The sequence below is a fragment of the Salmonella sp. SAL00672 genome (assembly GCF_046552175.1).
Classification (GTDB): Bacteria; Pseudomonadota; Gammaproteobacteria; order Enterobacterales; family Enterobacteriaceae; genus Salmonella; species Salmonella enterica.
The window spans coordinates 1-57,491 of sequence record NZ_JBGDUQ010000003.1 but is presented as its reverse complement, the minus strand read 5'-3'; the positions used below and the strand labels follow the sequence as shown (position 1 = coordinate 57,491).

At 53.8% G+C, this 57,491-nt stretch carries 53 protein-coding genes, 2 tRNA genes and 1 pseudogene (1 of these 56 running past the window's edge); 34 read left to right on the top strand and 22 right to left on the bottom strand.

Translation table 11 applies throughout. The annotated features are described in order from the left end of the window. From glnS to chiQ, 3 genes are all read left to right on the top strand, one after another. On the top strand, positions 1-366 hold the 3' end of the coding sequence (gene glnS / locus ACLJTG_RS10040; RefSeq protein WP_001287181.1) for a glutamine--tRNA ligase. It extends 1,302 nt beyond the left edge of the window; 366 of the gene's 1,668 nt are visible here — the last part of the coding sequence; its start codon lies off the left edge, out of view; the stop codon is at positions 364-366. A 451-nt stretch (positions 367-817) separates the two neighbouring features. Beyond that, positions 818-2,224, top strand: a complete 1,407-nt coding sequence (gene chiP / locus ACLJTG_RS10035; protein WP_001258803.1) for a chitoporin ChiP — start codon at positions 818-820, stop codon at positions 2,222-2,224. Between the two features lie 49 nt (positions 2,225-2,273). Continuing rightward, on the top strand, positions 2,274-2,606 hold the full coding sequence (gene chiQ, locus ACLJTG_RS10030) for a ChiQ/YbfN family lipoprotein (RefSeq protein ID WP_000722258.1): 333 nt from the start codon (positions 2,274-2,276) through the stop codon (positions 2,604-2,606). 48 nt (positions 2,607-2,654) lie between these two features. On the opposite strand, the gene tcuC is transcribed toward chiQ, so the two are convergent. The 9 genes and pseudogenes from tcuC to ybfF form a co-directional block, all read right to left on the bottom strand. Continuing rightward, positions 2,655-3,959 (bottom strand): tricarballylate/proton symporter TcuC, encoded by a 1,305-nt coding sequence (tcuC, locus tag ACLJTG_RS10025; RefSeq protein ID WP_410958961.1) that lies wholly within the window; start codon positions 3,957-3,959, stop codon positions 2,655-2,657. Positions 3,960-4,009: 50 nt separating this feature from the next. Next, positions 4,010-5,149: a tricarballylate utilization protein TcuB gene (tcuB, locus tag ACLJTG_RS10020; protein ID WP_017465563.1), complete on the bottom strand. Its 1,140-nt coding sequence runs from the start codon at positions 5,147-5,149 to the stop codon at positions 4,010-4,012. Beyond that, on the bottom strand, positions 5,136-6,539 hold the full coding sequence (gene tcuA, locus ACLJTG_RS10015; RefSeq protein ID WP_000228705.1) for an FAD-dependent tricarballylate dehydrogenase TcuA: 1,404 nt from the start codon (positions 6,537-6,539) through the stop codon (positions 5,136-5,138). The genes tcuB and tcuA overlap by 14 nt, the downstream gene beginning before the upstream one ends. 97 nt (positions 6,540-6,636) lie before the next feature. After that, positions 6,637-7,563, bottom strand: a complete 927-nt coding sequence (gene tcuR, locus ACLJTG_RS10010) for a tricarballylate utilization LysR family transcriptional regulator TcuR (RefSeq protein ID WP_000423378.1) — start codon at positions 7,561-7,563, stop codon at positions 6,637-6,639. Between the two features lie 114 nt (positions 7,564-7,677). Then, entirely contained in the window at positions 7,678-8,130 is a 453-nt protein-coding gene (fur, locus tag ACLJTG_RS10005) for a ferric iron uptake transcriptional regulator (protein WP_000131699.1), read from the bottom strand. After that, positions 8,123-8,208: pseudogene (locus ACLJTG_RS10000) on the bottom strand (ryhB-regulated fur leader peptide). The gene fur and the pseudogene ACLJTG_RS10000 overlap by 8 nt, the downstream one beginning before the upstream one ends. Before the next feature lie 203 nt (positions 8,209-8,411). Then, positions 8,412-8,942, bottom strand: coding sequence for a flavodoxin FldA (fldA, locus tag ACLJTG_RS09995; RefSeq protein ID WP_001018621.1), 531 nt, complete (start codon positions 8,940-8,942; stop codon positions 8,412-8,414). Positions 8,943-9,092: 150 nt separating this feature from the next. After that, positions 9,093-9,386 (bottom strand): LexA regulated protein, encoded by a 294-nt coding sequence (gene ybfE, locus ACLJTG_RS09990; protein ID WP_001040939.1) that lies wholly within the window; start codon positions 9,384-9,386, stop codon positions 9,093-9,095. A 133-nt stretch (positions 9,387-9,519) separates the two neighbouring features. Further along, entirely contained in the window at positions 9,520-10,290 is a 771-nt protein-coding gene (ybfF, locus tag ACLJTG_RS09985; protein WP_023260536.1) for an esterase, read from the bottom strand. 184 nt (positions 10,291-10,474) lie between these two features. Between ybfF and seqA the strand changes: the two genes are divergently transcribed. Together seqA and pgm are read left to right on the top strand one after the other, a co-directional pair. Continuing rightward, positions 10,475-11,017 carry a replication initiation negative regulator SeqA gene (gene seqA, locus ACLJTG_RS09980; RefSeq protein WP_000848395.1) on the top strand — a complete coding sequence of 181 codons (543 nt, stop codon included), beginning with the start codon at positions 10,475-10,477 and terminating at the stop codon, positions 11,015-11,017. 24 nt (positions 11,018-11,041) lie between these two features. Continuing rightward, positions 11,042-12,682 (top strand): phosphoglucomutase (alpha-D-glucose-1,6-bisphosphate-dependent), encoded by a 1,641-nt coding sequence (gene pgm, locus ACLJTG_RS09975; RefSeq protein WP_079986940.1) that lies wholly within the window; start codon positions 11,042-11,044, stop codon positions 12,680-12,682. 114 nt (positions 12,683-12,796) lie between these two features. Here the strand turns inward: pgm and ACLJTG_RS09970 are convergent, their stop codons facing one another. From ACLJTG_RS09970 to kdpF, 10 genes are all read right to left on the bottom strand, one after another. Beyond that, a complete protein-coding gene (locus ACLJTG_RS09970) occupies positions 12,797-13,282 on the bottom strand; it encodes a pyridoxamine 5'-phosphate oxidase family protein (protein ID WP_079951130.1) in 486 nt (161 codons plus the stop codon). Between the two features lie 64 nt (positions 13,283-13,346). Continuing rightward, the gene (gene potE, locus ACLJTG_RS09965) at positions 13,347-14,666 is read right to left on the bottom strand and encodes a putrescine-ornithine antiporter (RefSeq protein WP_000042658.1); all 1,320 of its coding nucleotides are present in this window, start codon (positions 14,664-14,666) and stop codon (positions 13,347-13,349) included. After that, positions 14,663-16,861, bottom strand: a complete 2,199-nt coding sequence (speF, locus tag ACLJTG_RS09960) for an ornithine decarboxylase SpeF (protein ID WP_001292402.1) — start codon at positions 16,859-16,861, stop codon at positions 14,663-14,665. Before speF ends, potE begins: the two co-directional genes overlap by 4 nt. A 379-nt stretch (positions 16,862-17,240) precedes the next feature. Then, entirely contained in the window at positions 17,241-17,345 is a 105-nt protein-coding gene (gene speFL, locus ACLJTG_RS09955) for a leader peptide SpeFL (RefSeq protein ID WP_015632840.1), read from the bottom strand. A 277-nt stretch (positions 17,346-17,622) separates the two neighbouring features. Continuing rightward, on the bottom strand, positions 17,623-18,300 hold the full coding sequence (kdpE, locus tag ACLJTG_RS09950; RefSeq protein ID WP_000186053.1) for a two-component system response regulator KdpE: 678 nt from the start codon (positions 18,298-18,300) through the stop codon (positions 17,623-17,625). Continuing rightward, a complete protein-coding gene (gene kdpD, locus ACLJTG_RS09945) occupies positions 18,297-20,981 on the bottom strand; it encodes a two-component system sensor histidine kinase KdpD (RefSeq protein ID WP_000997469.1) in 2,685 nt (894 codons plus the stop codon). Before kdpD ends, kdpE begins: the two co-directional genes overlap by 4 nt. Continuing rightward, complete coding sequence (gene kdpC, locus ACLJTG_RS09940; RefSeq protein ID WP_001524617.1) at positions 20,978-21,562, bottom strand: potassium-transporting ATPase subunit KdpC; 585 nt, start codon at positions 21,560-21,562, stop codon at positions 20,978-20,980. The genes kdpD and kdpC overlap by 4 nt, the downstream gene beginning before the upstream one ends. A gap of 8 nt (positions 21,563-21,570) precedes the next feature. Then, a complete protein-coding gene (gene kdpB / locus ACLJTG_RS09935; RefSeq protein ID WP_000088034.1) occupies positions 21,571-23,619 on the bottom strand; it encodes a potassium-transporting ATPase subunit KdpB in 2,049 nt (682 codons plus the stop codon). A 20-nt stretch (positions 23,620-23,639) separates the two neighbouring features. Then, the gene (gene kdpA / locus ACLJTG_RS09930) at positions 23,640-25,319 is read right to left on the bottom strand and encodes a potassium-transporting ATPase subunit KdpA (protein ID WP_000730078.1); all 1,680 of its coding nucleotides are present in this window, start codon (positions 25,317-25,319) and stop codon (positions 23,640-23,642) included. After that, positions 25,319-25,408, bottom strand: a complete 90-nt coding sequence (gene kdpF, locus ACLJTG_RS09925) for a K(+)-transporting ATPase subunit F (RefSeq protein WP_001670793.1) — start codon at positions 25,406-25,408, stop codon at positions 25,319-25,321. Before kdpF ends, kdpA begins: the two co-directional genes overlap by 1 nt. Positions 25,409-25,744: 336 nt before the next feature. Between kdpF and ACLJTG_RS09920 the strand changes: the two genes are divergently transcribed. Next, positions 25,745-25,951 carry a YbfA family protein gene (locus ACLJTG_RS09920; protein ID WP_000401435.1) on the top strand — a complete coding sequence of 69 codons (207 nt, stop codon included), beginning with the start codon at positions 25,745-25,747 and terminating at the stop codon, positions 25,949-25,951. Positions 25,952-26,062: 111 nt separating this feature from the next. Beyond that, on the top strand, positions 26,063-27,484 hold the full coding sequence (gene phrB, locus ACLJTG_RS09915) for a deoxyribodipyrimidine photo-lyase (protein ID WP_369557194.1): 1,422 nt from the start codon (positions 26,063-26,065) through the stop codon (positions 27,482-27,484). Positions 27,485-27,522: 38 nt separating this feature from the next. On the opposite strand, the gene ACLJTG_RS09910 is transcribed toward phrB, so the two are convergent. Then, positions 27,523-29,004 carry an MFS transporter gene (locus ACLJTG_RS09910; RefSeq protein ID WP_001041123.1) on the bottom strand — a complete coding sequence of 494 codons (1,482 nt, stop codon included), beginning with the start codon at positions 29,002-29,004 and terminating at the stop codon, positions 27,523-27,525. Between the two features lie 328 nt (positions 29,005-29,332). On the opposite strand from ACLJTG_RS09910, the gene ybgI reads away from it, so the two are divergent. The 5 genes from ybgI (at position 29,333) to nei (ending at position 33,311) form a co-directional block, all read left to right on the top strand. Next, positions 29,333-30,076: a radiation resistance protein YbgI gene (gene ybgI, locus ACLJTG_RS09905; RefSeq protein WP_000798844.1), complete on the top strand. Its 744-nt coding sequence runs from the start codon at positions 29,333-29,335 to the stop codon at positions 30,074-30,076. Between the two features lie 15 nt (positions 30,077-30,091). Continuing rightward, the gene (gene pxpB, locus ACLJTG_RS09900; protein WP_001188371.1) at positions 30,092-30,748 is read left to right on the top strand and encodes a 5-oxoprolinase subunit PxpB; all 657 of its coding nucleotides are present in this window, start codon (positions 30,092-30,094) and stop codon (positions 30,746-30,748) included. Beyond that, on the top strand, positions 30,742-31,674 hold the full coding sequence (gene pxpC / locus ACLJTG_RS09895) for a 5-oxoprolinase subunit PxpC (protein ID WP_000932043.1): 933 nt from the start codon (positions 30,742-30,744) through the stop codon (positions 31,672-31,674). Before pxpB ends, pxpC begins: the two co-directional genes overlap by 7 nt. Then, positions 31,664-32,398, top strand: coding sequence for a 5-oxoprolinase subunit PxpA (gene pxpA, locus ACLJTG_RS09890; RefSeq protein WP_001017922.1), 735 nt, complete (start codon positions 31,664-31,666; stop codon positions 32,396-32,398). Before pxpC ends, pxpA begins: the two co-directional genes overlap by 11 nt. A 121-nt stretch (positions 32,399-32,519) precedes the next feature. Further along, on the top strand, positions 32,520-33,311 hold the full coding sequence (gene nei / locus ACLJTG_RS09885) for an endonuclease VIII (RefSeq protein ID WP_198898227.1): 792 nt from the start codon (positions 32,520-32,522) through the stop codon (positions 33,309-33,311). A 54-nt stretch (positions 33,312-33,365) separates the two neighbouring features. Here the strand turns inward: nei and ACLJTG_RS09880 are convergent, their stop codons facing one another. Both ACLJTG_RS09880 and ACLJTG_RS09875 read right to left on the bottom strand, forming a co-directional pair. Next, entirely contained in the window at positions 33,366-34,412 is a 1,047-nt protein-coding gene (locus ACLJTG_RS09880; protein ID WP_198898228.1) for an AbrB family transcriptional regulator, read from the bottom strand. A gap of 136 nt (positions 34,413-34,548) precedes the next feature. Continuing rightward, positions 34,549-35,832, bottom strand: a complete 1,284-nt coding sequence (locus ACLJTG_RS09875) for a citrate synthase (RefSeq protein ID WP_000785811.1) — start codon at positions 35,830-35,832, stop codon at positions 34,549-34,551. A gap of 100 nt (positions 35,833-35,932) precedes the next feature. On the opposite strand from ACLJTG_RS09875, the gene ACLJTG_RS09870 reads away from it, so the two are divergent. From ACLJTG_RS09870 to ACLJTG_RS09765, 22 genes are all read left to right on the top strand, one after another. Then, complete coding sequence (locus ACLJTG_RS09870; RefSeq protein WP_001539488.1) at positions 35,933-36,178, top strand: hypothetical protein; 246 nt, start codon at positions 35,933-35,935, stop codon at positions 36,176-36,178. A 393-nt stretch (positions 36,179-36,571) separates the two neighbouring features. After that, positions 36,572-36,976 (top strand): succinate dehydrogenase cytochrome b556 subunit, encoded by a 405-nt coding sequence (gene sdhC, locus ACLJTG_RS09865; RefSeq protein WP_023210763.1) that lies wholly within the window; start codon positions 36,572-36,574, stop codon positions 36,974-36,976. Beyond that, positions 36,970-37,317 (top strand): succinate dehydrogenase membrane anchor subunit, encoded by a 348-nt coding sequence (gene sdhD, locus ACLJTG_RS09860; protein ID WP_000254356.1) that lies wholly within the window; start codon positions 36,970-36,972, stop codon positions 37,315-37,317. The genes sdhC and sdhD overlap by 7 nt, the downstream gene beginning before the upstream one ends. After that, a complete protein-coding gene (gene sdhA / locus ACLJTG_RS09855) occupies positions 37,317-39,083 on the top strand; it encodes a succinate dehydrogenase flavoprotein subunit (RefSeq protein WP_000775561.1) in 1,767 nt (588 codons plus the stop codon). Before sdhD ends, sdhA begins: the two co-directional genes overlap by 1 nt. Positions 39,084-39,099: 16 nt before the next feature. Then, the gene (gene sdhB / locus ACLJTG_RS09850; protein WP_001727709.1) at positions 39,100-39,816 is read left to right on the top strand and encodes a succinate dehydrogenase iron-sulfur subunit SdhB; all 717 of its coding nucleotides are present in this window, start codon (positions 39,100-39,102) and stop codon (positions 39,814-39,816) included. Positions 39,817-40,339: 523 nt separating this feature from the next. Then, a complete protein-coding gene (gene sucA / locus ACLJTG_RS09845; protein ID WP_198898229.1) occupies positions 40,340-43,141 on the top strand; it encodes a 2-oxoglutarate dehydrogenase E1 component in 2,802 nt (933 codons plus the stop codon). A 14-nt stretch (positions 43,142-43,155) separates the two neighbouring features. Continuing rightward, a complete protein-coding gene (odhB, locus tag ACLJTG_RS09840) occupies positions 43,156-44,364 on the top strand; it encodes a 2-oxoglutarate dehydrogenase complex dihydrolipoyllysine-residue succinyltransferase (RefSeq protein WP_000099858.1) in 1,209 nt (402 codons plus the stop codon). Between the two features lie 141 nt (positions 44,365-44,505). Beyond that, the gene (gene sucC, locus ACLJTG_RS09835) at positions 44,506-45,672 is read left to right on the top strand and encodes an ADP-forming succinate--CoA ligase subunit beta (protein ID WP_001048590.1); all 1,167 of its coding nucleotides are present in this window, start codon (positions 44,506-44,508) and stop codon (positions 45,670-45,672) included. After that, positions 45,672-46,541 carry a succinate--CoA ligase subunit alpha gene (gene sucD, locus ACLJTG_RS09830; RefSeq protein WP_000114631.1) on the top strand — a complete coding sequence of 290 codons (870 nt, stop codon included), beginning with the start codon at positions 45,672-45,674 and terminating at the stop codon, positions 46,539-46,541. Before sucC ends, sucD begins: the two co-directional genes overlap by 1 nt. Before the next feature lie 1,582 nt (positions 46,542-48,123). Further along, on the top strand, positions 48,124-49,692 hold the full coding sequence (gene cydA, locus ACLJTG_RS09825) for a cytochrome ubiquinol oxidase subunit I (protein ID WP_000884369.1): 1,569 nt from the start codon (positions 48,124-48,126) through the stop codon (positions 49,690-49,692). Between the two features lie 15 nt (positions 49,693-49,707). Continuing rightward, positions 49,708-50,847, top strand: a complete 1,140-nt coding sequence (cydB, locus tag ACLJTG_RS09820; protein WP_000568258.1) for a cytochrome d ubiquinol oxidase subunit II — start codon at positions 49,708-49,710, stop codon at positions 50,845-50,847. 14 nt (positions 50,848-50,861) lie between these two features. Next, the gene (cydX, locus tag ACLJTG_RS09815) at positions 50,862-50,975 is read left to right on the top strand and encodes a cytochrome bd-I oxidase subunit CydX (protein WP_000270278.1); all 114 of its coding nucleotides are present in this window, start codon (positions 50,862-50,864) and stop codon (positions 50,973-50,975) included. After that, positions 50,975-51,268, top strand: coding sequence for a cyd operon protein YbgE (gene ybgE, locus ACLJTG_RS09810; RefSeq protein WP_052931943.1), 294 nt, complete (start codon positions 50,975-50,977; stop codon positions 51,266-51,268). The genes cydX and ybgE overlap by 1 nt, the downstream gene beginning before the upstream one ends. A gap of 228 nt (positions 51,269-51,496) precedes the next feature. Further along, positions 51,497-51,901 (top strand): tol-pal system-associated acyl-CoA thioesterase, encoded by a 405-nt coding sequence (gene ybgC, locus ACLJTG_RS09805; protein WP_001046240.1) that lies wholly within the window; start codon positions 51,497-51,499, stop codon positions 51,899-51,901. Then, complete coding sequence (tolQ, locus tag ACLJTG_RS09800; RefSeq protein ID WP_000131318.1) at positions 51,898-52,590, top strand: Tol-Pal system protein TolQ; 693 nt, start codon at positions 51,898-51,900, stop codon at positions 52,588-52,590. Before ybgC ends, tolQ begins: the two co-directional genes overlap by 4 nt. Before the next feature lie 3 nt (positions 52,591-52,593). After that, positions 52,594-53,022, top strand: coding sequence for a colicin uptake protein TolR (gene tolR, locus ACLJTG_RS09795; protein ID WP_000124676.1), 429 nt, complete (start codon positions 52,594-52,596; stop codon positions 53,020-53,022). 64 nt (positions 53,023-53,086) lie between these two features. Further along, on the top strand, positions 53,087-54,265 hold the full coding sequence (gene tolA / locus ACLJTG_RS09790; protein WP_000030598.1) for a cell envelope integrity protein TolA: 1,179 nt from the start codon (positions 53,087-53,089) through the stop codon (positions 54,263-54,265). Between the two features lie 123 nt (positions 54,266-54,388). Next, entirely contained in the window at positions 54,389-55,681 is a 1,293-nt protein-coding gene (tolB, locus tag ACLJTG_RS09785) for a Tol-Pal system beta propeller repeat protein TolB (protein WP_001562341.1), read from the top strand. 34 nt (positions 55,682-55,715) lie between these two features. Beyond that, on the top strand, positions 55,716-56,240 hold the full coding sequence (gene pal / locus ACLJTG_RS09780; RefSeq protein ID WP_001176621.1) for a peptidoglycan-associated lipoprotein Pal: 525 nt from the start codon (positions 55,716-55,718) through the stop codon (positions 56,238-56,240). 9 nt (positions 56,241-56,249) lie between these two features. After that, on the top strand, positions 56,250-57,038 hold the full coding sequence (cpoB, locus tag ACLJTG_RS09775) for a cell division protein CpoB (protein WP_000097553.1): 789 nt from the start codon (positions 56,250-56,252) through the stop codon (positions 57,036-57,038). A 164-nt stretch (positions 57,039-57,202) separates the two neighbouring features. Next, a tRNA-Lys gene (locus tag ACLJTG_RS09770) sits at positions 57,203-57,278 on the top strand. A gap of 136 nt (positions 57,279-57,414) precedes the next feature. Then, positions 57,415-57,490 (top strand) — tRNA-Val (locus ACLJTG_RS09765). Position 57,491 lies beyond the last annotated feature (1 nt).

Sequence of the window (57,491 nt, the reverse complement as noted above, 5' to 3'; positions counted from 1 at the left end):
ATCTTCTGTACCTATGATGCCGATACGCTGAGTAAAGATCCGGCTGACGGGCGTAAAGTGAAAGGCGTAATCCACTGGGTTAGCGCAGCACATGCGCTGCCGATTGAAATTCGTCTCTACGACCGTCTGTTCAGCGTGCCGAACCCGGGCGCCGCGGAGGACTTCCTGTCTGTTATCAACCCCGAATCATTAGTGATTAAGCAGGGGTATGGCGAGCCGTCGCTGAAAGCGGCGGTAGCAGGGAAAGCTTTCCAGTTTGAACGTGAAGGTTACTTCTGCCTTGACAGCCGCTATGCAACGGCCGATAAGCTGGTCTTTAACCGCACCGTGGGCCTGCGTGATACCTGGGCGAAAGCGGGCGAATAAGCACTGCGCCAACAGGCGAATGCTGTAAAAATACCTTGTCAACGCCGCGTTTTGCGGCGTTTTTTCTCTGCATTTCTAAGTCGATTCTCTTTTTTGCGAGGCGAATTAATTATTCTCTGAAAATTATTGATCTGATAAATGATTATTAATCTAAATGTTATAAGCGTCAGGTCAACAGGAGACAATTATTTTCATGCCTATGGAGAACAAGTCAATTTTCTTTCTGGTGGTCTGCTTCCCCCACCAGCAGTTGAATGTAACAGAAAGCAATTAAATATGTGCGGTTGCTCATATTATTACATACTGGTTACAGAAAGAGATTGATAATTCGCATCGCGAAAAATAGTCTATTTAACGTAGTAAATGAGGTTTCTCAGCGCTACTTTTTATTTTTATTTTTTCGCTGTTCGCTTTTGTCGGCAGCAATTTATACGTCAAAGAGGATTAACTTATGCGTACGTTTAGTGGCAAACGTAGTACGCTGGCTCTGGCTATCGCCGGTATCACAGCAATGTCGGGGTGGATCGTTGTTCCGCAGGCGCAAGCCTCCGGCTTTTTCGACGACTCCACGTTAACGGGCGGCATCTATTATTGGCAGCGTGAACGCGATCGCAAAGATGTGACCGACGGCGACAAATATAAAACTAACCTTTCTCATGCGACCTGGAACGCTAACCTGGATTTTCAGTCTGGTTACGCTGCGGATATGTTCGGTCTGGATATCGCGGCGTTTACCGCGATTGAAATGGCAGAAAACGGCGACAGCGGTCATCCAAACGAAATTGCTTTCTCGAAAAAGAATAAAGGCTACGACGAAGACTATTCCGGCGATAAGAGCGGTATCAGTCTTTATAAAGCCGCCGCGAAATTTAAATATGGCCCGGTCTGGGCGCGCGCCGGTTATATTCAGCCTACCGGTCAGACACTGTTAGCGCCGCACTGGAGTTTTATGCCGGGTACCTATCAGGGTGCGGAAGCCGGCGCCAGTTTTGACTATGGCGATGCGGGCGCGTTAAGTTTTTCCTACATGTGGACTAACGAATATAAAGCGCCGTGGCATACCGAAATGGATAAGTTTTATCAGGCGGATAAAAAAACCAATGTGGATTATCTCCACTCCATCGGCGCGAAGTACGACTTCAAAAATGATCTGGTGCTGGAAGCGGCGTTTGGTCAGTCCGAAGGCTATGTCGATCAGTATTTCGCGAAGGCCAGCTATAAATTTGATTTAGGCGGCAATCCGTTCACCACCAGTTACCAGTTCTACGGCGCGCGCGACAAAGTAGACGATCGCAGCGTGAATGATATTTACGACGGTACGGCCTGGCTGCAGGCGTTGACCTTCGGCTACAAAGTCGCGGAAGTGGTTGACCTGCGTCTGGAAGGCACCTGGGTGAAAGCGGACGGTCAGCAGGGCTATTTTCTGCAACGTATGACGCCAACCTACGCCTCTTCAAACGGTCGTCTGGATATCTGGTGGGATAACCGCTCCGATTTTAACGCTAACGGTGAAAAGGCGGTTTTCTTCGGCGCGATGTATGACCTGAAAAACTGGAATCTGCCGGGCTGGGCTGTGGGCGCGTCTTACGTTTACGCCTGGGATGCTAAACCGGCAACCTGGCAAAGTAACCCGGATGCTTACTACGACAAAAACCGCACTATCGAAGAGTCCTCATACAGTCTGGATGCGGTCTATACCCTGCAGGAGGGGCGTGCCAAAGGCACCATGTTCAAACTGCACTTCACCGAATATGACAACCACTCCAATATTCCAAGCTGGGGCGGTGGTTACGGCAACATCTTCCAGGATGAACGTGACGTGAAATTTATCGTTATTGCGCCATTCACTATTTTCTGATGTCAGATGCGGCAGGCTGCCGGTCTGCCGCGCTGTTGAGGAACGACCTATGAAAAAAATTTTACTCATCGCCAGCATGACCGCCGGTTTGACGGCCTGCGCGTCATCACCCGCGCCGGAAGAAGATAGCCGGCTGAAAGAGGCGTACAGCGCCTGTATCAATACCGCACAGGGCTCGCCTGAGAAGATAGAGGCCTGCCAAAGCGTACTGAATGTCCTTAAAAAAGACCGCAAACATCAGCAATTTGCTAACGAAGAAAGCGTGCGGGTACTGGACTATCAGCAGTGCATTCAGGCGACGCGCACGGGTAACGATCAGGCGGTCAAGGCTGACTGCGACAAGGTCTGGCAGGAAATTCGCAGTCATAATAACGTGCAATAAAAACCTGCCTTGCCACCCACGGGCGAATGTTTTCCGCCCGTGGTTTTTTCAGGCTTTATTTTCTGCCGCGATATAGCCGCGACTCAGACGTACAAACAGCATCGCCGTCGCGGCAAGTCCACATAACGCCGCGCACATCAGCCACCAGCCGGGCGAGCTTTTGTCGCCGGTTAACTTTACCAGCGCGGTAGAGATGGCCGGCGTCAGGCCGCCAAAAATCGCCGTCGCCAGGCTAAAGGCCAGCGAGAAACCAACGGTACGCACATAGACTGGCATCACTTCGGTTAACGCCGCGACCATTGCGCCGTTATACATGCCAAAAAAGAAAGAGAACCACAGCAGTACCAGCGTCATGCGGGTAAAGTCAGGCGCGGCGGTCAGCCACTGCATGACGGGCCAGGTGGTGATCAGCGCCAGCAACGTAATGCCCATTAACACGGCGCGACGGCCAATCCGGTCGGAAATCGCGCCGCCAATGGGTAACCAGATAAAATTGGACACCCCCACCAACATGGTGACGATCAAACTGTCCCGCGTGCTGAGATTAAGCACGGTTCTGCCATAGGTCGGCGTATAAACGGTGATAAAATAAAACGTTGTGGTGGTCATCGCCACCAGCAGCGTTCCGGCCGTAATAATGCGCCAGTTTTTGGCGATAGTTGCAAAAATTTCCCTGGTGTCGGGGCGATGCTTGCGTTGTAAAAACGCCTCTGTTTCTTGTAATGAACGACGTAAAACAAAAATCAGCGGAATGATCATACAGCCGATAAAGAACGGAATTCGCCAGCCCCACTCCGATATCGCGTCGTGTCCCAGCGTGATATTCAGGCTATAACCAATCAACGCGGCGACAACGATCGCGACCTGCTGACTGGCGGATTGCCAGCTGGTATAAAACCCTTTATTGCCTGGCGTTGCGATTTCGGACAGATAGACCGAGACGCCGCCTAACTCAACGCCCGCAGAAAATCCTTGTAATAACCGGCCCAACAGCACCAACGCAGGCGCTGCCAGGCCGATCGTTTGGTAGCCGGGGACGAGGGCGATGAGCAACGTACCGCAGCCCATAATCGCCAGCGTCACCATCAGCCCTTTACGACGTCCGATTCTGTCAATATAGGCGCCAAGCACAATCGCGCCGACGGGGCGCATTAAAAAACCGGAGCCAAAGACGGCAAAGGTCAACATTAATGAGGCAAATTCGCTTTCCGCCGGAAAAAACGTTCTGGCGATATAGGTGGCGTAAAATCCGAACAAGAAAAAATCAAACTGTTCAAGGAAATTGCCGCTTGTCACGCGCAGTATTGCGCCGAACGTGCCGGCGCGCGATGTTGCAGGTGTGTGTTGTGCCATAGGGTTTGCTCTCCACTGTCTTTATTGTTTTATGGGTAAGATGTTGCGGGTCAGTTGCCTGTATCCCCCGCATGTTTTCCGCGTCGCTTCTCAACTGCCCATTTGAGTAAGGCCGCGCAGCGGAAAAATCCGTGGGCGAATTTTCCGTAGGGAAGAGTGAGAAAGAGCGCCATCACCACGCCTAAATGGAGCGCCAGCAGTATGCCCATTCCGCTGGTGTCTCTGCCTGCCAGCAGCGCCAGCCCGGTAAGACTGGTTAAGAACAGCAGCAGAATAAAGCCGCGATCCATGGGTTTCTGGCGCACATCGCCATGTAACGGCGACCGCCGCAGATTGAGCCACAGTAGCCCGGCCGGGCCGATAAGCAGACCGATACCGCCCAGCGTGCCGAGCATGACCGGCAGGCTAAAGAACGGGTAGGGCGCTTCCCAACCGGCGACGTAGTGATAGCCCGTCGCCACGACCGTGGCGGCAAAACAGAGCATAAAACCGTAGAAGGTAAAGTGATGAAAGCGACGGCGCAGCAGCGTGAACGCATCGTCCGCTTCGTTACAGCCTTTGCCGTGACCGCCGTCGAGATATTTCAGCGTTAACGCATTGTGCGACGCTTCCGCAATCTCCGCCGAACGCGGTACACCCGGCGAGATCTCACGCCAGAAGCGGATTACGCCCGCCATAAGCAAACCGATTGCCAGCACAAAAACTGAGCCAAACATCCATGCCAGCAGGCTATGCGGAAAAATTTGATAGAAGTCACCGGCCAGCGGCGGATGAATCAGCGACCCTTTCAGCGCCATCGTCAGTAATAAAAAGAGCGTCAGACCGACTATCAGCGCCAGCGCGACGGTGATCCCCGCCCGACGGTATAACGCGCCAAAAGCGGCGGGCTGGGCATACTGTTGATACGTCTCCAGGCGGGCTTGCGCCATCGCTTTCGGCACGTTAATGGCAAATTCATGGGGCGGCGCGTACTGGCACGCGTGCAGGCAGGCGCCACAGTTATGACATAAATTCGCCAGATAATGAATATCGGCTTTACCGAATTCGAGCCGCTGGGTCATCGCCGGAAATACCGCGCAAAAACCTTCGCAGTAGCGACACGCGTTACACACTTGCATGACGCGTTCGACCTCGGCTTCCGGTTCGGTAAGCACGGTGGCCTCAATGATTAATTTTTCAAGCTGTTTCATGCTGCGCCTCCTTGTGCGCCGCGCGGGCGGCTTCTATTCCCGCAATGCGGCCAAAGGTTGTGCCGATAGACATGCCTACGCCTGCGGTATACCCCTTGCCCAGAACATTTCCTGCCATCATCTCGCCGGCAACAAACAGGTTGCGGCTTGGATGACCGGCAAAATGCACCGCGGCACGTTCATTGACTTTCAGACCCAGGTAGGTAAACGTGATGCCGGGTCGCAGCGCATAACCGTAGTAGGGCGGTGCATCAAGCGGGCGCGCCCAGTGGGTTTTCGCCGGCGTCAGGTTTTTAGTAGCGCAGTCATCAAGCAAGGTATGATCAAAATGACCGGGTTGGCAGGCCTGGTTATACTGCGTGACGGTATGGGTAAATTTTTCCGCGTCCAGCCCCAACTGGCAGGCCAGTTCAGCCAGCGTATTGGCCTGCGCGCCAGGAAAAACCGGCGGCATAAAGTGGCCGATGGCTTTGCTGTCAATAATCGAATAGCCAATTTGTCCTGGCTGTTGAGCCACCAGCCGCCCCCAAATGGCGTAACGCTTCGGCCAGAAATCTTCGCCTTCATCATAAAAACGTTCGGCGTCGCGATTCACGACAATACCCAGCGATACGCAATCCACGCGAGTACAAATACCGCCGTCGTACAGCGGCGCCCTGGCATCAATCGCTACGCAGTGCGACTGGGACGGATCGCCAATGATATCCGCGCCGGCATCCATCATAAATTTGAGTAATACGCCCTGGTTAAAACGCGTGCCGCGAATCAGAAAATTATCCGCGGGCCATTCGCCGCGGGCGTTTTCTCCCCAGGCTTCCCGCAGCCATTCACGGTTTGATTCGAAACCGCCAGCCGCTAATACGCAGGCTTTGGCGGTAATACGTTCGCTACCCGCCAGCGCTGCCACGAATTCGCCGTCATGAAGTTCAAGCGCGTGAACCGGCGTGTTATAGCGAATCTGTACGCCCAGCCGTTCGGCGCTACGGTAATAGGCATTGACGAGCGCTTTCCCGCCGCCCATAAAAAACGCATTGGTGCGCGCAACGTGGAGCGCACCAGATAATGGCGGTTGAAAGTTAACGCCATGTTTGCGCATCCAGTCGCGGCATTGCGAAGAGGTGCGAATGACCAGCCGCGCCAGCGCCTCGTTGGTGTTGCCGTCGGTGACTCGCCACAGATCCTGCCAGAATTCCTCTTCAGGATAGCTTTCTACCAGCACATCCTGCGGCGCATCATGCATACAGCGCAGGTTTCGTGTATGCTGAGAATTTCCGCCGCGCCATTCTCGCGGGGCAGCCTCCAGCAGCAGAACCGATGCGCCCGCTTCCCGTGCGGTCAGGGCGGCGCATAATGCGGCATTGCCTCCGCCTATCACCAGTACATCAACCATCTTATACTCCCGTACCATTTAACTATTTGTTAAATTTGTAATTGAAATGTATACGGATAAATAAGCGGCGCGCTATCAGGTAGCGCTAAACAGGGGTTTAGTAAGCGTAAAGGGTTGCGCCTGGCCATTCACCGGCGTCGACTAACTGACGCATAACTTTGGTAAGGACTACTCTGGCGGCAAGGCCGGCGGGCGTCAGTTCATCATCCGACAGGCTGACTAAAAAATTGGGGCGGCTGAGTACCGGATTATGGACGCCGATCACGCGTAGCGCGTCGTTATCCAGATGAGAAATCGCCGCGCCGGGCTGCAACGTGGCGCCAAGACCGTCGCGCACGGCGCGCATCAACAACGCCAGGCCGTCAATTTCCGCGACGATTTCAACGTTAAGCGCATGTTCCTGGCAGACAGCGTCCAGCCTGCCGCGCAGCCCGTGTCCCTGGCTTGGCATAATGAGCGGAATGCCTGCCAGTTGTTCAGGTGTGATCGGGTTATCAGGAAGCGCCGTCAGCAGGGCATGGGAGCCAATCAGAAAAAGCTGTTCTTCAAGGATCGGTCTGGCGCTCCAGCGCAGGATTTTATCTTTTTGAAAGACAACGGCTAAATCAATCTGGCGGGTATTGATCATTCTTTCCAGATTACCGGACAAGCTTTCCACCACATGCAGTCGGACATCGGCATAGTTTTCCTGCATGGCATGGATAAACGGTATACCCAGTATGGAGGCGGTACTGGGGGCCATTCCTACGCTCACATGACCGGAAAGGCGCGCTTCTCTGGCGGCGAGAATCGCGTCGTCGGCATGACGCAGGGCGAGTTGCGCCTGTGAATAAAAGGCCAGCCCGGCGTTGGTTGGCGTTACGCCGCGCGAGGTGCGCTGCAGCAGACGGATAGCAAGCTCGTTTTCCAGACGGGACATCTGTTGACTTAATGCTGAAACGCCAATATCAAGATCCTGTGCGGCGCTGCCCATACTGCCGGTTTCAATAATACGCACGAAATAGCGTAACTGGCGAAGCTCCATTCCTGCTCTCCTGAGATGCGATAGCGTTTTTTACATTAAATCAACATCAAGCGGCAGGAAAGAGGAGGATATAAAAAAGCCAACCGGGCGGTTGGCTCTTCGAAAGATTTACACTTATTTAGTCGCGTCATCGTGCGCGTGCTCGTCTTCGCGGCAGTCGCCTTCAGCGCAGTGGCCGTAAAGATAGAGGCTGTGATTAGTTAAACGAATACCGTGTTTCGCCGCAATTTCACGCTGGCGCGCTTCAATAGAGTCATCACTAAATTCAATCACTTTTCCGCAGTCAAGGCAGATAAGATGGTCGTGATGATGCTGTTGCGTCAGTTCAAAAACGGATTTACCGCCTTCAAAATTATGGCGGGTCACGATACCGGCATCGTCAAACTGGTTCAGCACACGGTATACGGTTGCCAGACCGATTTCTTCACCCATGTCGATCAGGCGTTTGTATAAATCTTCCGCACTGACGTGATGGTTATCTGGTTCCTGAAGAACTTCCAGAATTTTTAAACGAGGAAGCGTTACTTTCAGGCCAGCCTTCTTTAATGCGGTATTGTTGTCAGTCATGCGGAATCTGTCCTGTTGCTAAACGATTCACTTCATTAGAGAAGTGACAGAAATTGCACTCAAGATAATGCGTATCATTATAGGACTGCCATGCCGAAATGAAAACCGCAAGTCTCTCGCAGATGTTAATAAAACTGTGGTTTTGCCTGCAAATTCTGGCGCCACCTGATTACACCCGGACATTGTACAGGGATGGGTGCGAAAGTTACAAATTTGTAGCAATTATTTTGATTGGTCTTGTCTATTGATGCGGCGCAGATATAACGCTGCGCCGCATAAGATTAGGCGTTGAGGATGTCGTCGAGGTGCAATTCAGCCGAAACTTGCTTAACCCATTTTTCAACACGCTCGGCGGTCAGTTCAGGCTGACGGTCTTCGTCAATCGCCAGACCGACAAAATGATCGTCGTCAGCCAGACCTTTAGAGGCTTCAAAATGATAGCCTGCGGTTGGCCAGTGACCCACAATCGTGGCGCCGCGCGGCTCAATAATGTCGCGAATCGTGCCCAGCGCATCACAGAAGTATTCCGCGTAGTCTTCCTGATCGCCACAGCCAAACAGCGCCACCAGCTTACCGTTAAAGTCAATCTCTTCGAGAGTCGGGAAGAAGTCATCCCAGTCACATTGCGCTTCGCCATAATACCAGGTTGGGATGCCCAGCAGCAGAATGTCATACCCTTCCAGGTCTTCTTTACTGCTTTTTGCAATGTCATGCACATCGGCAACGTCTTTACCAAGCTGTTTTTGAATCATTTTTGCGATATTTTCGGTATTACCGGTGTCGCTGCCGAAAAAGATGCCAGTGATTGCCATGAGTAAAATAACCTCTTGAAACTTATTGAAATGGTGGTGGCGAATTGCCCACGGATAAGGGCAATCATAGCAGAACAGGCAGATATGCGGAAACAGCAATCACGCGGGACTGCACGCTCTGCTACACGAAATATGAAACAAAACTTATTTTCAGACTAAACCCTGGCCGCGCAGCGCCATAAGCTGCTTCATTAATATTTCTTCAATGAGCTCGCTGCGGCTAATGTTGCGCGCTTCGGCCAGCTCATTCAGCGCGTCAACCGCTTGTGCGTTGAGTTTTAATTCGACACGCTTGAGGCCACGAACTTTGTCGCGTTTTAACTGGTTGCGCTTGTTGATGCGTAACTGTTCATCGCGCGAAAGCGGATTCGTTTTAGGTCGTCCCGGGCGACGCTCGTGCGCGAACAGATCTAATGTCGTACGGTCCGTTTGTTCTTTGGCCATGATTTTGGTGACTTCGGGGGAAACAATCAGCCAGGCTTATGCCCGGATGGATAGCGCGCCATCATACATCAGCGAGGAAGCGACGCCAACGCCCGCGCGCGTAATCGCGCACAGGCGATGAGTTTTTAATCAGTTAGCGTTTATCGTGCAGATAACGGCGGATGGCGCGCAGAACCGCCTCTGGTTTTTCGGCATGTACCCAGTGGCCGGCGCCGGCGATCACATGCGCGCGCGCCAAAGGGAATTGTGCCAGCAGCGTGTCGCGGTACGCTTCGGTCACGTACGGCGAGTTACCGCCTGGAATAAACAGCGCCGGATGTTCCCAGGGCGGAATGGTTTCCCAGCCGACGATATGCGGATACTGCTCCCATAATACCGGAACATTAAAACGCCATTCGCCTTCAGCCCAGGATTTTAACAGAAACTGGATCACGCCTTCTTCGTTGAGGTGCTGGCGCATAATCCCTGCCGCCTGTTGGCGGGATGTCGCGTTGGATTCGCTGACGGCGTTAATGGCCGCGAAAATGCGATCGTGGCGGCAAACATGATAATCCACGGGGGCGATATCAATCGCGACCAGACGATCGATGCGATCGGGCGCCAGCGCCGTCAGCGCCATTACCGCTTTTCCGCCCATAGAATGACCAATAAACGTCGCTTTTTCAATCTGCTGCGCGTCAAGCGTATCCAGAAGATCCTGGGCCATTGCCGGATAATCCATGACCGGATCGCGCGGCGATAAACCATGATTGCGCATATCGACCTGAATAATGTCGTGATCGGTCACCAGATCGCGCGCCAGTACGCCGAGGTTGTCCAGGCTGCCAAACAGACCATGAACGAGAACGATGGGGGAATTATTGTGCAGGTTTTGTGCAGATTGCGCTCGGATGTTTAATTTCATGGCAAAGTTCTTTTTTTCGCTCTGTCGGGTTAGGGTATTATGTTGACCATTCTGCCACTGGGCTGCAACCTCTAAGGTTTACTCCGAGTTTTTTTGTCAGCCGGGCTTAACGCTATCCGCTGTTGGGATTTGTTCCTATAATCCCAATGACTTGTATTCAGCAAAGACATCGCACTGGATTAAGATGAAAACGATTGAAGTTGATGATGAACTCTATAGCTATATTGCCAGCCACACCAAGCATATCGGCGAGAGCGCATCCGACATTTTACGGCGTATGTTGAAGTTTTCCGCCACGACACAGCCAACGGCTTCAGCGGTGAAGGGGACGCCTGCGGCGCAACCCGTTGCCGAAGCGAAACCGGTTAACCCGGTAAAAGACAAAGTTCGCGCGATGCGTGAGCTGTTGTTGTCTGACGAATATGCCGAGCAGAAAAAAGCGGTCAACCGCTTTATGCTGATTCTGACTACACTCTATTCACTGGATCACCACGCGTTTGCGGAGGCGACGGAGTCGTTGCATGGCCGCACGCGCGTCTATTTTGCGGCGGATGAACAAACGCTGCTGAAAAATGGGAATCAAACTAAACCTAAGCACGTTCCCGGCACGCCGTACTGGGTGATCACCAACACCAACACCGGCCGTAAATGCAGCATGATCGAACACATCATGCAGTCAATGCAATTCCCGGCGGAATTGATTGAAAAGGTTTGCGGAACAATTTAATCCTTGCATTAGAAGGACCAGGCAATGGCAATCCACAACCGCGCAGGACAACCCGCGCAACAGAGTGATTTGATTAACGTCGCCCAACTGACGGCGCAGTATTATGTACTGAAACCGGAGGCAGGGAATGCAGAACATGCCGTGAAATTTGGCACTTCCGGCCATCGCGGCAGCGCAGGTCGTCACAGTTTCAACGAACCGCATATTCTGGCGATCGCCCAGGCGATTGCTGAAGAGCGGGCGAAAAATGGCATTACCGGCCCCTGCTATGTGGGGAAAGACACCCATGCGCTCTCGGAACCGGCCTTCATTTCCGTGCTGGAAGTGCTGGCGGCAAACGGCGTAGACGTTATCGTGCAGGAAAATAATGGCTTTACGCCAACGCCTGCCGTGTCAAATGCTATCCTGGTCCATAACAAAAAAGGCGGCCCGCTGGCAGACGGTATTGTCATTACGCCGTCGCACAACCCGCCGGAAGATGGCGGTATTAAATATAATCCGCCCAATGGCGGCCCGGCGGATACCAACGTTACTAAAGTGGTAGAAGATCGCGCCAATGCGCTGCTGGCGGGCGGCCTGCAAGGCGTTAAGCGCATCTCTCTGGATGCGGCAATGACCTCGGGCCACGTTAAAGCGGTAGATCTGGTGCAGCCATTTGTCGAAGGGCTGGCGGATATCGTTGATATGGCGGCGATTCAGAAAGCCGGTCTGACGCTGGGTGTCGATCCGCTGGGCGGCTCCGGTATTGAATACTGGAAACGTATCGCTGAGCATTACAAACTTAACCTGACGTTAGTTAACGATCAGGTTGATCAAACCTTCCGCTTTATGCACCTTGATAAAGACGGCGCGATCCGTATGGATTGCTCCTCCGAATGTGCGATGGCGGGTTTGCTGGCGCTGCGTGACAAGTTTGACCTGGCCTTCGCCAACGACCCGGACTACGACCGTCATGGCATCGTGACGCCTGCAGGGCTGATGAACCCGAACCATTATCTGGCGGTCGCCATTAACTATCTGTTCCAGCATCGTCCGCTGTGGGGCAAAGACGTGGCTGTCGGTAAAACGCTGGTCTCTTCCGCGATGATTGACCGCGTGGTGAATGATTTGGGACGCAAGCTGGTAGAAGTGCCGGTTGGCTTCAAATGGTTTGTTGACGGTTTGTTCGACGGCAGCTTTGGTTTCGGCGGGGAAGAGAGCGCGGGCGCTTCGTTCCTGCGTTTCGACGGTACGCCGTGGTCTACCGATAAAGACGGTATCATCATGTGCTTGCTGGCGGCGGAAATCACCGCCGTTACCGGGAAAAACCCGCAAGAGCATTACAATGAACTGGCAGCGCGTTTTGGCGCGCCAAGCTATAACCGTCTGCAGGCGAGCGCGACCTCGGCCCAGAAAGCGGCATTGTCTAAACTGTCTCCGGAAATGGTCAGCGCCAGCACTCTGGCAGGCGACCCGATCACCGCGCGTCTTACCGCAGCGCCGGGTAATGGCGCATCGATTGGCGGCCTGAAGGTAATGACCGACAACGGCTGGTTCGCCGCGCGTCCATCCGGTACGGAAGACGCTTACAAGATCTATTGCGAAAGCTTCCTGGGGGAAGAACATCGCAAGCAGATTGAGAAAGAAGCCGTTGAAATCGTTAGCGAAGTATTGAAAAACGCCTGATGGGCGATATGGAAGAAAAAGGAGCCGTAAGGCTCCTTTTTTATATTAACGGCGCTGCGCTTATCAGGCCTGTAAATCGCCTCCAGGCCGGATAAGGCGCTTGTGCTATCTGACTTATTCGCTCTGAGTCGCCAGATGTCGGCGGCAGGTGAGGGCGTCGCATTCGATACGCACCACGCAAACCGCTTTCATCATATCTTCCCGATAACTGAAGGTTTTTCCCGGATCGGTCTGGCGCATAATGACGTCCAGGCCGTAGCGCATCTCCTCGCGCGTTTGCAATATCGATGCCAGTCCGGTGGCGAAAACGCTGGTGTAGGCGTAGCTATAATCACAGGGGTTATCGGCACGTAGTAATGCATGGTCGCCGTCCATTTCAATGCATACTGCCGGGTTCTTACGTAACAGACGCATCTTTTTCCCGGTGCGTGCGCCGTGAAAATAAAATATCCAGCGTCCGTTCTGATACTCGTAGCCAAAATTTACGGGGACAACATACGGACAGAGATTGTCGTTAAACCCTATCCGACACACTTCGTGTTTACTGAGAATAGCCAGTATTTCTGCTATATCAGTGACTTCCCGTTCTGGATTACTCATTTCTATTATCTTATTCAAAGAGTGAAAATGCCCGGCCTACCGTTACCGCAGCCCGGGCGTGCCATCAGCCGTGTTTATTTTTCAATTCAAAACGCGGTGAGACCAGGCCGTATAACGTCCAGCCGAGGAAGGTCACAATTGAGCCGTACAGCATGGCTTCTTCACCGGAGGAATATAGCGCGTAGAAGCTATACATGGCGCCAACGAAGGCCACGAAGTTAGCGACTTTCGCTTTTGATGACGGCACATTCGCCATTTTCTGAATGATAACCAGCGCGGCCATCGACAGAATATACGGAATAATGTTCGTCACCACCGCCAGGTTAACCAGGACGTTAAACTGACTATTCAGCGACGGGCTAATGGTCATCAGCGACAGGCCAGTCTGAATAATCACAATAATCAGCATCCCCTGTACCGGCGCGTCGACTTTCGTTACACGAGAGAAGACTTTCGGGAAATAGCCTTCGTCAGCGGAGGATTTAAAGACCTGGGCGATAGTGAACTGCCAGCCCAGCAGCGAGCCGCAGCAGGACATTACCATCAGCGCCATGATCACTTTACCTACCGCAGGCGTGAACATCTGTGCAAACGCCAGACCAAACGGCGCCGTGGAGTTCGCCAGATCCATGTTCGGCACAATCCCGGCAATCACGTTAGTCGAAACGATATAGATGACCGCCGCGCCCAGCGTACCGCCCAGTACCGCAATGGGGACGTTCTTTTCCGGATTCTCGACCACGTCTGCGTTGGCGCAGGCGGATTCCAGTCCAAGAAATGCCCACAACGTCATGGCGATGGAAGAACCGACCGCGCTAAAGAACGGAACATGGTGCGGGTTCCATGACGCTACGTACATGCTGGGGCTAAACCAGAACCAGCCAATGATGCACAGGCCGACAACCGGAATGATGACGCCCCAAACGGTAACGCTACTGATCTGTCCGGTAATACGCGCGCCGCCAAAGTTTGCGATGGTACAAACCCACAATACGGCGATAGTCGCCAGACCGATCTGGAGCGGCGTCAGCGCGGCGCCGAACAGTTCGGTGCCATAGCCGACAGCGGAGATGGCGATAGCCACGTTGGCGATCAGCAGCGAGACGCCGTAGGTATAGTTCGCCATAAAGTTGCCGGATTTACCGAAGGCATATTCGGCGTAACCGCCCATGCCGCCGGATTTACGGCTAAACATACCGCATTTCGCAAACGCCCAGGCCAGCGCCATCGAGCCGACGGCGGTGACCAGCCAGGAGATAATGGATATCGTGCCGACTTCAGACAGTTTGGTCGGTAGCATGATGATCCCGGAGCCCATCATGTTGACCATAGTCAGAATTGTGAGCTGCACGACACCCATTTTATTGGATTTAGGTTTACTCATAATTTTTCCTCCTTCAGCAGGGAGCGCTGCGCGTCACGAGGTTTAATGACGTAGCACCAGACCTGCTTACGGCCGTCGTGTTCTTCGATATAAACGCCCTGCAGTTCAGGCGCAAAGCCCGGCAGCAGGTTGATCCCTTCTTCCAGGGCGCTGAAGTAACGCAGGACAGAACCGCCCCAGATTTCACCCGGAACTACACACAGCACTCCCGGCGGGTAAGGCAGAGCGCCTTCAGCCGCGATACGACCTTCCGCTTCCGGCAGGCGAACCAGTTCGACCTCGCCGCGCAGATAGGCATAGTTGGCCTCTTGCGGATTCATACTGACTTTCGGGAAATGCGATTTACGGAACATTTCTTTTTGCAGTTGTTTCACGTTGTGCCGCGCATAGAGATCGTGCATCTCCTGGCAAAGCTGACGCAGGGTATAGCCGGCATAACGCGCTTCATGCTGTTTGTAGATGGACGGTAATACTTCCGCTAACGGCGCATCAGCTTCCAGCAGTTTTTCGAAACGAGCCAGCAGGGCGACAAGCTGTTGTAACTTCGCCATGTCTTCTGCCGGCGTCAGCAGGAACAGAATGGAGTTGAGGTCGCATTTTTCCGGCACAACGCCGTTCTCGCGCAAGAAGTTGGCGAGGATCGTGGCAGGAACGCCAAAGTCTTCATATTCGCCGCTCGCTGCATTAATGCCCGGTGTGGTGAGCAGCAGTTTGCAAGGGTCGACAAAGTACTGATGTTCGGCATAGCCTTCAAACGCATGCCAGTGTTCTCCCGGAACGAAGTGGAAGAAGCGCAGATCGCTGGCGATCTCTGACGTCGGGTATGACTGCCACGGCTTACCATCAATCAGTTCCGGTACGAACGGACGGATGTGATGACAGTTTTCGAGGATCAATTTACGGGCATCGATGCCGTTAACCACGCAATCCATCCACATATTGCGACCGCTGACGCCTTCGTGCATTTTGGCGTTAACGTCCAGCGCGGCGAACAGCGGATAGAACGGGCTGGTGGAGGCGTGCATCATAAAGGCGTTGTTCATGCGCTTATGCGGAACGTAGCGCGATTGCCCTTTGATATGGCTATCTTTTTTATGGATCTGCGAGGTCTGGGAGAAACCGGCTTGTTGTTTATGAACGGACTGCGTCACCAGAATACCCGGATCGTTTTCGTTCAGTTCCAGCAGCAGCGGCGAACAATCGGCCATCATCGGAATAAATTGTTCATAGCCGACCCAGGCGGAGTCAAACAGGATGTAGTCGCACAGATGACCAATTTTATCAACGACCTGACGGGCGTTATAAATGGTACCGTCGTAGGTGCCTAACTGGATGACGGCCAGACGGAATGGACGTGCTTCGCGGGCACGCTGCGGCGCGACTTCGCTAATCAGCTCGCGCAGGTAATCTTCTTCGAAGCAGTGAGCGTCGATCCCGCCGATAAAACCATACGGGTTACGCGCGGTTTCCAGATAAACTGGCGTTGCGCCCGCCTGCAATAATGCGCCGTGGTGGTTAGATTTGTGGTTGTTACGGTCAAACAGTACCAGATCGCCCGGCGTTAACAGCGCGTTGAGTACGACTTTGTTAGAGGAGGAGGTCCCGTTCAGCACAAAGTAGGTCTTATCGGCGTTAAAGACTTTCGCCGCATGTTGCTGCGCAATGCAAGGCGCGCCTTCGTGAATCAGCAGATCGCCCATCGCCACGTCCGCGTTGCATAGGTCGGAGCGGAAGAGCGTTTCGCCAAAGTATTCCACGAACTGATTACCGGCAGGATGACGGCGGAAGAATTCGCCGCCCTGATGCCCCGGGCAGTCAAATGCGCTGTTGCCCTGGTTGACATAATCCACCAGCGCGCGGAAAAACGGCGGACGTAACTGCGTTTCGTAGTGGCTTGCTGCGGTTTCCAACTGGCGACCATAGAAGGCAGTACGGGATTCATTATATTCGAATACACCAGAGATACGCGGCAAATACTCAGGCGGTACGCGCCCTTCGTCATGAGTCGCGACAAACACGGGAATACCGTAACCCGTTGCGTCGATTTCATCGAGTTTTCCGTGTTCAATGTCGTCGATGGATAACACGATGGCAGCCACGTCGATGAAACGACTCTCATCAACATTTACAATATTACGGTGTGTAGAAAAACAATCCGGGCAATGACGGCTAACGGCAATTTTTAATTCTGACATTTTTCATCTCTTTATTTCAGGTAATAGCAGGCCCTCAATTTCTCGCATGAGAAACTGATTCTTCCGGAAAAAATCAAAGCTATCCCGCTGATAAAAAAATCAGTAAATTAGCTTTATTTTAGATGTAATAAATCCCAACCCGTCCGGTTGCAGGAAATTCAGGATTTAAGGAGTTGAGTACTACGATATACAGGCAGAAACCGCGATAACTAAAATTGCGCTGAGTCGGAATTTCTTCTGTCAAACCACATGGTTAGCTGGCTGGGCGTAAAGGAATTACCGTACTGTCGCTTTTAACAATTCGAGTTATTTAGGCAATAGACCTGAATGACATAAGGGTCGGAAAGACCTGTATGCTGAAGTACCCGTAGCAGAAAAACTACCGGGCATTAAAGAAATGAAAGTCGAAACTATTACGGTGGGCAAACATCATAATATGCGTTGTCCGCCTTATATGGGGCATAAAACGATTATTATTTTCCATTTTGAGGTCCTTTCATTGATTTATTGAAAGCATGGATATTTTATCCAGGAAGCGCCAGCAATCTGTGAACCAGATCAACAAAAAACGATCATTTGAAAAATAATTAGTCGGCGATTATGCATATCGTGCTGTGAAATAACGGATTGTTTCTTAAATGTTAATTATATGTTTTTTATATTCTCCATAAAATATAGTATCGCCGCGAAAATAATTATTCGCGACGCCGAAAATAAATGACATAAAAATTAGAAGTTATTTAAAAATAATGAATAGCTATTCACGGCATAAAGCGATAGCCAATTCCGGTTTCGGTAATAAAATGGCGTGGGCGGGTGGGATCTTGTTCCAGTTTCTGGCGTAAATGTCCCATATAGATGCGCAAATAGTGGCTATGCTCCACGGCGTTAGGGCCCCAGACCTGGTTTAATAACTGCCGTTGGGTTAATACCTTGCCGGCATTATTGAGTAATACCGCCAGCAGGCGGAACTCAATCGGCGTCAGATGGATTTCTTCGTCGCCACGGTGGATCAACCGTGCGGCGAGATCGACCGTCACGCCGGAAAAGCGGACGATCGGATCGGCGCAAGGGCTGGCGGCGTGCCGTCGCAGCGCGACACGCAAACGCGCCTGCAACTCGCCAATGCCGAATGGCTTGCTCAGGTAATCATCAGCTCCGGCGTCAAGCGCGGCAATCTTATCGCTTTCTTCGCTGCGGGCGGAAAGGACAATCACCGGTATTGCGCTCCATTGACGCAGGTCGCGAATAAAATCGATTCCGTCGCCGTCCGGCAGGCCGAGATCGAGAATAATCAGATCGGGCTTTCGCGTGGCGGCTTCCAGTAAACCACGTTGTAATGTTTCAGCTTCATACACGCGCAGGCCGTCGCCTTCCAGCGCGGCGCGCAGAAAGCGGCGGATGGCCTGTTCATCTTCAACAATCAGAACGTTTGTCACATATCCTCATGAAAATCATCAAGTTCAGGTGGCTTTCCTTGCGGCAGCGTCACACGGAAACAGGCGCCGCCCTGCGGTCGATTATAGGCGGTAAGCGTGCCGCCGTGTACCTCTACGATAGCATGGCAAATCGCCAGCCCCAGCCCCACGCCGGGGACGGCGGACTCTTTGTTGCCGCGGGCGAACTTATCGAAAATCTTCTGTTCTTGCCCCGCAGGAATACCCGGCCCGTTATCCCAGACATCCAGTTGTAAACGATCGTCCTTAACCGCAGCATCAATGCCGATACTGGCCTGCGGCCCGGCGTACTTAACGGCGTTTTCCAGCAAGTTGATCAGGACACGCTCAAATAAGGGGCCATCGACATGGATAAGCGTTAACTGTTGCGGCAGCGACAATGTAATCGGATGCAATAAACCCGGCTCTAACATCTGTAACGCGCTACCGACGACCTCTTCCAGCGTCAGCCACTCTTTTTTAAGATTAAACCCGCCGGACTGAATACGCGCCATATCCAGCAAATTATTCACCAGCCGGGTGGTGTTGAGAATATGCTGGCGGATTTCACTGGCCTGACGCGCGTGGGGCGATCCTGCGCTGGCTAAATCCAGCGTCAAAATTTCCGCCTGGCCGAACAATACCGTCAGTGGCGTGCGTAAATCATGCGACAGCGCCGCCAGCAGAGCGTTGCGAATACTTTCGCGCTCGCTGGCGAGACGCGCCTGTTCTTCGCTGGCGGTCAGCGTCAGTCGTTCCAGCGCGTTGGCGACAAGCAGAGTGAATGTTTCCAGCAGGCGTTGCTGCTCCGGCACCATTAACTGACGCAAATTACCCGGTTCGACGATAGCCAGACCGTATGTTTTATCGGCGCTTTTCAGCGGCAGGATTTGATAAGGCACGCCAGGGAGGGTATCGGTGCCTGCGCCGGCAGGCTGGCCTTTATCAAAACTCCAGCGCGCAATTGCGTCGTCCCACGGCGTCATGCCTTGCTGATGGGTGAGAGGCAGCAACTTACCGTTAGCATCAGGTAATAAAATTTGGCTCCGCGCCTGAAACGTCGAAGCGATAAACCGCTCGCTGGTCGCGGCGATATCATGTTCGCTACGCCCGACGGCCAGCGCTTTAGACATTTCATATAAATGGCGGGTACGCTGTTCCCGATAACGGGCGACGCGCGCCTGATAGCGCACCCCGGCAGTAAGATTGCCAATCACCAGACCAACCGTCAGCATCACGGCAAAGGTCAGCAAATACTGCACGTCCGAAACGGCGAGCGTACCGCGTGGCGCGATAAAAAAGAGATCGAAACTCGCCACGTTAATCACCGTCGCCACCACCGACGGCCAGCGTCCGTAAAGCAGCGCAATCACCACTACGCCCAGCAAATAGAGCATCACCAGATTGGCGGCGTCGAAGGTGACAAGCCACTGCATAGCGATAAGCGTGGTGATGGCGCAAAGCGCCACGGCGACCAGACAGCCCTGAATCTGCCCACGCCATTTCTCTTTAAAAGGTCGGTTATCAGGCGTTTGCGCCAATGCGCGGGCTGGCGGCTCTTCCAGCGCGACGATCACCTGATCGAGATCCGGCGCGCGCCTGGCAAGACGGTCGGCGAAAGCGTCACGTCGCCACCAGCGTCGCGACGCCGGGCGGCCCATGACGATTTTCCCCAGATTATGCTCGCGGGCATAGCGCACGACCGCTTTCTCTTCGGCGGGATCGGACAGGGTGGCGGTTTCCGCGCCAAGCTCCTGCGCCAGGCGCAGCGCGCTTAAAATAGCCCGCCGTTGTTTTTCCGGTAAGCGGTGTAACGTTGGCGTTTCGACATAGACGGCGTGCCAGACGCTGCCGAGCCGGGAGGCCAGACGCGCCGCGGTACGCACCAGTTTTTCGCTGCCGGTGTTATGCCCGATACACAGTAAAATAGCATCGCGGGTATGCCATACTTTTTCTTCGCCCGGATGCGCGCGCCAGGCGCGCATCTGATCGTCCACGCGATCGGCTGTCCGGCGTAGCGCCAGCTCGCGGAGGGCGATCAGATTGCCCTTGCGGAAAAAATGTTCAATAGCGCGTTCCGCCTGACCGGCGATATACACTTTACCTTCGTTGAGCCGTTGGCGCAGATCGTCGGGCGGCAGATCGACCAGTACGACTTCATCAGCGGCATCAAAAAAGGGATCGGGGACGGTTTCGCGCACCTGAATCCCCGTGACGCCGCTCACCACATCGTTCAGACTTTCCAGATGTTGTACGTTCACGGTGGTGAAAACGTCGATTCCCGCTTCCAGCAGCTCTTCAATATCCTGCCAGCGCTTAGGATGGCGTGAGCCAGGCGCGTTACTGTGCGCCAGCTCATCCATTAAAATCAGCGCCGGACGCCGGGCGAGGGCGGCATCCAGGTCAAATTCGCGAATTTGCCGCCCCCGGTGCGAGTGACGTTTTGGCGGCAGAATGGTCAGCCCGTCAAGTAGTGCGGCGGTCTCTTCACGGCCGTGCGTCTCTACAACGCCGATCACCACATCCAGCCCCTGCGCTCGCAGCCGCTGCGCTTGCGCCAGCATCGCCCAGGTTTTTCCGACGCCTGCGCAGGCGCCGAAGAAAATTTTCAACTTCCCCCGGTGGGGCGGGGGCGTTTGTTCCAACAAGCGATCCGGATCAGGACGCAAGGGTTCGTCGTTCATTTCGCTCTGTGTCCCTGTAGCGCATCCAGCGCCAGATTAAGCTCAACAATATTCACCACCGGTTGCCCAAGGAAGCGCGCCAGCGGCCTGTGCGTATATTCTGCAACCAGTTGCGCGACCTGTTCAACGGGAAGCTGGCGAGCCGCCGCCACGCGGGGGATTTGCCATGCCGCGGCGCCGGGTGTCAGATTATTATCCAGCCCGCTTGCCGAGGCCGTCGCCAGCTCAACCGGAACCGCGGAACTCGCCTGGGGGTTAGCGGCGCGTAGCGCGGCGGCGCGGGCCTGTATTTGCGCATCCAGTTCGGGATTGCTGGCGGCCAGGTTGCTTCCGCCCGACGCCAGTGGATTATAAGGCGTATCGGCGGTGGCGGAGGGCCGGCCATGAAAATAGCCCGCGGCGGTAAACGATTGTCCGATAAGCGCTGAGCCGCGTATCACATTGTCTTTATGAATCAGCGAGCCATTAGCCTGCCAGGGAAACCACCACTGCCCCAGCGCCGTGGTCAGAAGCGGATACACGCCGCCGGTCAATAACAGCAGAAATAACATTGTCGAAAAAGCAGGACGTAAACCGATCATCATACACCTCACGCCAGACCCAGCAGGGTCAGCAGCACATCAATCACTTTGATACCAATAAACGGCACCACCAGACCACCCAGACCATAGATCCATAAATTACGGCGCAGCATGGCCGATGCGGAAAGCGGCTTATAACTCACGCCTTTTAATGCCAGCGGGATCAGAAAAATAATAATCAGGGCGTTAAAGATCACCGCGCTCAGAATGGCGGAGTTCGGCGAATGCAGCCCCATCACGTTGAGCGCGTTTAGCTGCGGATAGGTAGCGGCAAACGCGGCGGGAATAATGGCGAAATATTTCGCTACATCATTCGCGATACTGAAGGTGGTGAGCGAGCCGCGCGTCATCAGCATCTGCTTACCGATATGCACCACTTCAATCAACTTGGTTGGGTTAGAGTCCAGATCCACCATATTACCGGCTTCTTTCGCCGCCTGGGTGCCGGAGTTCATCGCCACCGCGACGTCAGCCTGCGCCAGCGCCGGGGCATCGTTAGTGCCGTCGCCGGTCATGGCGACCAGCCGTCCTTCCGCCTGATATTGGCGGATCAGCGCCAGCTTGGCTTCCGGCGTGGCTTCGGCAAGAAAATCGTCCACACCGGCTTCGGCGGCAATCGCTGCCGCCGTCAGGCGGTTATCGCCAGTGATCATCACCGTTTTAATGCCCATCTTTCGTAGCTGGGCGAAACGTTCTTTAATGCCGCCTTTAACGATATCCTTGAGGGCGATAACACCCAGTACGCGCGCGCCTTCCACTACCACCAGCGGCGTCGCGCCCAGACGCGCCACGTTCTCGACGTTTTGCTCGACATCGGCGGGAAAATGGCCGCCATTGCTCTCGACATGACGCCGAATCGCGTCCACCGAGCCTTTACGGATCATCCGGTTATCGATATTAATCCCGCTCATGCGGCTTTGCGCGGTAAACGGAACAAAGGTGGCATGAAGCGACTGCACATCGCGTTCACGCAGGTTAAAGCGCTGTTTGGCGAGGATCACAATGCTGCGGCCTTCCGGCGTTTCGTCGGCCAGCGAAGCGAGCTGCGCGGCGTCAGCCAGCGTGCGTTCGTCCACCCCTCGGGCGGGAATAAAATCGGACGCCTGGCGATTGCCGAGCGTGATAGTGCCGGTTTTATCCAGCAGTAACACGTCGACATCGCCCGCGGCTTCTACGGCGCGGCCGCTGGTGGCGATGACGTTCGCGCCCAACATTCGGCTCATTCCGGCTACGCCAATGGCGGAGAGTAGCCCGCCGATGGTAGTGGGGATCAGGCACACCAGCAACGCCACCAACACGGTGACGCTGACCGCGTTACCGCCCCAGGCAGAGAAGGGCCACAGAGTGGCGGTCGCCAGTAAAAAGACAATGGTCAGGGCAATGAGCAAAATCGTCAGGGCAATCTCGTTAGGTGTTTTCCGCCGCTGCGCGCCTTCCACCATCGCGATCATCCGGTCAAGAAAGGTTTCGCCAGGATTGACGCTACAGGCAATCACCAGCCAGTCGGAAAGAATTCGCGTGCCGCCGGTGACAGAGGCGAAATCGCCGCCGGACTCGCGGATCACGGGCGCGGATTCGCCGGTAATCGCACTTTCATCCACCGAGGCGCCGCCTTCGATGACCTCGCCATCGCAGGGAATAATATCGCCCGCTTTGACCAGGACAATGTCGCCTTTCCGCAGTTCAGCGGCGGGCACGTTATCGGCCTGCGCATCATGGCGCGGGGCGCGCAGGCGGCGAGCGAACGCGGTCTTTTTCACCCCTTTCAGACTGTTTGCCTGGGCTTTGCTGCGGCCTTCCGCCAGCGCTTCGGCAAAATTGGCGAACAGTACGGTGAACCATAACCACAGGCTGATCACCCCTGTAAACAAGGCGCTTCCCGCTATTTGTCCTGTTACCATAGCGAGCGTTAACAGAGTGGTTAGCACGCTGCCGGCCCAGACCACAAACATCACCGGGTTACGCCACTGGGCGCGTGGGCTTAATTTTTTTACGGCATCCGTTAGCGCCTGTACGAGTAAAACAGGTTCAAACAGCGCCAGTTGCTTGCGACTCATATCAATGTACTCCGCATCGCTCAAGGTAAAGAGAAATGTTCCGCTACCGGGCCAAGCGCCAGGGCAGGAATAAACGTCAGCGCGCCGACCAGCAGTACCGTGCCGATGAGCAGTCCAATAAATAGCGCGCCGTGGGTCGCCAGCGTTCCCTGACTGGCCGGCTGTACTTTTTTACTGACCAGCGATCCGGCGATGGCCATGACAGGAATAATCACGCCGAAACGGCCGACGAACATGCAGAACGCCAGCAAACAGTTCCAGAAAGGCGAGTTAGCGCTCAGACCCGCAAAGGCGCTACCGTTGTTGTTGGCGGCAGAGGAGACGGCATATAACACTTCGCTAAAACCGTGCGGGCCAGGGTTCAGCATTGCGCTGCGTCCGGCATCCGTCATCATCGCCAGCGCCGAACCCAACAAGACCAGCATCGGCGTGACCAGAATCGCCAGCGCGGTCATTTTCATTTCGCGCACGTCGATTTTTTTCCCCAGATATTCCGGCGTGCGACCGATCATCAGCCCCGCGATAAACACCGCCAGCAGGACAAACAGCAACATGCCGTACAGCCCTGAACCGACGCCTCCAAAGACCACTTCGCCAATTTGCATCAGCCACATCGGCACCATACCGCCCAGAGCGGTAAACGAGTCGTGCATGGCATTTACCGCCCCGCAGGACGCCGCGGTCGTGACGACGGCAAACAGGCTGCTGGCCAGCACGCCAAAGCGTGTTTCTTTACCCTCCATGTTGACGCTACTGTCCGCGCCCGCCGCCAACAGATGTGGATTTCCCTGAACTTCCGCCCACATCACTACCGCTACGCAGACCACAAAAATGAATGACATTGCCCACAGTAGCGCGCGTCCCTGACGGCGATCGCCCGCCGCTTCGCCAAAGGCGAAACAGAGCGCGGCTGGAATCAAAAATATCGCCAGCATCTGCGCCAGATTAGTGAGCGCGGTAGGGTTTTCGAACGGATGCGAAGAGTTGGCGTTAAAGAAACCGCCGCCGTTGGTGCCAAGCATTTTGATCGCCTCCTGCGAAGCAACCGGACCCATCGGCAAAAGTTGTTTAGCGCCTTCAAGGGTGGTGATGGGCTGATAAGCCGACAGGTTTTGCGGTACGCCTTGTTGGATAAAAAACAGCGCGATAATTAACGCGACAGGAAATAATATCCATAGCGTAATGCGTACCAGATCCTGCCAGGCATTACCCAGCGTGTGCACATTCTGGCGCGTAAAGGCGCGGATAAGCGCAAAAACCACCGCAATCCCGGTCGCCGCCGACAGGAAATTTTGCACCGTCAGCCCGGCCATCTGGCTAAAGTAGCTCAGCGTGCTTTCGCCGCTGTAGGCTTGCCAGTTGGTATTGGTGACAAAGCTGACGGCGGTATTCAGCGCCAGATCCCAGGACAGCCCCGGTAGCCGCTGCGGATTTAAGGGCAGCCACTCCTGCCAGAATAGCAGGCAAAACAGGATGCCCAGTCCCAGCAGATTGAGCGTCAGTAGCGCCAGTAAATACTGACGCCAGTTCATTTCGTGGTCGGTAATGCCAAGAGTCCGCCAGAGGATACGCTCAACGCCAGCCACGCCCGGCAACGGAACGGCGGCGATGAGCCTTGCCAGGCCCGAACCCAACGGTTTCGCCAGTACCAATAAAATCAGTAAAAAACTGGCGATCAGTAAAAATCCTTGCGCGGCCATCAGAACGCCTCCGCATTAATCAGGGCATAGACCAGATAACCTAAAAGTAAGAAAACCAGCACGATGCCGGTTATCACGCCTGCACTCACAGAGCACCTCCAGTGGCATTGTTTTACTCCTGAGAAAGGTAATTTTTTGGCTGCAAAGATTTCGCAAAAATTGGCGGGCGGAGTGTAAAAAAAGTATAAAAATGGCAAAGACCATTATTTAACTAATGATTAGTATTAATTTAACCTTTTCGTAACTAATTTACGCTTTGAATGTAAATCTGCTGGAAAAGCGTGAAAATAAGTGGTCGGATGAGTAGTAAAATTACACCGAAAACGGTACTATTTTAATCAGGTAACAAGGTTCAATTTTTCGGTGCTATTCACCGATTCAATCTATACCGGGGCGGATAGCGTCGGTATAAAGGGGGGAAACGTATGGAACACTATAAAGACTATCCGGCGCATGTCATTTTTGCCCGTCGTGCTTTCGCGGTGACCGCAGGCGTGCTGGCGTTGCCGGTGATGCTCTTCTGGAAAGACCGCGCGCGTTTTTATAGTTATCTGCACCGTGTCTGGTCGAAAACCAGTGATAAACCGGTATGGATGGCGCAGGCTGAAAAAGCCACCTGCGACTTTTATTAATCGCGACCAGCCTGAAAAAACCGTCAGCCGCCACGCTGGCGGTTTTTTTATGCGCCAGGGTCTACACTGTTTAACGCTATTCGCCGTGACGTTTTATCTTTCAGGAGTTGTATGCCCACCCATTTAGTCTGGTTCAGGCGCGATCTGCGTTTACAGGATAACCTTGCGCTGGCCGCCGCCTGCCGCGATGCATCCGCGCGGGTGCTGGCGCTTTATATTTCCACCCCCGCGCAGTGGCAGGCCCATGATATGGCGCCGCGGCAGGCGGCATTCATCAGCGCGCAGCTCAATGCGCTACAGACGGCCCTTGCAGAGAAAGGGATTCCGCTGCTGTTTCATGAAGTGGCGGATTTTAACGCCAGTATTGAGACGGTTAAAAACGTTTGCCGGCAGCATGACGTCAGCCATCTGTTTTATAACTATCAGTATGAGTTTAACGAGCGTCAGCGTGATGCGGCGGTGGAAAAAACGCTGCCATCTGTCATCTGCGAAGGCTTTGACGATAGCGTGATTCTTGCGCCCGGCGCGGTGATGACCGGCAATCATGAAATGTATAAAGTTTTTACGCCGTTTAAAAACGCCTGGTTGAAACGGCTAAAAGAGGATATTCCGCCGTGCGTTCCGGCCCCGAAGATCCGGGTGAGCGGCGCGCTTTCTACACCCTTAACGCCAGTCTCGCTTAACTACCCGCAACAGGCGTTTGACGCCGCGCTTTTCCCGGTGGAAGAAAACGCGGTCATCGCGCAGCTACGTCAGTTTTGCGCGCAGGGCGCAGACGGGTATGAGTCACGGCGGGATTTCCCTGCGGTTGAAGGCACCAGTCGGCTTTCCGCCAGCCTGGCGACGGGCGGCCTGTCGCCGCGACAGTGCCTGCACCGATTACTGGCGGAGCAGCCGCAGGCGCTGGACGGCGGACCGGGAAGCGTCTGGTTGAATGAGCTCATCTGGCGGGAATTTTACCGTCATTTAATGACCTGGTATCCGGCATTATGCAAACACCAGCCGTTTATCCGCTGGACAAAACGCGTCGCGTGGCAGGAGAACCCGCACTATTTTCAGGCATGGCAGAAAGGCGAAACCGGTTATCCCATTGTCGATGCGGCGATGCGCCAGCTTAACGCGACGGGCTGGATGCATAACCGTTTACGCATGATTACCGCCAGCTTTCTGGTAAAAGATCTGTTGATTGACTGGCGGTTGGGGGAGCGCTATTTCATGTCGCAGCTTATTGACGGCGATCTTGCCGCCAATAATGGCGGCTGGCAGTGGGCCGCTTCAACCGGTACCGATGCCGCGCCTTATTTTCGTATTTTTAATCCCACGACTCAGGGAGAGAGGTTCGATCGCGACGGCGAATTTATCCGCCAGTGGCTACCGGCATTACGCGATATCCCTGGAAAAGCGATTCACGAGCCGTGGCGGTGGGCGGAAAAAGCGGGAGTCGTGCTTGATTATCCTCGGCCTATTGTGGAACACAAACAGGCGAGAATCGCGACGCTTTCCGCCTATGAGGCGGCGAGAAAAGGGGCGTGATACAGGCCCGGTAGCGCAAACTACCGGGCCTTCTGCTATCAGGATTCGACGGCCAGCGCGCGGCTTTTGAATTTGAAGGACTGATACAGCCAAATCAGCAGGACAACCCCTACGCAGGCTAACGCGCCCCAGGTGATCTGTTCAAAAACATCCACATAGGCGTTGATGGCGTAATTAACCGCGCCGCTGGCGTCGAAGGCGCTTTGCGAGGTCTGGTCAGCGATGACGCCTGCCAGATAGTTAGCTATCGCGCCGGACAGCAGCATATAAATTCCGGTTAATACGCCGGTGACGCCGGGGATATCAATGCGCGTAATTTGCGACATGGCGACCGGGTCGATAAACAGCTCGGCAAAGCCCATCACCGCCAGTCCCAGCACCATTAGCGGCATTGAAGAGTGTCCGTAAGCGGCGGACCAGCGTGCGCTCAGGGTCAGAATACAGAATCCGGCGCTCATCAGACCGAGACCCAGCGCGAATTTGCCCCAGATACGCACGGTGCGATTACCGCTTACGCTCTCTTTAACCAGCCAGGCCAGGACGACCCCACACAGCATCACGGCAAAGGCGTTCACCGACTGGAACATGGCGGTAGGAACGGAATAGCCCAGAATATCGCGGTTCACAAAGCGGTCGATATACAGGCTGATAGAACTGCCGCCCTGCTGGGCAAACGCCCAGAACAGCATACTGAACAGGGTCAGGGTGACAATCAGCCCCAGTTCTTTGCGCTGTTTGGCCGTTTGCGCCTGACGATAAATTTTTGCCAGCACGACCAGGCCGATCGCGGTCGCCACGATTAAGGCATAGACAGACCATTCTTTCCAGAACAGAACGGTAATCAGCAACGGCGCCGCTACCAGCAAAATTAACAGCCAGCCCCAGTTCGGCAGCAGGTAGTTTCTGGCGCACAACACGGCTTTATTCACGCCGGTGGTGTGGGTGAAATGACGATTTCCACACAGGAAGATCACTAACCCCGCCAGCATACCAATGGCGGCGAGCGCAAAGCCCATCGCCCAACTGTACTCCTCTTGCACATAGCCGCAGGCGATAGGCGCCACGATCGAACCAATATTGCCCGCTGCGTAAAGCAGCGAGAACCCGCCGTCGCGGCGCGGATCTTCCGGCTGGTACAGTTCGCCCAGCAGGCAGCTAATATTCGATTTAAACAGGCCGTAGCCGCAGACAATGATCGCCAGCGACAGATAAAGGAATGTCGGCGCGATCTCACTGGCGCCCAGCACTAAATGACCTATAGCCATTAAAAATGCGCCCAGCATGACTGCCATTCGGTTGCCAAGCACCTTATCCGCCAGATAGCCGCCAAGAATCGGCGTTACGTAGACCAGCGAACAATAAGCGCTGAATAACTCATAGGCGTGGTTATCGTCGTATTTTAGCTGATTGGTGAGATAAAGAATCAGTAGGGCGCGCATACCATAAAAGCTGAAGTACTCCCAAATTTGCAGGGCGACAACGTAGTAAATAGCGCGGGGTTGAGATGCTTGTTTATTCATCGTATTTCCGGGATAGAGACGCTGCGGCAAGAACGCGGCATTCTCAGATAATGCCTTTCTTTGTGGGCTTATTAAGCCTGCCGTATCGCCGTGTTTCCTTAAAGTTACCAACATGATACAGAACTGATTTTTTCTGCAATATGCGTTCTGATTGCATAAATATACATGAAACCGATCGTGTTTTGCTAAGTAATTTGCGCCAAACCCGGAGGTGATTGTTTCTTGATGTGTCAAACAAATGTTTATCGACGAACGGCTAACGGAAGGCTATGTTAACGGAGACTGAACCCGTAACGGGAAAGTAGAACGTGGGTTAAAGGGAGCGATGATGAAAAACACCGAGCTGGAACAACTGATTAACGACAAGCTGAACAGTGCGGCAATAAGCGATTATGCGCCGAATGGTTTACAGGTCGAAGGAAAAGAGACGGTACAGAAAATCGTTACCGGCGTGACCGCAAGTCAGGCGCTGCTCGATGAGGCGGTGCGTTTGCAGGCCGATGCGGTCATTGTTCATCATGGTTACTTCTGGAAAGGCGAGTCTCCGGTTATTCGCGGGATGAAACGCCGTCGCTTAAAAACGTTACTGGCAAATGATATTAACCTTTACGGTTGGCATCTGCCGCTGGATGCGCATCCTGAGCTGGGCAACAATGCGCAGTTGGCGGCGCTATTGGGCATTACCGTGAAAGGAGAAATTGAGCCGCTGGTGCCGTGGGGAGAGCTCTCAATGCCGGTGCCGGGGCTGGAACTGGCCTCATGGATTGAAGCGCGTCTGGGGCGTAAACCGCTATGGTGCGGCGATACCGGGCCAGAGAATGTGCAGCGTGTCGCCTGGTGTACCGGCGGCGGGCAAAGTTTTATTGATAGCGCCGCCCGCTTCGGCGTGGATGCTTTCATTACCGGCGAGGTGTCTGAACAGACCATTCATTCCGCGCGCGAACAGGGGCTGCATTTTTATGCCGCCGGGCACCATGCCACTGAACGCGGCGGTATTCGCGCCCTGAGCGAATGGTTGAACGAAAACACGGCGTTGGATGTGACGTTTATTGATATCCCTAACCCGGCATAACTGAGAGGTAATAAAGTGCAGCGAGCGCGTTGTTATCTGTTAGGCGAAACGGCGGTCGTCCTGGAACTTGAACCACCGATTACGCTGGCGAGCCAGAAACGCATCTGGCGTCTGACGCAGCGTCTGGTCGATATGCCGAACGTGGTGGAAGCCATTCCCGGGATGAACAATATCACCGTGATCTTGCGGGAACCGCAAACCCTGGCGCTGGATGCGATTGAGCGTCTGCAGCGCTGGTGGGAAGAGAGCGAGGCGCTGGAGCCGGACTCGCGTTCGGTTGAGATCCCGGTGATCTATGGCGGCGCAGGCGGGCCGGATCTGGCGGCGGTGGCACGGCACAGCGGTTTGAGTGAAAAGCAGGTCGTGGAGCTACATGCCTCCGTTGAGTATGTCGTCTGGTTTTTAGGCTTTCAGCCTGGCTTTCCCTATCTTGGGAATTTACCAGAACCGCTCCATATGCCCAGACGCGCGGAGCCGCGCCTGCAGGTTCCGGCCGGTTCTGTCGGCATCGGCGGCGCGCAGACGGGGATTTATCCATTATCCACGCCGGGCGGCTGGCAGCTGATCGGCCTCACGCCGTTGAAGTTATTCGATCCGATGCGGGAGCCCCCGGTTCTGCTACGCCCTGGCGATAGCGTACGCTTTGTGCCGCAAAAGGAGGGAATATGCTGAATATTATTCGCGCGGGGATTTACACCTCCGTGCAGGATAGCGGGCGTCACGGCTTTCGTCAGTCGGGGCTGAGTCACTGTGGCGCGCTGGATAAACCCGCCTTTCAGACCGCTAATCTCCTGGTCGGGAACGATGCGAATGCCCCGGCGCTGGAAATCACTCTCGGCCAACTGGTTGTCGAATTTGAAAATGAGACCTGGTTCGCTCTTACCGGCGCAGGCTGCGAGGCGCAGTTGGATGATCAACCGGTCTGGACCGGCTGGCGATTGCCGGTAAAAGCGGGTCAGCGTCTTACGCTGCATCGACCGCTTCACGGGATGCGTAGCTATCTGGCGGTGGCGGGCGGTATTGCTGTGCCGGAGGTGATGGGATCGTGTAGTACCGATCTGAAGTCCGGCATCGGTGGGCTGGAAGGACGGCTGCTAAAAGATGGCGATCGGCTGGCGACGGGTAAACCATCGCGACAGTTTAGCGGGCCGCAGGGCGTGAAGCAGTTACTGTGGGGGAATCGCATCCGTGCGCTACCGGGGCCGGAATACCGTGAGTTCGATCGCGCCTCGCAAGAAGCGTTCTGGCGTTCGCCGTGGCAGCTCAGTCCGCAAAGTAATCGCATGGGCTATCGTTTGCAGGGACAATCGTTAACGCGGACAACGGATCGCGAACTGCTGTCGCACGGTTTGCTGCCCGGTGTCGTGCAGGTGCCTTACAACGGCCAACCTATTGTGCTAATGAATGATGCCCAGACAACTGGCGGCTATCCGCGCATTGCCTGCATCATCGAGGCAGATATGTACCATCTGGCGCAGATCCCGCTAGGACAACCGATCCATTTTGTGCAATGTTCGCTGGAAGAGGCGCTCAACGCGCGCCATGAGCGTCAGCGCTATCTGGAACAGCTTACCTGGCGGCTTCAGCATGAACATTGATTTAAATGCGGATGTGGGCGAAGGTTGCGCCAGCGACAGCGAATTATTAACGCTGGTCTCCTCCGCCAATATCGCCTGTGGTTTTCACGCCGGTGATGCGCAAACCATGCTGACCTGTGTGCGCGAGGCGCTGAAAAACGGCGTGGCGATCGGCGCGCATCCCAGCTTTCCGGATCGGGATAATTTTGGGCGGACGGCGATGGTTTTGCCGCCGGAAACGGTATACGCCCAGACGCTGTACCAAATCGGCGCGCTGGGGGCGATTGTCCAGGCGCAAGGCGGCGTGATGCGCCATGTCAAACCGCACGGTATGCTCTATAACCAGGCGGCGAAAGATCCTCATCTGGCACAGGCGATTGCGAAAGCGGTACACGACTATGATCCGTCACTGATACTGGTTGGACTGGCGGGAAGTGAGCTGATCCGGGCCGGTGAGCGCCATCGCCTGGTGACGCGGCAGGAGGTGTTTGCCGATCGCGGCTATCAGGCCGACGGTAGCCTGGTGCCGCGCATGCAACCTGGCGCGCTGATTCACGACGAAGAGCAGGCGCTGGCGCAAACGCTGGATATGGTACAAGCCGGGAGAGTGAAAAGCGTTACTGGCGTGTGGACGACTGTCACGGCGCAAACGGTGTGCATTCATGGCGACGGCGAGTATGCGCTTGCATTCGCTCGCAGGTTACGCGCCGCGTTCAATGCGCGTAATATACACGTTATTGCCTGAGAGCCCGACGATTGAAGCTATTATATTACGGCTGTGGATATTCATTATGGCGTTCGATGTGCATTCCCGATAGTCAGAGGCGGTGTAGTCCATTAATCAACTGTTAACAAAGGATATTATTATGCCTGAAGGCCCGGAAATTCGTCGTGCGGCGGATAATCTGGAGGCGGCAATCAAAGGCAAACCCTTAACCGATGTCTGGTTTGCCTTTGCACAGTTAAAACCGTATGAATCGCAGCTTACCGGTCAACTTGTTACCCGGATAGAGACGCGGGGAAAAGCGTTATTGACCCACTTTTCAAATGGCCTGACGCTCTACAGCCACAACCAACTCTATGGCGTATGGCGGGTGATCGATACTGGTGAAATACCGCAGACCACGCGTATATTGCGCGTCAGGCTACAAACGGCGGATAAAACTATTCTGCTTTATAGCGCGTCTGATATCGAAATGCTGACAGCAGAGCAGCTCACGACGCACCCCTTTTTACAGCGAGTCGGTCCGGATGTGCTGGACGCGCGTCTCACTTCGGAAGAGGTTAAAGCTCGATTGCTGTCGCCGCGTTTTCGCAACCGACAATTTTCCGGACTGTTGCTGGATCAGGCCTTTCTGGCGGGATTGGGGAATTATCTGCGCGTTGAAATCCTCTGGCAGGTAGGGTTAACCGGACAGCATAAAGCGAAAGATCTCAACGAAGCGCAACTGAATGCGCTTTCTCACGCGCTGTTGGATATTCCGCGCCTTTCCTACACTACTCGCGGTCAGGCGGATGAGAACAAGCATCATGGCGCACTGTTTCGCTTTAAGGTTTTCCACCGTGACGGCGAAGTGTGCGAGCGGTGCGGCGGCATTATTGAAAAGACAACACTGTCCTCACGCCCGTTTTACTGGTGCCCGCATTGCCAGAAATAGCCGGAACCGCCATCGGCGAGCGGCTATTGCCTGATGGCGCGACGCTTATCAGCCCTACAAAGGTTGTTTGGGCGCATAGGTTGATATAAAACGGGCCACTGCTGGCCCAGTTAACAGAATGCTGAACAGCCGTAGGGTTTGCATTGCCATGATGAGCGCCATATCGGCACTGCTTCCTGCCGCGATCGCGGCAACCGTATCCAGACCACCGGGACTGGTGGCAAGATAAGCCGTCATAAAATCAATCTGCATGTAGTAAGCCATTCCCCACGCCATCGCGGCGCAAATCGCCATCAGCGCGAAAATTGACAATAAGATTTGCGGCAATGGCCGCAGCGCCATAAAAAACACCTGTCTGTCAAAACCCAGCCCAATACGCCAGCCTATCGCCATATACGCCACGGCCAGCAGCCATTCGGGTAATTCAATCTCAATGATGCCTTGCGAATGGAGAAGCGCGCCTGCCAACATGGGGAGCAGCATCGTGCCGGAAGGGATACGCATCAGGCGACCGGCAATGCCCGCCACGATCGCTAATAACAGCGTCGTCAATAAATTACCGCTAAGCGGCGGAAACCAGACCATCTGTTGGCTGACCGTTGCCGCGCTGTCGCCGAGTATCAGGCGTGTCACCAGCACCGCCGCGCCAGCCACAAACAGTACCCGTAGATACTGCATAAACGCCACCAGGCGGATATCCGCCCCGTAATCTTGCGCCATCGCTACCATTGCCGCCGCGCCGCCCGGCGAAGACCCCCATGCGCCGGTGTTGCCGGGCAGCGAGCTGTAACGTACCAGCAGCCAGCCGACTACCGCGCTGGAAAGCAGCGTCACCAGCAACACTAAAAGCACGACCGGCCAGTAGAGGGCGAGGGTGGTCAATATCGAACCGGTTAGATTTTGGGCGATCATACAGCCGAGAATTGCCTGCGCGGCGAGAAAAATACCGCGCGGAAGTTGTAGCGTACTACCTCGCAAACTCAACACGATACCCGCAATCATTGGACCGAGCAGCATTGCCGCCGGAAGGTGCAGCCAGAGAAAAATAAGGGAAATGAGCAGCGATAACAGGAACAACAAAAACCACTGCAGAATCGGCATTCCATGCTCCCTGAATGATATTTAGCGAAACCTTAATTAATCATAGAGAGTAACGGGGTAAGAATAAAATAATGAGGATAAGAAAAAAGGGAAAATGTACCGGATGGCGAGGGTTGCCTCGCCATCCGGTTGTCAATTAACGCTTCAGCGCCGATTTAAAATCGCGTTTATCGTAGCCGGTATACAGCTGACGAGGACGGGCGATTTTCATGCCGTCAGTGTGCATTTCATTCCAGTGTGCAATCCAGCCAACGGTACGCGCCATGGCGAAGATCACGGTGAACATCGAAGATGGAATGCCCATCGCTTTCAGAATGATGCCGGAGTAGAAGTCTACGTTCGGGTACAGTTTCTTCTCGATGAAGTACGGGTCGTTGAGCGCAATGTGCTCAAGCTCCATCGCCACTTCCAGCAGATCGTCTTTGGTGCCCAGCTCTTTCAGCACTTCGTGGCAGGTTTCACGCATCACGGTGGCGCGCGGATCGTAGTTTTTGTAAACACGGTGACCGAAGCCCATCAGGCGGAAAGAATCATTCTTGTCTTTCGCACGGCGAACAAATTCCGGAATGTGTTTAACAGAGCTGATTTCTTCCAGCATTTTCAGCGCGGCTTCGTTGGCGCCACCGTGCGCGGGTCCCCACAGGGAGGCGATCCCGGCGGCAATGCAGGCGAACGGGTTGGCGCCGCTTGAACCTGCGGTACGTACCGTTGACGTAGAGGCGTTCTGCTCATGGTCAGCGTGCAGGATCAGAATACGATCCATCGCGCGCTCCAGTACCGGATTCACTTCATAGGTTTCACACGGCGTGGAGAACATCATGTTCAGGAAGTTACCGGCGTAGGAAAGGTCGTTGCGCGGATAAACAAACGGCTGACCGATTGAGTATTTGTAACACATCGCCGCCATGGTCGGCATTTTGGACAGCAGGCGGAACGCCGCGATTTCACGGTGGCGCGGATTGTTCACATCCAGCGAGTCGTGGTAGAACGCTGCCAGCGCGCCAGTGATCCCGCACATTACCGCCATCGGATGTGAGTCGCGACGGAAAGCATGGAACAGGCGAGTGATTTGCTCATGGATCATCGTATGGCGGGTGACTGTCGTTCTGAACTCGTCATACTCTTCCTGCGTCGGTTTTTCGCCGTACAGCAGGATGTAACAGACTTCCAGATAGTTGGAATCGGTAGCAAGCTGGTCAATCGGGAAACCGCGATGCAACAAAATGCCTTCGTCGCCGTCGATGAAGGTGATTTTAGATTCGCAGGATGCGGTAGAGGTGAAACCAGGGTCAAAAGTAAAAACTCCTTTTGAACCGAGACTACGAATATCAATAACATCTTGACCGAGTGTACCTTTTAGCACATCCAGTTCAATAGCAGTGTCACCAGTAAGGGTGATTTTTGCCTTTGTATCAGCCATTTACGGTCTCCTTAGCGCCTTATTGCTTAAGACTGCCGGAACTCAGACTTGCCTTCTCCACGTCATCTTCCTTGTCGTTAGTGCAGGGAAGATTCTGTGTATGCATCAATCAACCGTTACCAGTTTGTTATTTGGCTCGCCGCTCTGTGAAAGAGGGGATGACCTGGGTACAGAGCAATGGGCGCTTGCAGGTAACGGCTTGATTAATTTCGAATTAGCAGCAAATCAGGAACGTAGCAATCCGAGTAATGTAACCTGTCTATCACTAATAACTGTCCTGAAAGAATGGGTCAATATCATTGTACTGTTGCATAACTTATTAACAGGTGAAAGAGTGACCCCATAACTTTTACGCATTATATGCTTTTTCTGGTGTTGTTTGTAACAATTTTGTTTAATGTTTGTCAAATCAGATGATTGAAAATTAAAAAAATGTTGTTATCGTGACCTGTGTCACTGTTCAGGATAAAACCCGACAAACTATATGTAGGTTAATTGTAATGATTTTGTGAACGTCCTATACTGCCGCCAGGTCTCCGGAATACCCTGCAATCCCGAGCCACCCAGCGTTGTAACGTGTCGTTTTAGCTACTGGAAGCAGTGTTTTACATGACGCGCAGTTATAGAAAGGACGCTGTCTGACCCGCACGCAGACCGGAGGAAGGAAATCCCGTCGTCTTTCTGGCTACAGGTAGATTCACCTCTGTAACCGAAGTCTTAAGGGAATAATAAGAACAGCATGTGGGCGTTATTCATGATAAGAAATGTGAAAAAACAAAGACCTGTCAATCTGGATCTGCAAACGATTCGGTTCCCCATCACAGCGATAGCGTCCATTCTCCATCGCGTATCCGGTGTGATTACTTTCATCGCCGTCGGCATACTACTGTGGCTACTGGGCACCAGCCTCTCTTCTCCGGAAGGATTCCAGCAGGCCGCCGATATCATGGACGGCTTCATCGTTAAATTTATCATGTGGGGTATCCTTACCGCGCTGGCGTATCACGTCATCGTGGGAATTCGTCACATGTTAATGGATTTTGGCTATCTGGAAGAAACATTCGAAACGGGTCAACGCTCTGCCAAAATCTCTTTTGTTATCACTGTCGTGCTTTCACTTCTCGCAGGAGTCCTCGTATGGTAAGCAACGCCTCCGCATTAGGACGCAATGGCGTACATGACTTCATCCTGGTCCGTGCTACCGCTATCGTTCTGACGTTATACATCATCTACATGGTGGGTTTTTTCGCCACGAGCGGCGAACTGACCTTTGAAGCCTGGACCGGTTTCTTCTCATCGGCCTTCACCAAAGTCTTCACCCTGCTGGCGCTTTTTTCCATCTTGATTCATGCCTGGATCGGCATGTGGCAGGTGTTAACCGACTACGTTAAACCACTGGCAGTGCGTCTGATACTGCAACTCGTTATCGTTGTTGCGCTGGTGGTTTACGTCATCTATGGATTTGTTGTGGTGTGGGGTGTGTAATGAAACTGCCAGTCAGAGAATTTGATGCTGTTGTGATTGGTGCCGGTGGCGCAGGTATGCGCGCGGCGCTGCAAATTTCCCAGAGCGGCCAAACCTGTGCGCTGCTCTCGAAAGTCTTCCCGACCCGTTCCCATACCGTTTCCGCGCAGGGCGGTATCACCGTGGCGCTCGGCAATACCCATGAAGATAACTGGGAATGGCACATGTACGACACCGTTAAGGGGTCGGACTACATTGGTGACCAGGATGCCATCGAATATATGTGTAAGACCGGACCGGAAGCGATTCTGGAACTGGAGCACATGGGGCTACCGTTCTCCCGTCTTGATGATGGACGTATCTATCAGCGCCCGTTCGGCGGCCAGTCGAAAAACTTTGGCGGCGAGCAGGCGGCACGTACCGCGGCGGCGGCTGACCGTACCGGTCACGCCTTGCTGCACACGCTGTATCAACAGAATTTGAAAAACCACACCACGATTTTCTCCGAATGGTATGCGCTGGATCTGGTGAAAAACCAGGATGGCGCGGTGGTGGGGTGTACCGCACTGTGCATCGAAACCGGTGAAGTGGTGTACTTCAAAGCCCGCGCGACGGTGCTGGCGACCGGCGGCGCAGGCCGTATCTACCAGTCCACCACCAACGCTCATATCAATACTGGTGACGGTGTCGGTATGGCGCTGCGTGCCGGTGTCCCGGTGCAGGACATGGAAATGTGGCAGTTCCACCCGACCGGCATCGCCGGGGCGGGTGTGCTGGTGACAGAAGGCTGCCGCGGCGAAGGCGGTTACCTGTTGAACAAACACGGCGAGCGCTTTATGGAGCGTTATGCGCCGAACGCCAAAGACCTGGCGGGTCGTGACGTGGTGGCGCGTTCCATCATGATCGAAATCCGTGAAGGCCGCGGCTGCGATGGTCCGTGGGGGCCGCACGCTAAACTGAAACTGGATCATCTGGGTAAAGAGGTGCTGGAATCTCGCCTGCCGGGTATCCTGGAGCTGTCCCGCACTTTCGCTCACGTCGATCCGGTGAAAGAGCCGATTCCGGTTATCCCGACCTGCCACTACATGATGGGCGGTATTCCGACTAAAGTGACCGGTCAGGCGCTGACCGTGAACGAGCAGGGCGAAGATGTGGTGATTCCGGGGCTGTTTGCGGTAGGCGAAATCGCCTGTGTATCGGTTCACGGCGCCAACCGTCTGGGCGGTAACTCACTGCTGGATCTGGTGGTCTTTGGCCGTGCGGCGGGGCTGCATTTACAGGAATCCATCGCCGAGCAGGGCGTGCTGCGCGACGCCAGCGAGTCTGACGTTGAAGGTTCTCTGGAGCGCCTGAATCGCTGGAACAATAACCGCAATGGCGAAGATCCGGTGGCTATCCGCAAAGCGTTGCAGGAGTGTATGCAGCATAACTTCTCCGTATTCCGTGAAGGCGACGCGATGGCGAAAGGGCTTGAGCAGTTGAAAGTGATCCGCGAGCGTCTGAAAAACGCCCGTCTGGATGACACGTCCAGCGAGTTTAATACCCAGCGTGTTGAGTGTCTGGAGCTGGATAACCTGATGGAAACTGCCTACGCCACTGCCGTATCAGCCAACTTCCGGACGGAAAGCCGCGGCGCGCATAGCCGCTTCGATTTCCCGGAGCGTGATGATGCCAACTGGTTGTGTCATACCCTGTATCAACCGCAAACGGAATCCATGACGCGCCGAAGCGTCAATATGGAACCGAAACTGCGTCCGGCGTTCCCGCCGAAGATTCGTACTTATTAATTGCGGAGACAGGATGATGAAACTCGAATTTTCGATTTATCGTTATAACCCGGATGTCGATAACGCTCCGCGTATGCAGGATTACACCCTGGAAGGCGAAGAAGGGCGCGACATGATGCTGCTGGATGCGTTAATCCAGCTTAAAGAAAAAGATCCTAGCCTTTCTTTCCGCCGTTCCTGCCGCGAAGGTGTGTGTGGTTCTGATGGTTTGAATATGAACGGTAAGAATGGTCTGGCCTGTATTACCCCTATTTCGGCGCTGAACCAGCCGGGTAAGAAGATTGTGATTCGCCCGCTACCCGGTTTGCCGGTGATCCGCGATTTGGTGGTAGACATGGGGCAATTCTACGCACAATATGAGAAGATTAAGCCTTACTTATTGAATAATGGGCAAAATCCACCGGCTCGTGAGCATCTGCAGATGCCGGAGCAGCGTGAAAAACTCGATGGGCTGTATGAATGTATTCTTTGCGCCTGTTGCTCAACATCCTGCCCGTCATTCTGGTGGAACCCGGATAAGTTTATCGGTCCGGCGGGTCTGCTCGCGGCGTATCGATTCCTGATCGATAGTCGTGATACCGAGACCGACAGTCGTCTGGAAGGGATGAGCGATGCATTCAGCGTATTCCGCTGTCACAGCATTATGAACTGCGTCAGTGTATGTCCTAAGGGATTAAACCCGACGCGCGCTATCGGCCATATTAAGTCGATGCTGTTGCAGCGTAGCGCATAAATAGTTGTAGTGGTTGCCGGATGGCGACGTACCGTCTTATCCGGCCTACAGGCGCAACCCCGTAGGCCTGATAAGCGCAGCGCCATCAGGCAATAGAAGTGCAGGAAACCTCTAAAAACTGCCATATGATTAGTAATAATCGAGATGTTCAGAGCGAGGCAAGGCGCGGTCTGAACGAATCTTCGGGAGCATAGTTAACTATGTGACCGGAGTGAGCGAAGGCCGCAAAGCAGTCGTAGCCTGAACAGCGAAGATTATTAGACAGTTTTTAAAGGTTCCTTAGCGGACGCAGATGACACGACAGTCCGCAACAAGTGAACCCCGGCACGCATACAGCGTATGCGTGGTTAGTATCCACGGCGAAATACTCGTCATAGTTCACGTTGCATGTGCGTTGGCTGCACTTGCTCACCCCGGTCACTTACTGGATGTAAGCTCCCAGGGATTCGCAAGCTTGCCGCCTTCCTGAAACGTGACCTATTTAGAGTATTAAATAAGCAGAAAAGATGCTTAAGGGATCACGATGCAGAACAGCGCTTTGAAAGCCTGGTTGGACTCTTCTTACCTCTCTGGTTCGAATCAGAGCTGGATAGAACAGCTCTATGAAGACTTCTTAACCGATCCTGACTCGGTAGACGCTAACTGGCGTTTGACGTTCCAGCAGTTACCTGGTACCGGAGTCAAACCGGATCAACTCCATTCAAAAACACGTGAATATTTCCGGCGGCAGGCGTTGGCTGGCTCACGTCACTCTTCTACGATTTCCGACCCTGACACCAATGTGAAGCAGGTTAAAGTCCTGCAGCTTATCAACGCTTATCGTTTCCGTGGCCATCAGCATGCAAATCTCGATCCGCTGGGACTGTGGAAGCAAGAACGCGTGGCGGATCTGGACCCTTCTTTCCATGATTTGACCGAGGCCGATTTCCAGGAAACCTTCAATGTCGGCTCCTTTGCCAGCGGCAAAGAGACGATGAAGCTGGGCGAGCTGCTCGACGCGCTCAAACAGACCTACTGCGGCCCGATTGGCGCTGAGTATATGCACATCACCAGCACCGAAGAGAAACGCTGGATCCAACAGCGCATCGAATCCGGTCGTGCGGCCTTTAGCGCTGACGAGAAAAAACGCTTCCTGAACGAACTGACCGCCGCTGAAGGGCTGGAACGTTATCTGGGCGCCAAATTCCCGGGTGCGAAACGTTTCTCGCTTGAGGGGGGAGATGCGCTGATACCCATGCTGAAAGAGATGGTTCGCCATGCGGGTAACAGCGGCACTCGCGAAGTGGTGCTGGGGATGGCGCACCGCGGTCGCCTGAACGTGCTGATCAACGTACTGGGTAAAAAACCGCAGGATCTGTTCGACGAGTTTGCCGGTAAACATAAAGAACATCTGGGTACCGGCGACGTGAAGTATCACATGGGCTTCTCGTCAGATATCGAAACCGAAGGCGGTCTGGTTCACCTGGCGCTGGCGTTTAACCCATCGCACCTGGAAATTGTGAGCCCGGTGGTGATGGGCTCCGTGCGCGCCCGTCTGGACAGACTGGACGAACCGAGCAGCAACAAAGTGTTGCCGATCACTATTCACGGCGACGCCGCGGTGACCGGCCAGGGCGTGGTTCAGGAAACCCTGAACATGTCGAAAGCGCGCGGTTACGAAGTGGGCGGTACGGTACGTATCGTTATCAACAACCAGGTGGGTTTCACCACCTCTAACCCACTGGATGCGCGTTCAACGCCTTACTGCACCGATATCGGTAAAATGGTCCAGGCGCCGATTTTCCACGTCAATGCGGACGATCCGGAAGCCGTCGCTTTTGTGACCCGTCTGGCGCTGGACTTCCGTAACACCTTTAAACGTGATGTGTTCATCGATCTGGTGTGCTACCGCCGTCACGGCCACAACGAAGCCGACGAGCCAAGCGCAACCCAGCCGCTGATGTACCAGAAAATCAAAAAGCATCCGACGCCGCGTAAAATCTACGCCGACAAACTGGAAGCTGATAAGGTCGCAACGCTGGAAGATGCTACCGAAATGGTCAACCTCTATCGCGATGCGCTGGATGCAGGCGAATGCGTGGTGAAAGAGTGGCGTCCGATGAATATGCACTCGTTCACCTGGTCGCCGTATCTAAACCACGAATGGGATGAAGCATACCCGAACAAGGTAGAAATGAAGCGTCTGCAGGAGCTGGCAAAACGTATCAGCACCGTGCCGGAAGCCATTGAAATGCAGTCTCGCGTGGCGAAAATTTATGGCGACCGTCAGGCAATGGCGGCAGGCGAGAAATTGTTTGACTGGGGCGGCGCGGAAAATCTGGCTTACGCCACGCTGGTCGATGAAGGCATTCCGGTGCGCCTGTCCGGGGAAGACTCTGGTCGCGGCACCTTCTTCCATCGTCATGCGGTGATCCACAACCAGACGAACGGCTCAACGTATACGCCGTTGCAGCATATTCACAGCGGTCAGGGACAGTTTAAAGTCTGGGACTCCGTGCTGTCTGAAGAAGCGGTACTGGCTTTTGAATACGGTTATGCCACGGCGGAACCACGTACCCTGACTATCTGGGAAGCGCAGTTTGGCGATTTTGCCAACGGCGCGCAGGTAGTGATTGACCAGTTCATCTCCTCCGGCGAGCAGAAATGGGGCCGGATGTGCGGTCTGGTGATGCTGTTGCCGCACGGCTATGAAGGGCAGGGGCCGGAGCACTCTTCCGCGCGTCTGGAACGTTATCTGCAACTTTGCGCCGAGCAGAATATGCAGGTTTGCGTGCCGTCCACCCCGGCGCAGGTCTACCATATGCTGCGCCGTCAGGCGCTGCGCGGGATGCGTCGTCCGCTGGTGGTGATGTCGCCGAAATCGCTGCTGCGTCACCCGCTGGCGGTTTCCACGCTTGATGAACTGGCGAACGGTTCCTTCCAGCCGGCCATTGGCGAAATTGACGAGCTGGACCCTAAAGCCGTAAAACGCGTGGTAATGTGTTCTGGTAAGGTTTATTACGACCTGCTGGAACAACGTCGCAAAAGCGACCAGAAAGATGTCGCTATCGTGCGCATCGAACAGCTCTATCCGTTCCCGCATAAAGCGGTGCAGGAAGCGCTGCAACCATACGCTCACGTCCATGATTTTGTCTGGTGCCAGGAAGAGCCGCTCAACCAGGGCGCATGGTACTGCAGCCAGCATCATTTCCGTGAAGTGATTCCGTTTGGGGCCGCTCTGCGTTATGCAGGTCGCCCGGCCTCCGCCTCTCCGGCGGTAGGGTATATGTCCGTTCACCAGAAACAGCAACAAGATCTGGTTAATGACGCGCTGAACGTCGATTAAATAAAGGATAAATAATGAGTAGCGTAGATATTCTTGTTCCCGACCTGCCTGAGTCCGTAGCGGACGCGACCGTCGCCACCTGGCATAAAAAACCGGGCGATGCGGTTGTTCGTGACGAAGTGCTGGTAGAAATCGAAACTGACAAAGTGGTACTGGAAGTACCGGCATCAGCGGACGGCATTCTGGATGCGGTTCTGGAAGAGGAGGGGACGACTGTCACCTCTCGCCAGATCCTGGGTCGCCTGCGTGAAGGCAACAGCGCGGGTAAAGAGACCAGCGCCAAATCTGAAGAGAAAGCGTCTACGCCGGCACAGCGCCAGCAGGCGTCGCTGGAAGAACAAAACAACGATGCGCTCAGCCCGGCGATCCGTCGCCTGCTGGCTGAACACAATCTGGAAGCCAGCGCCATTAAAGGCACTGGTGTGGGTGGGCGTCTGACCCGTGAAGATGTGGAAAAACATCTGGCGAAAGGCGAGTCTAAAGCACCCGCTGTTGAACCTGCAGCACAACCCGCTCTGGGCGCGCGCGGCGAAAAACGCGTGCCAATGACCCGCCTGCGTAAGCGCGTGGCCGAGCGTCTGCTGGAAGCGAAAAATTCCACCGCCATGCTGACGACCTTCAATGAAGTCAACATGAAGCCGATTATGGATTTGCGTAAGCAGTATGGCGAAGTGTTTGAAAAACGTCATGGTATCCGCCTGGGCTTTATGTCCTTCTACGTGAAAGCGGTAGTGGAAGCGCTGAAGCGTTATCCGGAAGTGAACGCCTCTATCGACGGCGATGACGTGGTGTACCACAACTACTTTGATGTGAGCATGGCGGTGTCTACGCCGCGCGGCCTGGTCACGCCGGTCCTGCGTGACGTGGATACGCTGGGCATGGCTGACATCGAGAAAAAAATTAAAGAACTGGCTGTCAAAGGCCGCGACGGCAAGCTGACCGTAGAAGACCTGACCGGCGGTAACTTTACCATTACCAACGGCGGCGTATTCGGTTCGCTGATGTCTACCCCGATCATCAACCCGCCGCAGAGCGCGATTCTGGGAATGCATGCTATTAAAGACAGGCCGATGGCGGTGGATGGCAAGGTGGAAATCCTGCCGATGATGTACCTGGCGCTCTCTTACGATCATCGCCTGATCGATGGTCGCGAATCCGTGGGCTTCCTGGTCACCATCAAAGAGTTGCTGGAAGATCCGACCCGTCTGCTGTTGGACGTGTAGTCAGCAAGAGCATCACCTGCTACCTGTAGGCCGGATAAGGCGTTCACGCCGCCATCCGGCGATGGTGTAATGCCTGATGGCGCGCAGCTTTCAGGCCTACAGGTCTAAAGATAACGATTACCTGAAGGATGGACAGAACACATGAACTTACATGAATATCAGGCAAAACAACTTTTTGCCCGCTATGGCTTACCGGCGCCGGTGGGTTATGCCTGTACTACTCCGCGTGAAGCCGAAGAAGCCGCGTCTAAAATCGGCGCTGGCCCGTGGGTAGTGAAATGTCAGGTTCACGCTGGCGGCCGCGGCAAAGCGGGCGGTGTGAAGGTAGTAAAAAGCAAAGAAGAGATTCGCGCCTTCGCGGAAAACTGGCTGGGCAAACGTCTGGTGACCTATCAAACAGACGCTAATGGCCAACCGGTAAACCAGATTCTGGTTGAAGCGGCGACCGACATCGGCAAAGAACTGTACCTCGGCGCGGTAGTTGACCGTAGTTCTCGTCGCGTGGTCTTTATGGCGTCTACCGAAGGTGGCGTAGAGATCGAAAAAGTCGCGGAGGAAACCCCGCATCTGATCCATAAAGTCGCGCTCGATCCGCTGACCGGCCCGATGCCGTATCAGGGACGGGAACTGGCGTTCAAATTGGGTCTGGAAGGTAAACTGGTGCAGCAGTTCACCAAAATCTTTATGGGTCTGGCAACCATTTTCCTTGAGCGCGACCTGGCGCTGATCGAAATCAACCCGCTGGTGATTACTAAGCAGGGCGATCTGATTTGCCTCGACGGCAAGCTGGGCGCTGACGGCAACGCGCTGTTCCGCCAGCCGGATCTGCGTGAAATGCGTGACCAGTCTCAGGAAGACCCGCGTGAAGCGCAGGCGGCACAGTGGGAACTGAACTACGTCGCGCTGGACGGCAACATCGGTTGCATGGTGAACGGCGCGGGTCTGGCGATGGGCACCATGGACATCGTTAAGCTGCATGGCGGCGAACCGGCTAACTTCCTTGACGTGGGCGGCGGCGCAACCAAAGAGCGCGTCACCGAAGCGTTTAAAATTATCCTCTCGGATGACAACGTGAAAGCGGTTCTGGTTAACATCTTCGGCGGTATCGTCCGTTGTGACCTGATTGCCGACGGTATCATCGGCGCGGTGGAAGAAGTGGGCGTGAACGTTCCGGTGGTGGTGCGTCTGGAAGGCAACAACGCCGAACTCGGCGCGAAGAAACTGGCTGACAGTGGCCTGAATATTATTGCAGCGAAAAGTCTGACGGATGCAGCTCAGCAGGTTGTTGCCGCAGTGGAGGGGAAATAATGTCCGTTTTAATTAATAAAGATACCAAGGTTATCTGCCAGGGCTTCACCGGTAGCCAGGGGACTTTCCACTCCGAACAGGCGATTGCTTACGGTACGCAGATGGTGGGCGGCGTAACGCCGGGCAAAGGCGGCACCACGCATCTGGGGCTGCCGGTGTTCAACACCGTGCGCGAAGCGGTAGAAGCTACCGGTGCGACCGCATCCGTTATCTACGTCCCGGCGCCGTTCTGCAAAGACTCCATTCTGGAAGCGATCGACGCAGGCATCAAACTGATTATCACCATCACCGAAGGTATTCCGACGCTGGATATGCTGACCGTGAAAGTGAAGCTGGACGAAGCAGGCGTGCGCATGATCGGCCCGAACTGCCCAGGTGTGATCACCCCGGGCGAATGCAAAATCGGCATCATGCCGGGTCACATTCATAAGCCGGGTAAAGTGGGTATCGTTTCCCGTTCCGGCACGCTGACCTACGAAGCGGTTAAGCAGACCACCGACTACGGTTTCGGCCAGTCCACCTGCGTGGGTATCGGCGGCGACCCGATTCCGGGCTCTAACTTTATCGATATCCTGAAACTGTTCCAGGAAGATCCGCAGACTGAAGCGATCGTGATGATCGGTGAGATCGGCGGTAGTGCAGAAGAAGAAGCGGCGGCTTACATTAAAGACCACGTGACCAAGCCGGTTGTTGGCTATATCGCGGGTGTTACCGCGCCGAAAGGCAAGCGTATGGGCCACGCTGGCGCCATCATTGCCGGTGGTAAAGGCACTGCGGATGAAAAATTCGCCGCGCTGGAAGCTGCTGGCGTGAAGACGGTTCGCAGCCTGGCCGATATCGGCGAAGCGCTGAAAGCAATTATAAAATAAAACTCGCTGTTCCTGCGGGAACAGATAAATGTCCGTTTTCGACATGGTTGGCCACCTTTACGGTGGCCTTTTTTATGGCTTTATTGTTTGTGGCAAAGTACGGGTGAAGCATCCGGGATATAAAATTATTGGCTTTGTAAATATTGAACTATAGGAAAATAATGCCTCATTAAAAAAACATGGTGGAGTCTAAAAATAATTGATAATAACCGTCTGGCTGCGGCAGTAAATTTACTCAGTTTGCTGGTTAACTCTTTTGCAGCAAATACAGATGCTGTCTTAGTGAAAGACCTGCCGACCTCACTGGAGACGGATTATGCGCTTTCCGCCATGAAAAAAACGCATTGCAGCATTACACTATGTTGACGCTAACCTCTATAGTAAATTGACGCTTGACTCTGTGGCCGCGCATGTTTGCCTGAGCGCGAACTACACGTCTCCTCAGATGTATCGCGCTTACACAGACTGCTTGTTTAATGGCAGAATAAAACAGCTATTTTAATCATAAGAGTACCAGCATTATTTCCCTGAAGTATTAAAGATATCGTTTAATAAATCATATGAACTTTTTCTGGTTAAAAGAGGTTAACTTTAAAAATTATTAAGAACTTATTGACACTATTCGTTCGTGATTAATCATGTCTAAAGGGTATTTATGGCTGCGAATAAACAGAATTATCACTATGAGTGACGTAGAAATTGAGGGTAAATCTGTGAAGGTGATAACAGAATCTTCACTATAATAATTATAGAGAGGCAAATACGGTGTTATTGAAATAAAGAAAAATTAGCGAATAAAATGTTTGTTTCTGGCTATCTGGAAAGCTTATTAGCGATAATTAAGACGATAACCTGGCAAGATGATCCTGGCCATTAGTCGTCGGGAAAGGGAAGTTGGGACAGGGTAATCCCGGTGGGATGATGGCGCGTGTGCAATGAGATAGTTTCTTTGCGGTGTTAATTATAAGTAAAATAAAAATAGACTAAATGTATAAAATAATAAGTGTTGATAACCTGCAGAAAAAATCTGTGAGCTATTTAGCAATAATTGAACATCAATGTGGAATGTTTTTTACTGGATGCGGGGCAGTAAAAAACGCACAAAATGTTTAGCCTTATCGAATAAGCCTCTTTTTACAGGGGGTTTGAAATTACTCTTTGCAAAAACAAAAAGTTAACAAAAAATTCACCATGCATTCAATGAATAAACATTATTAACATTAACTTCAAAAATTGATTTTAATCAATATTTAAATGTTGGAAAAGAGCATCAAAACTGGTTAAATTGTCCGTGATCAAATTCCCTGAAAAGCGATAGATTAGCCATAAATTGATCGCTGTCGAAAAAAGCAAATCTGACCCACTAAAAACCTGTTTATTGTAAGGGTTTTACGGCGTAATATATTTGCGGGATCAATTTGGGTTTTTTATTAACATGTTTGTAACCTTTCATCATTACTGTTTCCTTCCCGAGGGGATAGTACGATGGAAGGCCGCAAATAAATTTGTATTGGGGCATGCGTGTGACCCTTTCTAACGGGGTTCACTCTCGGAGTCTTCATGCGATGAGCAAGGAGTCATGATGTTAGATATAGTCGAACTGTCGCGCTTACAGTTTGCCTTGACCGCGATGTACCACTTCCTGTTTGTGCCGCTAACGCTCGGTATGGCGTTCCTGCTGGCCATTATGGAAACGGTATACGTCCTTTCCGGCAAACAGATTTATAAAGATATGACCAAGTTCTGGGGCAAGTTGTTTGGTATCAACTTTGCTCTGGGTGTGGCTACCGGTTTGACCATGGAGTTCCAGTTCGGGACAAACTGGTCGTACTACTCCCACTATGTTGGGGACATCTTCGGTGCGCCGCTGGCCATCGAAGGTTTGATGGCCTTCTTCCTCGAATCCACCTTTGTAGGTCTGTTCTTCTTCGGCTGGGATCGTCTGAGTAAAGTTCAGCATATGTGCGTCACCTGGCTGGTGGCTCTGGGGTCCAACCTCTCCGCGTTGTGGATTCTGGTAGCGAACGGCTGGATGCAAAACCCAATCGCTGCGGATTTCAATTTCGAAACCATGCGTATGGAAATGGTGAGCTTCTCTGAACTGGTGCTGAACCCGGTAGCACAGGTGAAATTTGTTCACACTGTGGCGTCCGGCTATGTCACCGGCGCGATGTTCATCCTCGGTATCAGCGCTTACTACATGCTGAAAGGTCGTGACTTCGCCTTTGCTAAACGCTCCTTTGCTATTGCCGCCAGCTTCGGTATGGCTGCCGTACTGTCCGTTATCGTACTCGGTGACGAATCCGGTTACGAAATGGGCGACGTGCAGAAAACCAAGCTCGCTGCGATTGAAGCAGAATGGGAAACGCAACCTGCTCCGGCCTCCTTTACCCTGTTCGGCATTCCTGACCAGGACAAACAGGAAAACCATCTGGCGATTCAGATCCCTTATGCGCTCGGCATTATCGCTACGCGTTCCGTGGACACGCCGGTTATTGGCCTGAAAGATCTCATGGTGCAGCATGAAGAGCGTATCCGTAACGGGATGAAAGCCTATGAACTGCTGGAACAACTGCGCGCCGGTTCTACCGACCAGGCCGTTCGCGACCAGTTTAACAGCATGAAGAAAGATCTCGGTTACGGCCTGCTGCTGAAACGCTATACGCCTAATGTGACTGACGCGACCGAAGCGCAGATCCAGCAAGCGACGAAAGATTCCATTCCTCGCGTTGCGCCGCTGTACTTCGCTTTCCGTATCATGGTGGCGTGCGGCTTCCTGCTGCTGGCGATTATCGCACTCTCCTTCTGGAGCGTGATTCGTAACCGCATCGGTGAGAAAAAATGGCTGTTGCGCGCGGCGCTGTACGGTATTCCACTGCCGTGGATTGCGGTTGAAGCAGGTTGGTTCGTCGCCGAGTATGGTCGTCAGCCGTGGGCGATCGGCGAAGTGTTGCCGACAGCCGTAGCGAACTCATCGCTGACCGTGGGCGATCTGCTGTTCTCCATGTTCCTGATTTGCGGCCTGTATACCCTGTTCCTGGTGGCAGAATTGTTCCTGATGTTCAAATTTGCACGCCTTGGCCCAAGCAGCCTGAAAACCGGTCGCTATCACTTTGAGCAGTCCACCGTGACTTCTCAGCCGGCACGCTAAGACAGGAGTCGTCAAATGATCGATTATGAAGTACTACGTTTTATCTGGTGGCTGCTGGTTGGCATTTTGCTAATTGGTTTCGCTGTCACCGATGGGTTCGACATGGGGGTGGGGATGCTCACCCGTTTCCTCGGTCGTAACGACACCGAACGTCGAATTATGATTAACTCTATCGCTCCACACTGGGACGGTAACCAGGTGTGGTTGATCACCGCGGGCGGTGCGTTGTTTGCTGCCTGGCCGATGGTTTACGCTGCGGCGTTCTCCGGTTTCTATGTGGCGATGATCCTGGTGCTGGCGTCTTTGTTCTTCCGTCCGGTCGGTTTTGATTACCGTTCCAAGATTGAAGACCCGCGCTGGCGCAACATGTGGGACTGGGGCGTGTTCATCGGTAGCTTTGTGCCGCCGCTGGTGATTGGCGTGGCCTTTGGCAACCTGTTGCAGGGCGTACCGTTCCATGTAGATGAGTATCTGCGTCTGTACTACACCGGTAACTTCTTCCAGTTGCTGAACCCGTTTGGTCTGCTGGCGGGTATCGTAAGCGTAGGGATGATCATCACGCAGGGGGCGACTTACCTGCAAATGCGCACCGTTGGCGAACTGCACCTGCGCGCGCGCGCCACCTCGCAGATTGCGGCGCTGGTGACATTAGTGTGCTTTGCGCTGGCGGGCGTTTGGGTAATGTATGGTATTGATGGTTATGTCGTGACATCCGCGATTGACCATCATGCCGCCTCTAACCCGCTGACTAAAGAAGTGGCGCGTGAAGCTGGCGCCTGGCTGGTGAACTTTAATAATGCTCCGATCCTGTGGTTGGTTCCGGCTCTGGGCGTGGTTCTGCCGCTGCTGACTATCCTGACTTCCCGTATGGAGAAAGGCGCGTGGGCATTCCTGTTCTCTTCGCTGACCCTGGCCTGCATTATTCTGACGGCGGGTATCGCTATGTTCCCATTTGTGATGCCGTCCAGCACGATGATGAATGCCAGCCTGACCATGTGGGATGCGACATCCAGCCAGATGACGCTGAACCTGATGACCTGGGTTGCGGCGGTGTTCGTACCGATCATTCTGATCTACACCAGCTGGTGTTACTGGAAAATGTTCGGTCGTATCACTAAAGAACATATTGAAAGCAACACCCACTCTCTGTACTAAGTAAGGAGCTTAAAATGTGGTATTTCGCATGGATTCTGGGAACGCTTCTTGCCTGTGCATTCGGGATCATTACCGCCCTGGCGCTTGAGCACGTTGAAGCGGGTAAAACCGGTCAAGAAGAAAGCTAATGACCCATATTATCGCAAAACTGTATGCGGTAATGGACAAGCGCTCGTTAAGGGCGCTTTCCTTCGTGATGGCGATAGTGCTGGCAGGATGTATGTTCTGGGACCCGTCACGGTTTGCCGCCAGGACCAGCACGCTTGAAATCTGGCACGGATTATTGCTGATGTGGGCGGTTTGCGCAGGCATAATCCACGGTGTGGGTTTTCGCCCTGAATCCGTACACTGGCAAGGGATTTTTTGTCCGCTCCTTGCGGATATCGTCCTTATCGTCGGCCTGATTTTCTTCTTCTTGTGAATAAGAAACCTCCTTAAAAATATAGGGGCTTGCATAAGCCCATATATTTTTACTCTCCCTTAACTTCCCCCCATTCCCAAGCCTCATTCCCACGCGTATAGTAGCAACGTTTAAAAGCTCTACTTTTGTTGCATTACCGGGATGTAAAGTGAATACAAGGCGATATACAACGGCATTCTTGAGGCATTACGGCGGCAAGCGGATGACGCCAACAAAGAGGCTGCAGGGATGAATAAGTATATGTTTCGATGGCCAATTCGAGTTTATTACGAAGACACGGACGCCGGCGGTGTGGTTTATCACGCCAGCTATGTCGCTTTTTATGAAAGAGCGCGCACGGAGATGCTGCGTCACCATCACTTCAGCCAACAGGTGCTGCTGGCGGAGCGGGTCGCCTTTGTGGTGCGCAAGATGACGCTGGAATACTATGCGCCTGCGCGGCTCGACGATATGCTTGAAGTTCAAACAGAAATTACGTCAATGCGTGGCACCGCTTTGGTTTTCACGCAACGCATTGTCAACGCAGAGAACACGCTGCTAAATGAAGCAGAGGTTCTGATTGTTTGCGTTGATCCACTCAAAATGAAGCCTCGTGCGCTTCCTAAGTCTATTGTCGCGGAGTTTAAGCAGTGACTGACATGAATATCCTTGATTTGTTCCTGAAGGCAAGCCTTCTGGTTAAACTTATCATGTTGATTTTGATTGGTTTTTCAATAGCATCCTGGGCCATCATTATCCAGCGAACGCGTATTCTGAACGCCGCTGCGCGTGAGGCGGAAGCGTTTGAAGATAAATTCTGGTCCGGAATCGAACTATCGCGTCTGTACCAGGAAAGCCAGGGGAGGCGCGATAGTCTGTCGGGCTCGGAACAAATCTTTTATAGCGGGTTCAAAGAGTTTGTCCGGCTCCATCGCGCCAACAGCCATGCGCCGGAGGCAGTGGTAGAGGGGGCGTCGCGTGCGATGCGCATCTCCATGAACCGAGAGCTGGAAACGCTGGAAACGCATATCCCGTTTCTTGGCACGGTAGGCTCAATCAGTCCTTATATCGGTCTGTTTGGCACCGTATGGGGGATTATGCATGCGTTTATCGCCCTGGGCGCGGTGAAACAGGCGACTCTGCAAATGGTTGCGCCGGGTATTGCCGAAGCATTGATTGCCACGGCGATTGGTCTGTTTGCCGCCATCCCTGCGGTTATGGCTTACAACCGACTGAATCAGCGCGTGAACAAGCTGGAACTGAATTACGACAACTTTATGGAAGAGTTCACCGCGATTCTGCACCGCCAGGCGTTTACCGTAAGCGAAAGCAACAAGGGGTAAGCCATGGCCAGAACGCGTGGACGAGGTCGTCGCGAACTTAAGTCCGAAATCAATATTGTACCGCTGCTCGACGTACTGTTGGTGCTGCTGCTGATCTTTATGGCAACCGCGCCGATCATTACCCAGAGCGTGGAAGTCGACTTGCCCGAGGCGAATCAGTCGCAGGCGGTCAGTAGTAACGACGATCCACCGGTCATTATTGAGGTTTCCGGAGTAGGGCAATACAGCGTAGTGGTTGATAAAGATCGAATGGATCAACTGCCGTCTGAACAGGTGATCGCAGAAGTAAAGCGTCATCTGCAGGCTAATCCGAAAACAGTCTTTTTAATCGGCGGCGCGAAAGAGGTGCCGTACGATGAAATAATTAAAGCGCTGAACTTGTTACACAGCGCGGGCGTAAAATCGGTTGGCTTAATGACGCAGCCAATTTGAAGTCTGCGTCCCGTTGGCTTGAAAGACGGCGAGTAACAGGCGAACAGTTTTTTGGGAACCGAGAGTGTCAAAGGCAACCGAACAAAACGACAAGCTCAAACGGGCGATAATTATTTCAGCCGTGCTGCATATCATCTTATTTGCAGTGCTGATCTGGAGTTCGTTTGATGAGCATATAGAGGCTTCTGCCGGCGGCGGCGGCGGTTCCGCTATCGATGCGGTGATGGTCGATCCTGGCGCCGTTGTGCAGCAGTACAACCGTCAGCAGGATCAACAGGCCAGCGCCAGACGCGCGGAAGAAGAGCGTAAAAAGCTGCAACAGCAGCAAGCAGAGGAGCTGCAGCAGAAGCAGGCTGCCGAACAGGAGCGGTTGAAACAACTTGAGAAAGAACGTTTAGCGGCTCAGGAGCAGCAAAAGCAGGCTGAAGAAGCAGCAAAACTGGCGCAACAGCAGCAGCAACAGGCCGAAGAAGCGGCGAAAGCGGCGGCGGACGCGAAGAAGAAAGCGGAGGCCGAGGCGGCGAAAGCGGCGGTGGACGCGAAGAAGAAAGCAGAGGCCGAGGCGGTAAAAGCGGCAGCGGACGCGAAGAAGAAAGCGGAAGCCGAAGCGGCGAAAGCAGCGGCGGACGCGAAGAAGAAAGCAGAGGCCGAAGCGGCGAAAGCAGCGGCGGAGGCGAAGAAGAAAGCGGAAGCCGAAGCGGCGAAAGCAGCGGCGGAGGCGAAGAAGAAAGCGGATGCCGAGGCGGCGAAAGCGGCGGCGGAGGCGAAGAAGAAAGCGGATGCCGCGGCGGCGAAAGCAGCGGCGGACGCTAAGAAGAAAGCGGCTGCCGAAAAAGCGGCCGCCGCAGAAGGCGTCGATGATCTGCTTGGCGATCTCAGCTCGGGTAAGAATGCGCCGAAAACCGGCGGTGGCGCGAAAGGGAATGGTCAGCCATCGAAAGATAGCGGTACATCGGGCGCTAACGGTGGGGCGACAGGCGCTGATATCAGCGCCTACGCGAAACAGATTCAGGTCGCCATTCAGAGCCGTCTGTATGATGCGAGCCTGTATCAGGGCAAACAATGTGTCTTGCATATTAGCCTGGCGCCGGATGGCTCATTAAAAAACATTACGTCTGAGGGCGGCGATCCGGCGCTTTGTCAGGCGGCGTTAATGGCGGCAAAAACCGCGAAAATTCCTAAACCGCCAAGCCAGGCTGTTTATGAGAAAATAAAGGATGCCAAACTAGACTTTAAACTGTAGATACTTTTCTTTATGGAAGTTGGAGCGGTTGAGTTGTTACTGGTCCTGGTGGTTTTGTGTATTTGAGTTTGTTAACATTCTGCTAAATTATCGTGGGTCGCAGGCCCAGGTATGGGAGATATGATGAAGCAGGCATTACGAGTAGCATTTGGTTTTCTGATGCTGTGGGCGGCAGTGCTGCACGCAGAAGTCCGTATCGAGATCACCCAGGGGGTGGACTCGGCGCGACCGATTGGCGTTGTGCCTTTTAAATGGGCCGGGCCGGGCGCTGCGCCTGAAGATATCGGCGGCATTGTGGCGGCAGATTTACGCAATAGCGGTAAATTTAATCCGTTAGACCGGTCCCGACTGCCGCAGCAGCCAGCCACCGCTCAGGAAGTTCAGCCTACCGCATGGTCTGCGCTGGGTATTGATGCCGTCGTCGTTGGGCAGGTAACGCCGAATCCGGACGGTTCCTACAATGTTGCTTATCAGCTGGTTGACACTGGCGGCGCGCCGGGAACTGTACTGGCGCAAAACTCTTATAAAGTGAACAAGCAGTGGCTGCGTTATGCAGGCCATACCGCCAGTGACGAAGTCTTTGAAAAACTGACGGGCATTAAGGGCGCGTTCCGTACTCGTATCGCCTATGTGGTACAGACTAACGGCGGTCAGTTCCCGTATGAACTGCGTGTGTCGGATTACGATGGCTACAATCAGTTCGTGGTGCACCGTTCTCCGCAGCCGTTGATGTCTCCGGCGTGGTCTCCGGACGGCTCAAAACTGGCTTACGTGACTTTTGAAAGCGGTCGCTCCGCGCTGGTTATCCAGACGCTGGCAAACGGCGCAGTGCGTCAGGTTGCGTCCTTCCCGCGTCACAACGGCGCGCCGGCCTTCTCGCCGGATGGGACGAAACTGGCGTTCGCGTTATCGAAAACCGGAAGTCTGAACCTGTACGTTATGGATCTCGCCTCCGGCCAGATTCGTCAGATAACGGACGGGCGTAGCAACAATACGGAGCCGACCTGGTTCCCGGACAGCCAGACTCTGGCCTTTACCTCTGACCAGGCTGGACGTCCGCAAGTGTATAAAATGAACATTAACGGCGGTGCGGCGCAGCGTATTACCTGGGAAGGTTCGCAAAACCAGGATGCGGATGTCAGCAGCGACGGTAAATTTATGGTAATGGTAAGCTCAAATAACGGGCAGCAGCACATTGCCAAACAAGATCTGGTGACGGGTGGCGTACAGGTTCTGTCGTCAACGTTCCTGGATGAAACGCCAAGTCTGGCACCTAACGGCACGATGGTAATCTACAGCTCTTCTCAGGGGATGGGATCTGTGCTGAATTTGGTTTCTACAGATGGGCGTTTCAAAGCGCGTCTTCCGGCAACTGATGGTCAGGTGAAATCGCCTGCCTGGTCGCCGTATCTGTGATAATAATTAATTGATTACTAAAGGAATTAAAGAAATGCAACTGAACAAAGTGCTGAAGGGCCTGATGATTGCCCTGCCTGTTATGGCAATCGCGGCATGTTCTTCCAACAAGAACGCCAGCAATGACGGTAGCGAAGGCGGCATGCTGAACGGCGCCGGCACTGGTATGGACGCTAACGGCAACGGCAACATGTCATCTGAAGAGCAAGCGCGTCTGCAGATGCAGCAGCTGCAGCAGAACAACATCGTTTACTTCGATCTCGACAAGTACGATATCCGTTCTGACTTCGCGGCAATGCTGGATGCGCACGCTAACTTCCTGCGTAGCAACCCGTCTTACAAAGTCACCGTAGAAGGTCACGCGGACGAACGTGGTACTCCGGAGTACAACATCTCCCTGGGTGAGCGTCGTGCGAACGCTGTTAAGATGTATCTGCAGGGTAAAGGCGTTTCCGCTGACCAGATCTCCATCGTTTCTTACGGTAAAGAAAAACCTGCCGTACTGGGCCACGACGAAGCGGCTTACGCTAAGAACCGTCGCGCTGTACTGGTTTACTAAGAGAATTGCATGAGCAGTAACTTCAGACATCACCTGTTGAGTCTGTCGTTACTGGTTGGCATAGCGGCCCCCTGGGCCGCTTTTGCTCAGGCGCCAATCAGTAGTGTCGGCTCAGGCTCGGTCGAAGACCGCGTCACTCAACTTGAGCGTATCTCTAACGCTCACAGCCAGCTTTTAACCCAACTTCAGCAGCAGCTCTCCGATAATCAGTCTGATATCGATTCTTTGCGCGGCCAAATCCAGGAAAATCAGTATCAACTGAATCAGGTGATGGAGCGCCAGAAGCAAATTATGCTGCAGCTGGGGAGTTTAAATAATGGCGGCGCAGCGCAGCCAGCAGCTGGTGACCAGAGCGGGACGGCAACCACTGCGACCCCCGCCCCGGATGCCGGTACGGCAACCTCAGGGGCGCCGGTACAAAGTGGCGATGCGAATACCGATTACAATGCGGCAATTGCGCTGGTGCAGGATAAGTCTCGCCAGGATGATGCGATTGTGGCGTTTCAGAACTTCATCAAGAAATACCCTGATTCTACTTATCAGCCGAACGCCAATTATTGGCTGGGCCAGTTGAATTACAACAAGGGTAAAAAAGATGACGCCGCCTATTATTTCGCCTCGGTAGTAAAAAACTATCCTAAGTCGCCGAAGGCTGCGGACGCGATGTACAAAGTTGGCGTTATCATGCAGGACAAAGGTGATACGGCAAAAGCGAAAGCGGTTTATCAGCAGGTGATTAACAAATATCCTGGCACTGATGGCGCGAAACAGGCGCAGAAGCGTCTTAACGCGATGTAATGCGTACCATGCGACCAGAAAACGCCTTTTTTCTGGTCGCGTCGTGCGATTCCTAAGCAGTTGAGCCCCCTGCGTCGAAATTTTTGTTGCGCTCAAATCTGAAATCAGTAATATATGCCGCCGTTGCCACGGGATATTAAACAACTCGAAAGCAACGCAAAAGTGGGTCGTTAGCTCAGTTGGTAGAGCAGTTGACTTTTAATCAATTGGTCGCAGGTTCGAATCCTGCACGACCCACCAATCGTTCGGTGGAAACGAGAATAAAACGTGAAGGATAACGTTGCGTCAGCAACGGCCCGTAGGGCGAGGCGAAGCCGAGTCATCCTGCACGACCCACCACTAACTTCGGTTAGTCAGTAATATCCAGCGTAGTATCGGGTGATTAGCTCAGCTGGGAGAGCACCTCCCTTACAAGGAGGGGGTCGGCGGTTCGATCCCGTCATCACCCACCAC

Excerpts from the sequence above, each read along its gene's own strand:
- chiP (WP_001258803.1), top strand. The coding sequence starts at position 818 with ATGCGTACGTTTAGTGGCAAACGTAGTACGCTGGCTCTGGCTATCGCC.
- chiQ (WP_000722258.1), top strand. The coding sequence starts at position 2,274 with ATGAAAAAAATTTTACTCATCGCCAGCATGACCGCCGGTTTGACGGCC.
- tcuC (WP_410958961.1), bottom strand. The coding sequence starts at position 3,959 with ATGGCACAACACACACCTGCAACATCGCGCGCCGGCACGTTCGGCGCA.
- tcuB (WP_017465563.1), bottom strand. The coding sequence starts at position 5,149 with ATGAAACAGCTTGAAAAATTAATCATTGAGGCCACCGTGCTTACCGAA.
- tcuA (WP_000228705.1), bottom strand. The coding sequence starts at position 6,539 with ATGGTTGATGTACTGGTGATAGGCGGAGGCAATGCCGCATTATGCGCC.
- tcuR (WP_000423378.1), bottom strand. The coding sequence starts at position 7,563 with ATGGAGCTTCGCCAGTTACGCTATTTCGTGCGTATTATTGAAACCGGC.
- fur (WP_000131699.1), bottom strand. The coding sequence starts at position 8,130 with ATGACTGACAACAATACCGCATTAAAGAAGGCTGGCCTGAAAGTAACG.
- fldA (WP_001018621.1), bottom strand. The coding sequence starts at position 8,942 with ATGGCAATCACTGGCATCTTTTTCGGCAGCGACACCGGTAATACCGAA.
- ybfE (WP_001040939.1), bottom strand. The coding sequence starts at position 9,386 with ATGGCCAAAGAACAAACGGACCGTACGACATTAGATCTGTTCGCGCAC.
- ybfF (WP_023260536.1), bottom strand. The coding sequence starts at position 10,290 with ATGAAATTAAACATCCGAGCGCAATCTGCACAAAACCTGCACAATAAT.
- seqA (WP_000848395.1), top strand. The coding sequence starts at position 10,475 with ATGAAAACGATTGAAGTTGATGATGAACTCTATAGCTATATTGCCAGC.
- pgm (WP_079986940.1), top strand. The coding sequence starts at position 11,042 with ATGGCAATCCACAACCGCGCAGGACAACCCGCGCAACAGAGTGATTTG.
- ACLJTG_RS09970 (WP_079951130.1), bottom strand. The coding sequence starts at position 13,282 with ATGAGTAATCCAGAACGGGAAGTCACTGATATAGCAGAAATACTGGCT.
- potE (WP_000042658.1), bottom strand. The coding sequence starts at position 14,666 with ATGAGTAAACCTAAATCCAATAAAATGGGTGTCGTGCAGCTCACAATT.
- speF (WP_001292402.1), bottom strand. The coding sequence starts at position 16,861 with ATGTCAGAATTAAAAATTGCCGTTAGCCGTCATTGCCCGGATTGTTTT.
- speFL (WP_015632840.1), bottom strand. The coding sequence starts at position 17,345 with ATGGAAAATAATAATCGTTTTATGCCCCATATAAGGCGGACAACGCAT.
- kdpD (WP_000997469.1), bottom strand. The coding sequence starts at position 20,981 with ATGAACGACGAACCCTTGCGTCCTGATCCGGATCGCTTGTTGGAACAA.
- kdpC (WP_001524617.1), bottom strand. The coding sequence starts at position 21,562 with ATGATCGGTTTACGTCCTGCTTTTTCGACAATGTTATTTCTGCTGTTA.
- kdpB (WP_000088034.1), bottom strand. The coding sequence starts at position 23,619 with ATGAGTCGCAAGCAACTGGCGCTGTTTGAACCTGTTTTACTCGTACAG.
- kdpA (WP_000730078.1), bottom strand. The coding sequence starts at position 25,319 with ATGGCCGCGCAAGGATTTTTACTGATCGCCAGTTTTTTACTGATTTTA.
- ACLJTG_RS09920 (WP_000401435.1), top strand. The coding sequence starts at position 25,745 with ATGGAACACTATAAAGACTATCCGGCGCATGTCATTTTTGCCCGTCGT.
- phrB (WP_369557194.1), top strand. The coding sequence starts at position 26,063 with ATGCCCACCCATTTAGTCTGGTTCAGGCGCGATCTGCGTTTACAGGAT.
- ACLJTG_RS09910 (WP_001041123.1), bottom strand. The coding sequence starts at position 29,004 with ATGAATAAACAAGCATCTCAACCCCGCGCTATTTACTACGTTGTCGCC.
- ybgI (WP_000798844.1), top strand. The coding sequence starts at position 29,333 with ATGAAAAACACCGAGCTGGAACAACTGATTAACGACAAGCTGAACAGT.
- pxpC (WP_000932043.1), top strand. The coding sequence starts at position 30,742 with ATGCTGAATATTATTCGCGCGGGGATTTACACCTCCGTGCAGGATAGC.
- pxpA (WP_001017922.1), top strand. The coding sequence starts at position 31,664 with ATGAACATTGATTTAAATGCGGATGTGGGCGAAGGTTGCGCCAGCGAC.
- nei (WP_198898227.1), top strand. The coding sequence starts at position 32,520 with ATGCCTGAAGGCCCGGAAATTCGTCGTGCGGCGGATAATCTGGAGGCG.
- ACLJTG_RS09880 (WP_198898228.1), bottom strand. The coding sequence starts at position 34,412 with ATGCCGATTCTGCAGTGGTTTTTGTTGTTCCTGTTATCGCTGCTCATT.
- ACLJTG_RS09875 (WP_000785811.1), bottom strand. The coding sequence starts at position 35,832 with ATGGCTGATACAAAGGCAAAAATCACCCTTACTGGTGACACTGCTATT.
- ACLJTG_RS09870 (WP_001539488.1), top strand. The coding sequence starts at position 35,933 with ATGCATCAATCAACCGTTACCAGTTTGTTATTTGGCTCGCCGCTCTGT.
- sdhC (WP_023210763.1), top strand. The coding sequence starts at position 36,572 with ATGTGGGCGTTATTCATGATAAGAAATGTGAAAAAACAAAGACCTGTC.
- sdhD (WP_000254356.1), top strand. The coding sequence starts at position 36,970 with ATGGTAAGCAACGCCTCCGCATTAGGACGCAATGGCGTACATGACTTC.
- sdhA (WP_000775561.1), top strand. The coding sequence starts at position 37,317 with ATGAAACTGCCAGTCAGAGAATTTGATGCTGTTGTGATTGGTGCCGGT.
- sdhB (WP_001727709.1), top strand. The coding sequence starts at position 39,100 with ATGAAACTCGAATTTTCGATTTATCGTTATAACCCGGATGTCGATAAC.
- sucA (WP_198898229.1), top strand. The coding sequence starts at position 40,340 with ATGCAGAACAGCGCTTTGAAAGCCTGGTTGGACTCTTCTTACCTCTCT.
- odhB (WP_000099858.1), top strand. The coding sequence starts at position 43,156 with ATGAGTAGCGTAGATATTCTTGTTCCCGACCTGCCTGAGTCCGTAGCG.
- sucC (WP_001048590.1), top strand. The coding sequence starts at position 44,506 with ATGAACTTACATGAATATCAGGCAAAACAACTTTTTGCCCGCTATGGC.
- sucD (WP_000114631.1), top strand. The coding sequence starts at position 45,672 with ATGTCCGTTTTAATTAATAAAGATACCAAGGTTATCTGCCAGGGCTTC.
- cydA (WP_000884369.1), top strand. The coding sequence starts at position 48,124 with ATGTTAGATATAGTCGAACTGTCGCGCTTACAGTTTGCCTTGACCGCG.
- cydB (WP_000568258.1), top strand. The coding sequence starts at position 49,708 with ATGATCGATTATGAAGTACTACGTTTTATCTGGTGGCTGCTGGTTGGC.
- cydX (WP_000270278.1), top strand. The coding sequence starts at position 50,862 with ATGTGGTATTTCGCATGGATTCTGGGAACGCTTCTTGCCTGTGCATTC.
- ybgE (WP_052931943.1), top strand. The coding sequence starts at position 50,975 with ATGACCCATATTATCGCAAAACTGTATGCGGTAATGGACAAGCGCTCG.
- ybgC (WP_001046240.1), top strand. The coding sequence starts at position 51,497 with ATGAATAAGTATATGTTTCGATGGCCAATTCGAGTTTATTACGAAGAC.
- tolR (WP_000124676.1), top strand. The coding sequence starts at position 52,594 with ATGGCCAGAACGCGTGGACGAGGTCGTCGCGAACTTAAGTCCGAAATC.
- tolB (WP_001562341.1), top strand. The coding sequence starts at position 54,389 with ATGAAGCAGGCATTACGAGTAGCATTTGGTTTTCTGATGCTGTGGGCG.
- pal (WP_001176621.1), top strand. The coding sequence starts at position 55,716 with ATGCAACTGAACAAAGTGCTGAAGGGCCTGATGATTGCCCTGCCTGTT.
- cpoB (WP_000097553.1), top strand. The coding sequence starts at position 56,250 with ATGAGCAGTAACTTCAGACATCACCTGTTGAGTCTGTCGTTACTGGTT.